The organism is Rhodopseudomonas faecalis, from assembly GCF_003217325.1.
Classification (GTDB): domain Bacteria; phylum Pseudomonadota; class Alphaproteobacteria; order Rhizobiales; family Xanthobacteraceae; genus Rhodopseudomonas; species Rhodopseudomonas faecalis.
The window spans coordinates 224,876-282,546 of record NZ_QJTI01000003.1 but is presented as its reverse complement, the minus strand read 5'-3'; the positions used below and the strand labels follow the sequence as shown (position 1 = coordinate 282,546).

The following is a 57,671-nucleotide window of genomic DNA, read 5'->3' as shown; positions in this document are numbered from 1 at the left end:
GGCGCAGCGCTTTGCGTTTGAGCTGGAAGGCCTGCCGTCCGGCGCCAAGGCGGAAGGCGCGGCGCTGAAACTGACGGTGATCGGCGGCGAGCGCGCCTACGAATTTAGCGCGACGCTGGAGTGAGCTGCTTGCCGGCTTCGCTGAGCTGCTCGGCGAGATAATCCGCCAACAGCTCGACCCGCGCCGGACGCGGCCGGCCCGGCGGCGTCACCAGATGGACCGCGCCCTCGCGTTGCCGCCAGCCGGGCAGGATCGGCTCGACCGCGCCCGCGGCCAGAGCCTCGCCGATGATGAACGCCGGCAGATCGGCGATGCCGAGCCCGGCCAGCAGCGCCGGCAGCAGCGCTTCGCCATTATTGACCCGCAGCGGCCCGGCCGGGCGCACCGTCACCTGGTCGCCGGCGGCGTTGTAATAGTGCCAGGCATTGGCCGTCGACAGGTAGGCGTAGCCGAGGCAGCGATGCTGGGCGAGCTGCATCGGGTGCGTGGGTCGGCCGTAGCGTTGCAGATAGGACGGCGCCGCCACCGTGTAGCGCGGCATCGGGCATAGCCGCCGCGCCAGCAGCGAGGAATCCGGCATCGCCGCGATCCGCACCGCGGCGTCAAAGCCATTGCCGATCAGATCGATCATTTCGTCGCTGGCATGCAGGTCGATCGCGATCTGCGGATAACGCTCCAGAAAGCGCGGCAGCAGCGGCGCAATCACCCGCACCCCAAAAGTCATCGGCACCGCCAGCCGCACCAGGCCGCACGGCGTGCCGGACTGCGCACGCGCTTCGTTTTCGGCCGCTTCGCCGTCGGCGAGCAGCTGCGCCGCCCGTTCAGCGAGCTGCTGGCCGGCCTCGGTCAGCGCCAGCCGCCGCGAGGTGCGGTGAAACAGCCGCGCGCCGAGCCGCTGTTCCAGGCGGGTGATCGCCTTCGACACCGTGGCCTTGGAGGTCGCGAGTTCGGTCGCGGCAGCGGCGAATGAGCGCAGCTCGACCACTTTGGCGAACACCGCCCACGCCTCGAAATCGGGAATCTTCATCGCTATTTTGGAAACAATGTGTTTCGATTGTTTCTATTATAATACCAGTGCGCAGTGCTTATCCAGAGTCTCAACGCTCAATCGGTGCGCGGTTCGCACCTCACCGAGAGGAGAGACCGATGATCACGCTTCGTCCGTTTGCCAGCCTCGGCACCGCCGATCACGGCTGGCTCAAGGCCCATTTTCACTTCTCGTTCGCGAACTATTTCGACCCGGACCGCATGGGTCATGGCGCGCTGCGGGTCTGGAACGATGACGAGATCGCGCCGCAGAGCGGGTTCCCGCCGCATCCGCATGCCGACATGGAGATCATCACCTTCGTGCGCGACGGCGCCATCACCCATCAGGATTCGCTCGGCAACAGCGGCAAGACCAAGGCCGGCGACGTCCAGGTGATGAGTGCCGGCACCGGCGTTCGCCATGCCGAGTACAATCTCGAGCAAGGGCCGACCCGGCTGTTCCAGATCTGGATCATGCCGACCAAGGATGGCGGTCAGCCGTGCTGGGGCACCCGGCCGTTCCCGCGCGATGAGCGGTCCGGCAAATTGGTCCCGGTGGCGAGCGGCTGGGAGGCCGATGCCGACGCGCTGCCGATCCGCGCCGATGCCCGGGTGCTGGCTGGTACGCTGCGCGCCGGTGACCGCACCCGCTATCAGCTCGGCGCCGGCCGGTTCGCTTATCTGGTGCCGGCTTCGGGACGGATCGCGATCAACGGCGTCGAGGTCAACGCCCGCGACGGCGCCGCGATCAGCGACGAGACCGAGCTGACCATCACCGCGCTCGATGATTCTGAACTGGTGATGGTCGACGCGGCTTAACCCGCCGCTTCGGCGCCAACGCCTGACAACGAGGCTGGCCGGTGATGCCGGCCAGCGACCGCCTTCGACCCGACTATTCCCTGCAACCTTGAGGAGCTTTCCATGGCCAAAGTGCTGGTTCTCTACTACTCCGCCTATGGGCATATCGAAGCGATGGCGCAGGCCGTTGCCGAAGGCGCGCGCGAGGCCGGCGCGCAGGCCGACATCAAGCGCGTGCCAGAACTGGTGCCGCCGGAGGTGGCGAAGGCCTCGCACTACAAGCTCGATCAGGCGGCGCCGATCGCCACCATCAATGATCTCGCCAATTACGATGCGATCGTGATCGGCACCGGCACGCGCTTTGGCCGTATCAGCTCGCAGATGGCCAATTTCCTCGATCAGGCCGGCGGGCTGTGGGCCAAGGGCGCGCTGCACGGCAAGGTCGGCGGCGCGTTCACCTCGACCGCGACCCAGCATGGCGGCCAGGAGACCACGCTGTTCTCGATCATCACCAATCTTCTGCATTTCGGCATGGTGGTGGTCGGGCTGAATTACGGTTTCCAGCCGCAGATGAAGCTCGATGCCATCACCGGCGGCTCGCCCTATGGCGCCAGCACCATCACCGGCGGCGATGGCTCGCGTCTGCCGTCCGCGGACGAACTCGCCGGCGCGCGCTATCAGGGCCGGGTGATCGCCGAAACCGCGATCAAGCTGCACGGCTGACGCGGTAGGCCGGGCTGCCGCGATCAGCGCAGCCCGGCCTGCGTTCGCTGCGGATTGTGCCAGCGGCTGTGATCGGCCAGATTGGCGCGGTGTTCGATCTATTCCTCCTGCTGATTGCTGCCGTGTTTGCCCTTGCCGGTTTCGTCAAGGGCGTGATCGGCCTTGGGCTGCCGACCGTGTCGATGGGCCTTTTGGCGGTGGCGCTGCCACCGGCGCAGGCGCTGGCGATCGTGATCGTGCCGGCGATCGTCACCAATATCTGGCAGACCTTTGTCGGCCCCTATCTGCTCGACATCGTGCGCCGGCTATGGCCGCTGATGCTCGGCACCGCGATCGGCATTCGCGCCGGCGCCGATCTGATGACCGGGCCTTATGCCGGTTATGGCACCGTGGTGCTCGGCGTGCTGCTGGTGATCTATGCGCTGCTCGGGCTCAGCCAGCGCCGTTTCCATCTGCCGCAAATCCACGAAAAATGGCTGGGCGGCGTGGTCGGCGTCGTCACCGGGGTGATCGCGGCCGCGACCGGCGTGCAGGTGATCCCGTCGATGCCGTTCATGCAGGCGATCGGCATGGACAAGGACGAGCTGGTGCAGGCGCTCGGCGTGTTCTTCACCACGGCGACGGTGGTGCAGGCGTTCAATCTCACCGAGGCCGGATTGTTGTCGGCCGCGACCACGCTGCCGGCTCTGGTGGCGATGGCAGCGGCGTTTGCCGGGATGTTCGCCGGTCAGGCGCTGCGCTCGCGCATGAATGCCGAGCAGTTCCGGCGCTGGTTTCTGATCGCGATGCTGCTGCTCGGTGTTTATCTGGCGATCAACGCTTGGCGCATGCTCGGCTGAGCCGCATTGTGTCCGCTTCTGCGCCACGATTTCGGCACCAAGCTGCGACCCGATGTCTGCGGGCCGACAAATCTGCGGCGCTGTTAAGCTGATCGAAACCATCACGGGGCCTGCTGGGCTGGGGCGCGTGGTGTTATGGGATGCGATGATGACGAACGGCAAAGGCATGAAGCAAAGCGCGGTGGCGGCAGTGGTGATGGCGGCATCGCTGGCATCGGGTGCGGCGCTGGCGCAGTCGCCGCTCGCCGTGTTCGACAATCTGTTCACCGGCTCGATCTCCCAGCCGAGCCGCCCGGCAGCGCCGCAGCGCGCCGCCGTCACCCCGGTGTCGCTGCCCGCCGGCGCGCAGCCCTGGAGCGGCGAGGACGGCGCGTCCGGCCATCCGTTGATGACTGCGAGCGCGATCCGCGAGTCGGCCGCCAATTTTGACAATTGCATCGCTTCGCTATGGCCGGAGGCTGCGCGCCGCGGCATCACCGAGGCCAATTTCCAGCGGTTTACCGCAGGACTGTCGCCCGATCTGCGCATCATGGACCTGATGGATTCCCAGCCGGAATTCACCAAGGCGATCTGGGACTATCTCGACATCCTCGTGAACGATAACCGCATGGCTAAGGGCCGCGAGGTGCTGGCCAAGTACAAGCCGCAATTCGACGCCGCCGAAAGGGCGTTCGGGGTCGATCGCTACATCATCGCCTCGATCTGGGGCATTGAATCGAACTATTCGACCCAGATGGGCGACCGCAGCGTGCTCAATTCCACCGCGACGCTGGCCTGTATCGGCCGCCGCCAGGCCTATTTCCGCGACGAGTTTTTGTCGGCGCTGGAAATCCTGAACCGCGGCGATCTGCGGCTTGAGCAGCTGCGCGGCTCCTGGGCCGGCGCGTTCGGCCCGACCCAGTTCATGCCGACCGCGTTCAAGCGCTACGCGATCGACGGCGATGGCGATGGCCGCCGCGACGTGGTCGATAACCCGACCGACCTGATCTTCTCCACCGCCAATAATCTCAAGAAGGATGGCTGGCAGCCGGGGCAGAGCTGGGGCTACGAGGTCGTGGTGCCGCAAGGCTTCAACTACATGCTCGCCGATCGCGGCCGCGCCATGCCGCTCGGGCAGTGGCAGCAGATGGGGCTGCGCCGCGCCAATGGCCAGCCATTCCCGCGCGCCAGCGACAAGGCCTATCTGCTGGCGCCGGCCGGCGCCGAGGGCCCCGGCTTCCTGATGCTGCAGAATTACCGCGTGATCATGCGTTACAACCCGGCCGAAGCCTATGCGTTGGCGATCGGCCATTTCGCCGACCGGCTGCGCGGCGGCCAGCCGTTCGTGCAAGCCTGGCCGCGGCATGAGCGGGTGCTGTCGCGCACCGAGCGGCTGGAACTGCAACAGCTGCTGGCGCAGCGCGGCTTCTATCGCGGCACGCCGGACGGCCAGTTCGGCGGCGAGACCAGGCAGGCGCTGCGCTCGTTCCAGGCCGCGATCGGCTCCCCGGCCGACGGTTTTGCCACCGCCGAGATGCTGGAGCGGCTGCGCGGCAGGTAACACGCTGCGGGCTGACACGGAGAGTTGCGCGGGCTCGCCCCGTGAGGGGCGGGCGCGCTCTTGGCTTCCGCCAGGAGCAGCGCTAACCATGCCGCGCCGGGTGCTGGAAAGCTGCCCGCTTGCGGCCCGAATCCACTATTATGCTCTCTGACCTCCATCGGCGACGAAGCTCCATGTCGAAACCGCCTTCCTTCCTGCGTGTGTTGTGCGAGCGCGGTCCGCTGGTGGCGCTGTCAGTCGCGGGACTGCTGCTGCTCGGCATTCTGTCGCCGGCCTATGCGCAGTTCTTTGGTTTTGGCGGGCCGCCGCGGCCGCCCGCTGCGGTGCCGCGCGGCGGCGGTGGCGGCGGCGGCTGGTTCGGCAACGACATTTTCGCGCCGTTTCAGCCCCAGGTTCCGCAGAAAAAGACGCAAGTTCGCGAGGATTTTTCGCGCGCGCCCGCGCCGGACAAGCGCGAGACCCCGGCGACCCGCAATGTGCTGGTGCTGGGCGACGCCATGGCCGACTGGCTGGCCTATGGTCTGGAAAACGCCTACGCGGAAACCCCGGAGATGGGCGTGATCCGCAAGCACAAGACCGTGTCCGGCCTGATCCGCTATCAGCTCAAGGGCGAGCCGGCCGATTGGGCGGCGGCAGCCAAGGGTATTCTCGCCACCGAGAACCCGGATGCGATCGTGGTGATGCTCGGCCTCAACGACCGCATGCCGATCCGCGAAGGCGCCGAAAAGCCCGCCGACAAGAAGGCCGACAAGGGCAAGAAGGACGAGCCGGCCAAAGCCGATCAGGCCAAGCCTGACCAGAGCAAATCGGATCAGGCCAAATCCGATCAGAGTAAGACCGACCCGAGCAAGCCGGCCGACCCGGCCGCCAAGCCGGAGGAGCGCCCGTCCGAGGCCGATCTTGCCGACGACGCCGACTTGGCTGCGCCGGAGAAGAACACCCGCTCCGCCAGCGGCTCCTACGAATTCCGTGAGGATCGCTGGGCCGAGCTGTACGCCAAGAAAATCGCCGAGCTGATCGCGGTGCTGAAGAGCAAGGGCGTGCCGGTGCTGTGGGTCGGGCTGCCGGCGGTGCGCGGCACCAAATCGACCTCGGACGCGCAGTATCTGAACGCGCTGTATCGCGACGGCGCCGGCAAAGCCGGCATCACCTATGTCGATGTCTGGGACGGCTTTGTCGACGAAGGCGGCCGCTATCTGCAGCAGGGCCCGGACTTCGAGGGTCAGATCCGCCGGCTGCGCTCCTATGACGGCGTCTATTTCACCAAGGCTGGTGCCCGCAAGCTGGCGCATTATGCCGAGCGCGAAATCGCCCGGTTGCTGGCCGGACGCTCGGCGCCGATCGTGGTGCCATCCGAGCCGGAGGCCGAGACCAAACCGGACGGCCCGACGCCGCGACCGCTGGTCGGCCCGGTGGTGCCGCTGGTGGCGGCGTCGATCTCGACCGATCAATTGCTCGGCGGTCCCAGCAACCGCTCCACCCCGTCCGACGTGCTGGCGACCCGGACGTTGGTCAAGGGCGAGCCGTTGGTGCCGCCGCCCGGCCGCGCCGATGATTTCGCCTGGCCGCGCCGCGAGGTCGGTACCGAGCAGGCGCGTGGTGAGGTGCCGGTGGTCGAAGTTCCGGCAGCCGCGACCGGCAATGCGGCCGGTGCCGCGGCGGCTTTGGCCCCGGCCGCGGCGCCGAAGCCGAAGAAGCCGCGCCCGATCGTCGCGACCCCGGTTCCGACGCAGCAGCCCCCGGCCTTTGGCGGATTCTTCGGTTTCCAGTCGGCGCCAACGCCGCCGGCTCCGGTGGCGCAGCAGCCGCAACGGCCGCGCGTGATCCGCGCGCCGAGCCTGTTCGGGCCCTCGGCCGAGCTGCCGGGCTTTTTCGGGCGCTGAGCGTTGGCGCGCAGCACGGTGGTCCTGCGCTGATGACCGAATCTGCTAGCACTGCGGCATGACCGGAACCGACGCCGCTTCCCCCGTGCCGCCCGCTGCCTCCGCCCGCGCGTCGTGGCGCGACAGCCTTGCGGTCTATCTGCAGCCGCGCGTCTTGATCGTGATGTTTCTCGGCTTCGCCTCCGGCCTGCCGCTGGCGCTGTCGGGCTCGACACTGCTGGTGTGGATGCGCGAGGCCGGGGTTGATCTTGGCACCATCGGGCTGTTCGCGCTGGTCGGCACGCCCTACACGCTGAAATTTCTCTGGGCGCCGCTCGTCGATGCGCTGCACGTGCCGCTGCTGTCGCGCTGGCTCGGCCGGCGCCGCGGCTGGCTGGTGATCGCGCAATTATTGCTGATCGCGGCGATCCTGTTGCTGGCGCTCACCGATCCGGCGCGCTCGCCGCTGCTGGTCGCGCTCGGCGCGCTGCTGGTCGCCGCTGCGTCCGCCACTCAGGATATCGTGGTCGATGCGTTCCGGGTCGAGAGCCTGCCCGAGAACGAGCAGGCCGCCGGCATGGCGTCCTATGTCGCCGCCTATCGGATCGGCATGCTGGTCTCGACCGCCGGCGCGCTGTTTCTGGTCAGCGCCTATGAGGGCGCCGGGCTGACGCGCGGCGCGGCCTGGATGTGGGGCTATTGCTCGATGGCGGCGCTGGTGCTGATCGGCACCGTGACCGCGCTGATCGCCACCGAGCCCGAACAGTCGCGGCTGGCCGATCAGGCCACCAGCGGCGAGGGCGCGTTCAAGCGCGTGCTGCACGCGGCGATCGGCGCGTTCTCCGAATTTCTGACAAGGCCCGATGCCGCCGCGGTGCTGGCCTTCGTGGTGCTGTTCAAATTCACCGATGCGTTCTCCGGCACCATGACCGCGCCGTTCGTGATCGATCTCGGTTACTCGCGCAACGACTACGCCGCGATCGTCAAAGGCGTCGGCCTGGTGGCGACGCTGATCGGCGGCTTTGCCGGCGGCTATGTGGCGCGGCGCTATTCGCTGGTCGCCAGCCTGTGGATCGGCGCGGTGGTGCAGGCGCTGTCCAATCTGGCGTTTGCCTGGCTGTCGACCGTCGCGGTCAGCCAATGGGCGCTGGCGCTGGCGATCTCGGTCGAGAATTTCACCGGCGCGATCGGCACGGTGATCTTCGTCGCCTATCTGTCGGCGCTGTGCAAAAACCCGCTGCACACCGCCACGCAATACGCGCTGCTCACCGCGCTGGCCGCGGTCGGCCGCACCTATCTGTCGGCGGGCGCGGGCTATGTGGCGGCGGCGACCGGCTGGCCGGCGTTCTTTTCGATCAGCGTGGCGATGGCGCTGCCGAGCTTGCTGCTGCTGGCCTGGCTGCAGCGCCGCGGCCATTTTGCGGCGCTGGGTCTAGTCAAGGTTTGAGACCTGCGACTCCAACCCCGTCATGCCCGCGCTTGTCGCTTGTATCCACGTCTTAAAAGCGCTGTCGGATCAGAGACGTGGATGGCCGGGACGAGCCCGGCCATGACGTGGTGCGATTAATCGCTGTTGGTTCAAGCGACGCCGGCGCGCAGCAGATCGTGCAGATGCACGATGCCAACTGGCTTCTTGCCCTCGGTGACGATCAGCGCGGTGATCTTGGAGGCGTTCAGGATCTCGAGCGCTTCGCTGGCCAGCAGATTGGGGCTGATGGTCTTCGGGTTCTTGGTCATCACCTCATCGACCTGCGCGGTCATCAGGTCCGGGCGCATGTGCCGGCGCAAGTCGCCATCGGTGACGATGCCGATCAACAGCCCGTGACTGTCGGTGATGCCGACGCAGCCAAAGCCCTTGGACGACATCTCGACCAGCGCGTCCGACATTTTGGTGCCGAGCGGTTTCAGCGGCATGGCGTCGCCGCGGTGCATCAGGTCGCGGGCGTGTTTCAGCATGGCGCCGAGCTTGCCGCCCGGATGCAGCACGCTGAAATCGCTCGAAGTGAAGCCGCGGCCTTCCAAAAGCGCGATCGCCAGCGCATCGCCGAGCGCCAGCAACATCACCGACGAGGTGGTCGGCGCCAGATTATACGGGCAGGCTTCGCGCGCCTTGGGCAGCGCCAGCGACACGTCGGCGGCGAGGCCGAGCGTCGAGTCGCGATTGGCGGTCATCGCGATCAGCGGAATCCGAAAACGCTTGGCATAGGTGATCAGGTTCTTCATCTCGGCCTGCTCGCCCGACCAGGACAGCGCCAGGATGATGTCCTCGCTGGTGATCATGCCGAGATCGCCATGGCTGGCTTCGGCGGCATGGACGAAGAACGCCGGAGTGCCGGTCGAGGCGAAGGTCGCCGCCACCTTGCGGCCGATATGGCCCGACTTGCCGAGCCCGGTGACGATCAGCCGGCCCTTGGAATTTGCGATCAATTCGACCGCAGCCAGGAAGGCGCCGCCGAGATCGGATTGCAGCGCGGCGACCAGCGCGGTCACCCCTTCGGCTTCCGCCTCCAGAGTGCGCAGTGCGGACGGGATGGCGTCGTTGGCCTGATCGATCATGTAGGGCTTTGCCGTTCGGGGGAGGGAGAAGGGCATTGAGAGGTCCGGTTAAGCCGAAGCGGAACTGCTCCGTGCGCAGTTTTAGCACGTGACCGCGGGCGGGAAACCCGCGCCGCGGCTCTCAACCCGCTGTTAACCATAAGTGTTTTAGGTCTTTTAACCGTAAGGCGCGGTCTCTGGGCGGCCGGCGCGACGCGGTGCGATCAGGCAAGTAACTGATAAAATTGGAGTTTTGACGGTGCGAAGGGGGCCAGGCAGCGCCCGCCGGAACCGCGCAGTTTCGGTCTGCGCGCCCTCCGCATGCCTGCTGCTCACCGTCGTTGTCCCCAGCTCGCTCCAGGCCCAGGCGCTGACCGCCGACCTGTTCCGCCCGGAAAAGGGCGGCTTCGTGCAAGCCCAGGACCTGCCGACCCGCAAGGCTCTGGACCCAAAAACCCGCGATCCGGTCGATGAGCCGCGGCTGGTGACGCTGGATGGTTCGGCGCCCGCGGCCCCGGTCCGCTCCGCGCTCAAGGTGCCGGCACCGGCCGCAGCGCCTGGCGATTACGACCCGCAGAACCGCCGCCACAAGGTCGCAAAGCTTTATCCCGGCCAGCCGAAGCCGAAAAAACTCGGCCCCGGCAATGTGGCGCCGACGGCGGCCGCGCCGAACGCCGCAACCACCATCCAGCGCCGTCAGGCGCCGATCGCGCCGGCGCTGGCGGGCACCGTGCCCGGCCAGCCGCCGCGCAAGCGGCTGAAGCCCGACGACAATCCGTTCGATCCGATCGGCACCCGGGTCGGCGGCTTTCTGGTGAAATCGGCGGTGGAACTGCGCGGCGGCTATGACACCAATCCGGCGCGCCTCAACGCCCCGAAAGGCTCGGCGTTCTATGCGGTCGCGCCAGAGCTGATGGTGACCTCGGATTGGAGCCGGCACGCGCTGGTCGCCGATCTGCGCGGCTCCTACACCGGCTACGGCACCACGCTCGGCACCGATGGCCTCAGCAATCCGCTGCCGGCGCCGGTCAATCTCGATCGACCGAACTTTGATGGTCATATCGACGGCCGGCTCGATGCCACGCGCGACACCAAGCTGCTCGGCCAGCTGCGCATGCGGGTGTTCACCGACAATCCCGGCAGCCCGAACATCCAGACCGGGCTGACCAAATATCCGCTCGGCCTCACCGCCGGCACCTCGCTCGGCATCGATCAGAGTTTTAACCGGCTGCAGATCGCGGCGGTCGGCAGCTTCGATCGCACCACCTATCAGCCGTCGCAGCTCACTGACGGCACCACCGACGGCAACAACGACCGCAATTACAATCAGTATGGCGGCGTGATGCGCGTCAGCTACGAATTGAAGCCGGGCATCAAGCCGTTTGGCGAAGTCCAGGTCGATCAGCGGGCGCGCGATCAGGCCACCGATCGCAGCGGCTATCAGCGCAGCTCGCACGGCACCTCGGTCAAGGGCGGCACCAGTTTTGAATTCTCACGGCTGCTGACCGGCGAGATCGCGATCGGCTATGGCCTGCGCAGCTATGCCGATCCGCGGCTGGCCGATCTCACCGGGCTATTGACCAGCGCGTCGTTGATCTGGACCGCGACGCCGCTGACCACCGCGCGGTTCAGCTCAACCACCTCGCTCGACGAGACCACGCTGGCCGGCGTGTCCGGCGTCTTGACCCGCACCTATAGTTTTCAGGTTGATCATGATTTCCGGCGCTGGTTGACCGCGGTCGGCCGGTTCTCATGGGGCACGTCGGACTATCAGATCTCCGATCGGTTCGACAAATTCGGCTCGGTCGGCGGCGATCTGATCTACAAGTTGAACCGCAATCTGCAGGTCAAGGCGCAGTTGCGCCGCGATTGGCTCGATTCCAGCGTGCCGGGCTCGAGCAGCGCCGCGACGGTGGTGACGCTCGGCGTCCGCTTGCAGCACTAAGCCGCGGCCGCCGCGGCCGCCGCGGCCGCCGCGGTCAGCGCCAGCGCGGGCGGTGCGGCTTGTCGATCCGGCGGAAGCGCACACCTTTGCCGTCGGCGAGGCGGGTGGCGATATAGCCGGCATCAAGGCAGGCCTCGCGTTGCGGCATCCGTTCCTCGGGCGCATAGGTCGAATCCCACCACGAGGCGCGCTGCGAGGCGCGCGACAGCGCGAAGCCCAAAATGTCCTCGATCTGCTCGAGGCTGAGCACCAGCTCGGGGGCAGTCTGCGCCAGCAGATAATCGCGCAGCGGATCGTAGTTACTCACCAGATGTTCCTCATGTGCAGCGGGCGACGTCTGTCGCAGGTTGTATTTTCGGATCGGTGCAGCCGTCAATTTTCCATTAACTGAGCAGTGTCGATCTTGATCAACTTAATTGGCCCGCAACGAATCCAGGGCAGTGTTCGGCCATGACACTGAAAAGCACAATGGCCTGGGTTCGAGGCGTGGCGAAACGGCCATGGCAGATCTCGGTCAAGCTTTTGGTGATTTCGCTGATCGTCACGGTGCTGGCGTTCTCGGTGGTGTGCGCCAGCGTGTTGATCAGTATGCGCCAATCGGCGCAAGAACTGGCCCGGCAGACGCTGGAGAATCTCGCGGCCACGGTCGATGCCGACGTCAGCCGCACCATCGAGCTATATGATCACTCGCTGCAAGTGGTCGCCAAGAACATTGGCCAGCAAGAGCTGGCTGGCGTCAGCAAGCCGGTGCTGCAGATGCTGCTGTTCGCCCGCACCGAGACCGCGCCGCATTTCGGTCCGTTGCAGGTGATCGATGCCGAGGGCAGGGTGCGGTTCGATGCCTCGACGCTCGATCCGCCGCCAGAAGAATTGGAGCGCGAGAAGTTTTTCACCGTCCATCGCAACAAGACCGATGTCGGGCTCTATCTCAGCCGCCCGATCATTTTTCACGGCATTCCGTCGATCGTGCTGAGCCGCCGGGTGCATACCGCCGACGGCCACTTTGCTGGCGTGGTCGCCGGTGCGATCCGCCTCAGCTATTTCCAGGATCTGTTCAGCCGCCTGCGCCTGGCCGATGACGACATCATCGCCTTGCTGCGGCGCGACGGCATGCTGATCACACGCCGGCCGCTCATTCCAGAAATGGTCGGCAAGAATATCAGCCAGATTCCTTCGGTCGAGCGGATGCTGACCACGCCGAGCGGCTGGTTCTCTGGCAAGGGGCTCGATGACGGCGTGTCGCGCATGTTCGTCTGGACCGACAATCCACGCTCGATGGTGGTTCTGGTCGGCCGGTCCTGGGAGACGATTTTCGGGCTGTGGCGGAAGGAAGCGCTCCGGCTGGCCGCGATTCTGCTGGCGCTGGCGGTGTTCGTCGCCGCGGTCACGGTGGTTCTGATCCGCGAGATCAATCGCCGCGCCAGTGCCGAGCGCAGGCTCAAGGAGCTGTCGATCACCGACCCGCTCACCGGTCTCACCAACCGGCGCCGGTTCGACAGTGCCATCGATGAGGAGTGGCGCCGCGCGCAGCGCAATCGCTCGCCGATCGCGCTGCTGATGATCGATGCCGATCATTTCAAGCGGTTCAACGACACCTATGGCCATCAGGCCGGCGATCAGATCCTGATCGGGATCGCGCTGTGCATCGCCGACAGCGTGCATCGCGCCGGCGATTGCGCGGCGCGGTTTGGCGGCGAAGAATTTGCGGTGCTGCTGCCGGGCCTAACGGCGCTGGAAGCGCTGACGGTCGCGGAAATCATCCGCGCCAAGGTGGAGCGCTGGTCGGTCGATCAGGCCGGCGTGACGGTCAGCATCGGTGTCGCCGATCTGATGCCGGACCAGGTCGATCATTGGAGCCATCTGGTGGAATCCGCCGACAAGGCGCTGTATGCGGCCAAGGAGAGCGGCCGCAACGTGTGCGTGGTGGCCAACTGCCGAAAGACGACGCGGGTGGCAGAGCTGCCCGCCACCCGCGAGATCGCTTAGTCGCCGAGATAGCGCTTCATGGTGGCGCGCAGATCGTCGCGCAGATCCGGGCGCTGCATCGCAAAGGCGATATTGGCGCGCAGGAAGCCGGCCTTCGAGCCGCAATCGTGGCGCTCGCCCTCGAATTCGACGCCATAGAATTTCTGGGTCTTGGCAAGGCCGATCATGGCGTCGGTGAGCTGGATTTCACCGCCGGCGCCGCGTTCCTGGGTGGCCAGGATCTTGAAGATTTCCGGCTGCAGAATATAGCGGCCAGAGATCGACAGATTGGACGGCGCGGTGCCCGGCGCGGGCTTTTCGACCATGCCGTCGATCTCGAACATCTTGCCGTCGCGCTTGCCGACGCCGCAGATGCCGTATTGGTGGGTCTTGTCGGCCGGCACTTCCTCGACCGCGATCACATTGGCCTTCTCGCCGAGCGTTTCGGCGGCCTTGATCATCTGCGCGAGGCAGCCGGGCGAATTCAGCACCAATTCATCGGGCAGCACCACCGCGAACGGCTCGTTGCCGACGATATCGCGCGCGCACCACACCGCATGGCCAAGGCCGAGCGGCGCCTGCTGGCGGGTGAAGCTCATCGCGCCGGCTTCCGGCTGATCGCGCGCCAGAAGCTCCATTTCGGATTTCTTGTTGCGCTTCTCCAGCGTGACGTCGAGCTCGAACTGGCGGTCGAAATGGTCTTCGATCATGCCCTTGTTGCGGCCGGTCACGAAGATGAAATGCTCGATCCCGGCTTCCTTGGCTTCATCGACCACGTACTGGATCAGCGGGCGATCGACGATGGTCAGCATCTCCTTCGGCATCGCCTTGGTGGCGGGGAGAACGCGGGTGCCGAGGCCAGCGACCGGGAACACGGCTTTGCGGATTTTCATGGGGTATCTCTTGCAGGGATGGATACGAAGGCTTGAACCGAGATCAGCAGGGTTCCAGCGCGGAACCAAGGCCGTTCTGTGAAAGCGATCATCATCCAATCGTCGCAGCGGCGGCGGGTTGCATGATGATCAGTGGGTGAGAGCTGCGACCGGCTGGCATGTTGGGGGTCTCCATGGCCAAGGGCGGTTTTCCAAATAAAGGGCGGTTTTTGAAATAGCGGCGTCAGAACAGCGGTGTTCCGGGCACGAAGGCGTCAAACGCCGCCCAGAACTGCGAGCGGTAGCGGTCCTGTTCCTGGAGAATCTCGTGCTTGGCACCCGCGATCACCAGATGGGAGCCGGCGCGCAGCTGGCAGGCGAAGCTTTCGATCGCCGGGGTCGAGACCACGGTGTCCATGCCGGCCGCGATCATCAGCAGCGGCTGGCCGATGCTGGCCGGATAGGCCGGTGATTGAAAATCGTGCATCGCCCGGAACGCGGTGTCGGCCCAGGCGATGGTTGGCGAGGCAATGCCGAGGCTCGGGTCCTCGACCAGAATGGCGGCGTTGCGGGCATAACGCACCGGATCGCTGGACAATTGGTTGCCGACGAACGGCCCGGTGCCGGTCAACAGGTCGCTGCCGCCCGGCACATAGCTGCCGCCCGATCCAGCCAGCCGCATCAAGCGCAGCAACAGCCGCACCGGCAGGCTGGTGGTCCGGCCCGGCAGGTTGATCATCGGCGCGGTCAGCACCATGCGGTCGAACCAGCGCTTGCCGGAATAAGCGACGCGCAGCATCACCGCGCCGCCCATGGAATGCGCCAGCGCGAAATGCGGCGGCGGGCAGTCCGGCAGCACGATCTCGCGAACGAAGGTCTCGACGTCGGTCTCGAAATCGGAGAAGGCGCGCACATAGCCCTTGCGCGGGTCGCGCAGCCGCCGTGACGACAGACCCTGGCCGCGCCAATCGATCATCGCCACCGCAAAGCCGCGCTCGCGCAGCTCGTGCACGGTCTCGAAGTACTTCTCCATGTATTCGCCGCGCCCGGTGAATACGCACACCGTCCCCTTGCAGCCGACCGGCCCCGGCCAGCGCGCGTAGCGCAGTTCGGCGCCGTCGGGCGTCTTGATCAGCCCGGAGATGGCGCCCTCTGGGACCGGGTTGGCGGGAATCGAGACGAGCTTCATGGAGCGTGCCGGGTTGGCGTCAAAGGCAGGGCACAGGGCTCACAGCGCGTCGCGCGAAGCGTGTCGCCCCTCTTGAACCCCGAATAAGCCCACCCATATCACTTTCGTGCAGGCCGCTACTAGGGGCACCAACCCTCAGGCTGCACAGAACGAAGCCCGGCCCGATGGCGGGCGGGCGTTATCAGAGTCGCTTTTCGGAGGACTACACCATGCGTACGTTCGATCTCACCCCGTTCTATCGTTCCACCGTCGGTTTTGACCGGCTGTTTTCGCTGCTCGATCAGGCCGCCGGGGAAACCGCGCCGGGCTATCCGCCCTACAACATCGAGCGGACCAGCGAGAACGACTACCGGATCACGGTCGCGGTTTCGGGCTTCTCCCCGAATGAGCTGTCGATCGTCTCCAAGGAAAACACCCTGACCATCAAGGGCGAGAAGGTCGCCAATGAAAACGCCAGGTCCGAGGTGCTGTATCGCGGCATCGCGGCGCGCGCTTTCGAACGCGCCTTCCAACTCGCCGACTACGTCACGGTGAAGAATGCCTCGCTCGAGAACGGCCTGCTGCACGTCGATCTCGTCCGCGAGATTCCGGAGGCGAAGAAGCCCCGCAGTATTCCGATCTCCACCTCGGCCAGCCAGCCGCAGGTGATCGGCAGCGGTGACAAAGCCGCGGCCTGACGCGCGCAAGAAATTTCGTAAGTGTGTGTGTGACTGCGACACGCCCCGGGCTCAGCCCGGGGCGTTTGCATTGAGCCACCTCGGTCGAAACGGCTATCGCCGCGTTCGCACCAATCGCTGCGTTCAGTCCAATCCCTGCACCGGCGGCATCGGCTCGGTTGGCGCGATGATCGGCGCGGGCTTCGCTTCGGGCGCGGGCGGCGGAACTGGTGCGGTTTTGGCTGCCACCACCGGATCGGCGGCGCGTGCTGCGGACGCCGGAGCCGGCGCTGCCGGCGCGGCCACGGGGCGCTCGGTTGGCAGCGGTGGGGCGATCGTTCGGCTGGCGAGCCGGGGGATCGGCCGCGGCGGCCGCGGGATCGGACCCGCTTCGCGGAATCTTGGAACCGGGAATCTTGGAACCGGGCGCTGCCACAGACCGTAATCGGCGCTCGCCGGGATGAAGCGCATGATCTCGCCGGAGCGGCCGTCGACCACTACGCGGCCCTGCTCGCCATCGGCAGAGATCGCACCGATCCGGTACAGCGTGCCTTGCAGCCGCGCCGGGCCGACCGGCGTGTAGCCCGCGGCGCGGAGCGCGGCCTTGATAGCGCCGGGCGGCAGTATTTCATCGGGCGGAATAGCAGCGTAGGGACCGCCGAGATCGACGGCTTTTTCCAGCCGCGCCGAGGGGGCTGCGTCGATCTCGAAGGGCGCCATCACTTGCGCTGATACTTGGTTAGTTCCGGCGAGCGGGACTACCAGCAGTGCCGCTAAGGCGGCCCATGCACGTATCCGTACCATTACGGACTCCCTTGATCGCTCCAAGCCCCCATATCGAGTGGTATTGGGGTCTGCGGAGTGTCGCTAAGGAATTCGGCGCAGGAGCGACCCAATCGAGACGAATTTAGTTTCAATTCGCGGCATTGCGACGCCATGATCAAATTGGTCTCGATCAGGCCACGCGCTTGTACAGAAAAAGAAAATTTGGCAAGCTCGGTCTAGGACAGGATTGCTGTCTCAATTTACAGGTATCTAGGTAGGGGCTACCGCGGGACGCGACCTAAATAACGGTATTGCGTCGGCACGCGACCTGAACTATGGCAGCCCGCTGCCTTCGAGAGAGTAAGGCATCATAGCCTGAAATTACGACATTGCGGCTCGCGCGTGAGCGCGGAGGACCGTCGGGTGCCCGCCGAACGCTAAAGTTGTGCCTATTATATTAGCAAGGGTCTCCTTGCAAGGATTGAAAGGACGAAGATGAGCGGGGTCGAGTTCGAGCGCGACAATAGCGCTGCGCAGCGGCAGACGGATTCGACCGGGAACGCACGCGAGCATAGCTGGCGGCCACCGGCGGAAGGTATGTACGACATTTCGCAGGAGAAGGACTCCTGCGGTGTTGGCTTCATTGCCAACATTAAGGGCGTCAAGTCGCACCAGATCGTCAGCGACGCCATCCGCATTCTCTGTAACCTGGAACATCGCGGCGCTGTCGGCGCCGATCCGCGCGCTGGCGACGGCGCGGGTATCCTGGTGCAGATCCCGCATCGCTTCTTCGCCCGTCAGGCCACCGAGCTTGGCTTCACGCTGCCTGAGCCCGGCCAGTATGCGATCGGCGCGCTGTTCATGCCGCGCGACACCGCCTGGCGCCAGGTGATCCAGAGCATCATCGCCGATCAGATCAAGGAAGAGGGGCTGTCGCTGCTCGGCTGGCGCAAGGTGCCGACCGACAACAGCTCGCTCGGCGAAACCGTCAAGCCGACCGAACCCGCCCACATGCAGGTGTTCATCGGCCGCGGCGAGCACATCACGAACGACGACGAGTTCGAGCGCCGGCTCTATGTGCTGCGCAAGTCGATCTCGAACGCGATCTATCAGCGTCGCGACCGCGGCCTCGCCGGCTACTACCCGGTGTCGATGTCGTGTCGCACCGTGATCTATAAGGGCATGTTCCTGGCCGACCAGCTCGGCAGCTACTACCCCGACCTCAACGAGCCGGATTTCGAAAGCGCGCTCGCTTTGGTGCATCAGCGCTTCTCGACCAACACGTTCCCGACCTGGTCGCTGGCGCATCCGTACCGCATGGTCGCGCATAACGGCGAAATCAACACGCTGCGCGGCAACGTCAACTGGATGGCGGCGCGTCAGGCCTCGGTGCATTCCGAGCTGTATGGCAAGGATATCAGCCGGCTGTGGCCGATCTCCTATGAAGGCGCTTCCGACACCGCCTGCTTCGACAACGCGCTGGAATTCCTGGTGCAGGGCGGCTACTCGCTGCCGCACGCGGTGATGATGATGATCCCGGAGGCGTGGGCCGGCAATCCCTTGATGGATGAGCAGCGCCGCGCGTTCTATGAGTATCATGCCTCGCTGATGGAGCCGTGGGACGGCCCGGCCGCGCTGGCCTTCACCGACGGCCGCCAGATCGGCGCGACGCTCGACCGTAACGGTCTGCGTCCGGCGCGCTATCTGCTGACCCGCGACGATCGCATCGTCATGGCGTCGGAAATGGGCGTGCTGACCATTCCGGAAGAAGAGATCGTCACCAAGTGGCGGCTGCAGCCCGGCAAGATGCTGCTGGTCGACCTGGAGCAGGGCCGGCTGATCCCGGACGACGAGATCAAGGCGCAGCTCACCGCCAGCCATCCCTATCAGGACTGGCTGGAGCGGACTCGCGTCGTGCTGGAAGACCTGCCGGCGGTGCCGAGCAAGGCGCAGCCGTCCGACCTGCCGCTGCTCGAGCGTCAGCAGGCGTTCGGCTATAGCCAGGAAGATCTGTCGGTGCTGCTGGCGCCGATGGCGACCACTGGCGAAGAAGCGGCCGGCTCGATGGGCAACGACACGCCGCTGTCGGCGCTGTCGGATCGCTCCAAGCAGCTCTTTACCTACTTCAAGCAGAACTTCGCCCAGGTCACCAACCCGCCGATCGACCCGATCCGCGAAGAACTGGTGATGAGCCTGTTCTCGATCATCGGTCCGCGCCCGAACCTGTTCGACATCGAGGGCCTGTCCAGCACCAAGCGCCTCGAAGTGCGGCAGCCGATCCTGACCAATGGCGACCTGGAGAAGATCCGGGCGATCGCCGAGGTCGGCGATACCCAGTTCAAGTCGCGCACGCTCGACACCACCTTCCACGCCAGCGTCGGCGCGGCGGGCATGGAGCAGGTGCTCGATGAACTGTCGGCCCGCGCTGAAGCCGCGGTGCGCGAAGGCATCAACATTCTGATCCTGTCGGATCGTGCCGCCAGCGCCGAGCGCATTCCGCTGCCGTCGCTGCTGGCCTGCGCCGCGGTGCATCACCATCTGATCCGTACCGGCCTGCGTACCTCGGTCGGCCTGGTGGTGGAATCGGGTGAGCCGCGCGAAGTGCATCACTTCGCCTGCCTCGCCGGTTACGGCGCCGAGGCGATCAACCCCTATCTGGCGTTCGAGTCGATCCTGGCGATGAAGGATCGGCTGCCGGTGCAGCTCGACGACTACGAACTGGTCAAGCGCTACATCAAGTCGATCGGCAAGGGCCTGCTCAAGGTCATGTCGAAGATGGGCATCTCGACCTATCAGTCCTATTGCGGCGCGCAGATCTTTGACGCGGTCGGCCTCAAGGCTGAGTTCGTTGCCAAGTACTTCACTGGCACCCACACCCGCATCGAAGGCGCTGGCCTTGCCGAGATCGCCGAGGAGACGGTGCGCCGTCATCTCGATGCGTTCGGCGAGGTGCAGGTTTACAAGAACGCGCTCGATGTCGGCGGCGAATACGCCTTCCGCGCGCGTGGCGAAGACCATGCCTGGACCTCGGAATCGGTGGCGGCGCTGCAGCACGCGGTGCGCGGCAACTCGCAGGAGCGCTACCGCGCCTTTGCGCGCCGGCTCAATGAGCAGTCCGAGCGGCTGCTGACGCTGCGTGGCCTATTCCAGATCAAGGGCGCCGAGGCCGAAGGCCGCAAGCCGGTGCCACTCGACGAAGTCGAGCCGGCGTCGGAAATCGTCAAGCGCTTCTCGACCGGCGCGATGAGCTTCGGTTCGATCTCGCGCGAGGCGCACACCACGCTGGCGATCGCCATGAACCGGATCGGCGGCAAGTCGAACACCGGTGAGGGCGGCGAAGAGGCCGATCGCTTCAAGCCGATGGCGAACGGCGACTCGATGCGTTCGGCGATCAAGCAGATCGCCTCGGGCCGGTTCGGCGTGACGACGGAATACCTCGTCAACTCCGACATGATGCAGATCAAGATGGCGCAGGGCGCCAAGCCCGGTGAAGGCGGTCAGTTGCCCGGCCACAAGGTCGACGCCACCATCGCCCGGGTCCGGCACTCGACGCCGGGCGTCGGCCTGATCTCGCCGCCGCCGCATCACGACATCTATTCGATCGAAGATCTGGCGCAGCTGATCTACGACCTGAAGAACGTCAATCCGGCGGGTCAGGTCTCGGTCAAGCTGGTGTCGGAAATCGGTGTCGGCACGGTGGCCGCGGGCGTCGCCAAGGCGCGCGCCGATCACGTCACCATCTCCGGTTTCGAAGGCGGCACCGGCGCTTCGCCGCTGACCTCGATCAAGCACGCCGGTTCGCCGTGGGAAATCGGCCTCGCCGAAACCCACCAGACCCTGGTGCGCGAGCGGCTGCGCTCCCGCATCGTCGTGCAGGTCGATGGCGGCTTCCGTACCGGCCGCGACGTCGTGGTGGGTGCGCTGCTCGGCGCCGATGAATTCGGCTTCGCGACCGCGCCCCTGATCGCCGCCGGCTGCATCATGATGCGCAAGTGCCATCTCAACACCTGCCCGGTTGGCGTCGCCACCCAGGACCCGGTGCTGCGCAAGCGCTTCACCGGCCAGCCGGAACACGTCATCAACTACTTCTTCTTCGTCGCCGAAGAAGTGCGTGAGCTGATGGCGAGCCTCGGCTACCGCAGCTTCAATGAGATGGTCGGCCAGACCCAGATGCTTGATCACAAGAATCTGGTGGCGCACGCCAAGGCCAAGGGCCTCGACTTCTCCAAGCTGTTCCATCGCCAGAAGGAACTGCCGGGCCAGAAGATCTATCACACCGAGACGCAGAACCATCATCTCGACGCGGTGCTGGACCGCACGCTGATCGAGAAGGCCCGTCCCGCGATCGATCGCGGCGCGCCGGTCAAGTTCGAGATGGCGATCAACAACACCAACCGTTCGGCCGGCGCCATGCTGTCCGGCACGGTTGCCAAGCAGTACGGCCACGCCGGCCTGCCGGACGACACCATCCACGTGTCGTTCAAGGGCACCGCGGGTCAGGCGTTCGGCGCCTGGCTGGCGCGCGGCATCACCTTCGATCTCGAAGGCGAGGGCAACGACTATGTCGGCAAGGGCCTGTCGGGCGGCCGCATCATCGTTCGTCCGCCGGCGCATTCCGGCATCGTGCCGGAGCAGTCGATCATCGTCGGCAACACCGTGATGTACGGCGCGATCGAAGGCGAGTGCTACTTCCGCGGCGTCGCGGGCGAGCGCTTCGCGGTGCGTAACTCGGGCGCCGTCGCGGTGGTCGAGGGCGCGGGCGATCATTGCTGCGAATACATGACCGGCGGCATCGTCGTGGTGCTGGGCAAGACCGGCCGCAACTTCGCGGCGGGCATGTCGGGCGGCGTCGCCTATGTGCTGGATGAAGACGGCTCGTTCCCGAAGCTGTGCAATCTGGCGATGGTCGAGCTCGAGCCGGTGCTGTCGGAGGAGATGATCAACTCCGGCGCCTATCACCAGTCCGGTGATCTCGAAGCGCATGGCCGCGTCGACGTGTTCGCCGATCTGCTCGGCTCCGACATCGAACGGCTGCATGTGCTGATTTCGCGGCACGCCAAATACGCCGGATCGAAGCGCGCTGCCGAGATCCTGGCGAATTGGAAGGACTACCTGCCGAAGTTCCGCAAGGTGATGCCGGTCGAGTACCGCCGCGCGCTCACCGAGCTGAAGGCCCGGCAGGCGGAGGAGCCGAAGATCGCGATCGGCGCGTGACGCGATGATCCCGAACAGCGGCCACCGCTGTTCGGGACCGATCATGCGCAGGAGCTAACCGCCGCTCGGTCATTGCGAGCGAAGCGATGTCATTCAGGCCGCGTAGCTGCATGCTGGATGGCTTTGTCGCTCTCGCAACAGCGGGCGGAGAAGATGATAGCCGTCTCAATAGCGTGTGCGGATGACGCAGCTCGGCAGGACGGAAGACATACGAAAGGGCGTGTGGGTCCAATGGGTAAGGTCACGGGTTTTCTGGAAATCGAACGGCATGATCGCGCCTATGCGCCGGTGGCCGAACGCCTGAAGAATTACAACGAGTTCGTCGTTCCGCTCGGCGAGAAGGAACTGCGCGATCAGGCCGCGCGCTGCATGAATTGCGGCGTGCCCTATTGCCACGGCACCGGCGCGGTGGCGCCCGGCACCCCCGGCTGTCCGGTCAACAACCAGATCCCGGATTGGAACGACCTCGTCTATCACGGCGATTGGCAGGAGGCGGCGCGCAACCTGCACTCCACCAATAACTTCCCAGAGTTCACCGGCCGCATCTGCCCGGCGCCGTGCGAAGCGTCGTGCACGCTGAACATCGATGACAACCCGGTCACCATCAAGACCATCGAATGCGCCATTGTCGATCGCGCCTGGGAAAGCGGCTGGCTGCAGCCGGAGCCGGCCGCGCACAAGACCGGCAAGAAGGTCGCGGTGGTGGGCGCTGGCCCGGCCGGTCTCGCCTGCGCGCAGCAGCTCGCCCGCGCCGGCCATGAAGTGCATCTCTATGAGAAGAACGCCAAGGCCGGCGGCCTGCTGCGCTATGGCATTCCGGACTTCAAGATGGAGAAGCACCTGATCGACCGCCGCGTCGCGCAGATGCAGGCCGAGGGCGTGGTGCTGCACACCAACACCCCGGTCGGCGGCGCCGGCCCGAACGCGGTCGATCCGCAGAAGCTGCTCAAGGAATTTGACGCGGTCGCGCTGACCGGCGGTTCGGAAAAGCCCCGCGATCTGCCGATCCCGGGCCGTGAGCTCGGCGGCATCCATTTCGCGATGGATTTTCTGACCCAGCAGAACCGCCGCGTGTCCGGCGAAGCCATCACCGGCGCCGAAATTCTCGCCACCGGCAAGACCGTGGTGGTGATCGGCGGCGGTGACACCGGCTCGGACTGCATCGGCACCAGCCTGCGCCAGGGCGCCAAGTCGGTGACCCAGATCGAGATCATGCCGGCGCCGCCCGAGAAGGAAAACAAGGCGCTGACCTGGCCGAACTGGCCGATGAAGATGCGCACCTCCTCGAGCCAGGCCGAGGGCTGCAAGCGCGATTTCGCGGTGCTGACCCAGTCGTTCGAAGGCAAGGACGGCCACGTCACCAAGCTCAACTGCGTCAAGGTCGACGACAAGTTCCAGCCGATCGCCGGCACCGAATTCGTGCTTGAGGCCGATCTGGTGCTGCTGGCGATGGGCTTTGTCGCCCCGGTCAAGGAAGGGCTGCTGGCCTCGCTCGGCGTCAATCTCGACCCGCGCGGCAATGTCGCCGCCGACACCGCCCATTTCCAGACCTCGGTGCCCAAGGTGTTTGCCTGCGGCGACATGCGCCGCGGTCAGTCGCTGGTGGTGTGGGCGATCCGCGAGGGCCGACTGTGCGCCCGCGCCATCGATCAGGCGCTGATGGGCCTGAGCACGCTGCCGAAGTAAGGTGCGTGCCGCGTCACCACGGCGCGTCATCATCCAATCCACGCGATGCCCGGGCTGGTCCCGGGCATTGTCGTTTGTGGCGCGGCTTCACCTCCCTTGAGCGGCGTCAACGTCGCCGCGCGGCCGCAGACGCAGGATGATGGTCCAGCAAGCTGCGGCTTTAAGGCTGCGCTTGCGGTGATCGCCGCGCGCGGGCGCCGGGTCACACGTGACAGCGTCAGGAGCGGGAGGTGTTGCCATGACGGTAGAGAACGCGGCCGCAGAGAATGTAACGGCCGCCGCCGACGGCCTCACCGCCAAGGCCGTGCTTGATGATCTGCGCGATCAGCTCAAGGAGCCGGCCGACGACGACATGGCGCTGCTGCTCAAGATCTCTGGCGATCTTGGCGAACTCGACGGCCGCCACTGGAGCAGTTCCGACGCAGCCGCCTGGAAAGCGCGCGGCGAAACCAGCCGCGAACGAATCCGCGCCATGCACGGCCGGCAGTCGGGATTCAAGGCCGGCCTGATCGTCGGCTTTCTGGCCGGCTTCGTGCTCGCTGGTCTGTTCGGCGCCATGCTCGCGCTGCATTGGATGGTCGCGCAGCAGTAGTGAGTAGGAGGGCTTGTTGCCCCCACCCGGCCGGCCTTACGGCCGGCCACCCTCCCCACAAGGGGGAGGGAGGGCGTGCGCTGCGATGGTGTTCGTGATCACAAGCGCCGCGGGTCCATTCTGATCAGCGTTGTTACTCCGCCGATGACGGTGCCATGAGCCTCCGAGACGCGATCTCATCGCTTCTCATTGCTGCTCATCGCTGCGCTGAAATGATGACCTGCCGCGGGTTCTTTCCCTCCCCCCGCGCAGCGGTGGGGAGGGTGGCCCGGCGCAGCCCGTAGGGCGTAGCCGGGACGGGTGGGGGCTTTACGGACGCGCTACCGCACCACGCCCGAGATGAATCCGGGCTTGCGGCGTGGCGGCTTGATGTCCTTCTTCAGGAAACAGCGCGCGTCGCGGCCGACATAGCCGGGGCGGGCGTAGGTCCAGGCCCGGCACTTGTTGTCCTCGGTGCAGGCCGCCTTGCAGGCATCTTCGCCTTCGCCGCGCTTGAGATCGAACGAGCGGTAGTCGCCGCCAAAGCGGTCGATCGCCGCCTCGGCATTGGAGCTGCGCGGCTCCAGCACCCCGGCGCCGCGCACGCCGGACACGCAGCAGCTATTGGGCAGCCGCGGCGGCACCGCATTTTTCAGCCAGCACTGCGCGGTGTCCTCGGTGGTTTTCGGATAGGCGAAGGTCCAGGCCCGACAGCGCCGGTCGCGTTCGCACACCATGGCGCAATCGGCCGGATCACCGCTCAAAATGGTGCTGCGCGCATAATCGGCGCCGGGCCGGTCGAAATTGGCCTGTGCGGCGGCGCGGTCGAGCGGCGCCAGCGTCAATGCCAAAAGCGGCAACGCGATCGCCACCGCAATGCGGCGCCAGCGCGCCGCCGCGTGTTTTGCCGCTGTATCGCCCACACCTTGCACGCCGTCTCGCCCTCCCAGCGACCAATCCGTTCGAACAGGAACGCCGCAGGCCGTGCCGGCCGTCTGGGTGACCATTCCACATGGCCGCAGCCAGATCGGCTGCAACCGTGGCGCTATTTGACGGGGTTGTTCCTGTACCGCGGATGAACGGGGGGGCTGTCTATAGCGTTTTCGAGCGAAGTGGATTCCGGTTCGCGTTAAGAAAACGCGTCAGAACATCAAGTTAGAGCATCGGTTCTAATTCCATTAGAACCGAAGCTCAGAACGCATAGGCGTCATAAGCCGGGTCGACCGAACCCTGCCAGGCGCCGTGGAACAGGTCGAGCATGGTCTCGGCCGGGGTCTTGCCGCTCTCGATCGCGCGGTCGAGCGGTTCGAGATAGCGGCTCTCGTCGCGGCCGTCCTGATCGATGCGGGCGCGCCGCCGCAGGCCGGCATGGGCCAGCGCCAGACACTCCTTGGCGATCTCGAACAGATAGCGGTCGCCAATGCGCGCCTTGAAGCCGAGTTTTGGCACCTGGTCGCGCAGCGCCTGCCGGTCGTCGGCGCTCCAATCCTTGACGATCTGCCAGGCGGCATCGAGGCTGGCGTCGTCATACAGCAGGCCGACCCAGAACGCCGGCAGCGCCGGCAGCCGGCCCCACGGCACGCCGTCGGCGCCGCGCATTTCCAGATAACGTTTGAGCCGCACTTCCGGGAAAATGGTCGACAGATGATTGGCCCAGTCCGACAGCGTCGGCTTTTCGCCGGGCAGCTTGTCGTTCTTGCCCTCGAAGAAGTCGCGGAACGACGAGCCGGCGACGTCGATATAGGCGTCGCCGCGCTTGACGAAATACATCGGCACGTCGAGCGCGTAATCGACCCAGCGCTCAAAGCCCATGCCGTCTTCAAAGGCGAACGGCAGCATGCCGGAGCGCGCGGCGTCGGTGTCGCGCCAGATTTCTGAGCGGAACGACAGGAAGCCGTTCGGCTTGCCTTCGGTGAACGGCGAATTGGCGAAGAACGCGGTCGCGACCGGCTGCAGCGCCAGCGACACCCGCAGCTTCTTGACCATGTCGGCTTCCGAGCTGAAGTCGAGATTGGTCTGCACCGTGCAGGTCCGGTACATCATGTCGAGGCCGAGCGTGCCGACCTTCGGCATGTAATTGGTCATGATGCCGTAGCGGCCCTTGGGCATCACCGGGATTTCGGCGCGCGACCAGGACGGCGTCAGCCCGAGACCCAAAAAGCCGATGCCGAGCGGCGTCGCCACCTCGCGCACCTGCGCGAGATGCGCCATCAGCTCGGAATGGGTCTGGTGGATGGTCTCCACCGGCGCGCCGGACAGTTCGAACTGGCCGCCCGGCTCGAGCGAAATCGCGCCGCCGCCAGTGACGTCATACAGGCCGATGATGTTGCCGCGCTCGACGATCGGCTCCCAGCCGAGCAGCAATTGCATGCCGTCCAGCAGCGCGCCGATGCCGTTGACGCCCTGATAGGGCACCGGACGGTGGCCCTGCAGCGTGAACGGGGTCTTTTCGTGCTCAGTGCCGATGCGGAACTGGTGGCGCGGTTTGACGCCAGCCTCCAGCCAGGCCACGAGCTCGTCGCGCGATTGCAGCGGCGTCATATCGATCTGGTCACGCGCCATGTAGATTCCGAATTGCAGGCGCAGCGAAAAGATGCGCGGGTTGGCGGGAATAGCCGCGGGCCAACAGGGCCGCGGCCAAGGGTGGTTCAGCTTTTATCATTGTGAGGTCGCGCCGTCTTGCTGTGCCGGCCCAGTGCCGCACGAGCAGCCGAGCCGGTCGAGCAGGGCGCATAGCTGCGCCGCTTCGGCGTCCGACAGTTTTGAGCCGACATGTTTTTCGATCGCGCTGGCATAGGCACTCCACATGCGCTTTTGCAGATCGCGGCCGGCCGCGGTGATTTCGACATACTGGCCGCGCTTGTCGGCCTTGCATTCGCGCCGCGCCGCCAGCCCTTCTTCCACCAGCCGTTCGATCAGCCGCGATGTCGAATATTGCGGGATCAACATCTGCCTTTCGAGTTCGACCGGGCGCAGTTCACCGGCCGGTGCGCGCGCCAGCTCGAGCAGCGCGTCATACCAAGCGAGCGGCGGGAAGCCGGCCTTCTTCAAATCCTGTTCGACGGCGTCGAGCACCCTGGTGCGTGCCCGCATCAGGCGAGTCCAGGCGCCGGTCGCTTCGGCCGATGGCTTGCATTTCATCGGGTGGTCCATGGTGCGCGCGGACTGTAGCGCAGCGGATGCATTTGCATCAATCACCTGCGCCGCGCAATCACGCAATCGCAATCCATGGCCGGCCGTTTCACCGCATGATGAAGGCCGGTGGTACGCCAAGCAGCGCGGCGCCGCCTGGGATTGGCGGCGCCGCGGCACTCTCAGATGCGGTCGGCCTTCACGATAGGGTGTGACTATCGTCATGCAAAACTGCCTCTCACGCCAAGCAGGGCGATCACTCAGCAGTCCGACGGTAGGCTCGTCTCGGCGGCGTCAGAGCGCGCGGGTCGAGAAATACCAGTCGACCGTGTTGTAGCCCTCGCCAGCGCGGGCGAGCGCAGCGTCGGAGGTGGCCGGCGGCGGCACGATCACCTGGTCGCCTGGCTGCCAGTTCTCGGGCATGGCGCATTTGTTGGCGTCGGAGGTCTGCAGCGCGACCAGCAGCCGGTAGATTTCGTCGACCGAACGGCCGGCGATCATCGGGTAATAGATCATCGCCCGCAGCTTGCCCTCGGGGTCGATCAGGAAGGTCGCGCGCACCGCCGAAGTGTCGGACGCGCCCGGCTGAATCATGCCGTAGGCCTTTGCGACGGTCATGCTGAGGTCGGCGATGATCGGGAATTTCACCTCGACCCCGAACTTCTCCTTGATGTTGAGCGTCCAGGCGATGTGCGAATAGTGGCTGTCGATCGACAGGCCGAGCAGTTCGGCGCCGCGCGCTGCAAAGGCGTCGTGCTTTTTGGCGAAGGCCATGAATTCGGTGGTGCAGACCGGGGTGAAATCCGCCGGATGCGAGAACAGGATCAGCCACTTGCCGGCGTAGTCGGCCAGCGTCTTGCGGCCATGGGTGGTGGGGGCGTCGAAAGCCGGCGCGGGGGCGTTGAGCTGGGGGGCGCTGGGGGCGGTCACATCGGTCATTGCAGTCTCCTGGTGTCGAAGTTCGTCTCCGATGTCTGCGGGTTTATGCGAGGTTCATTGATTGCTGAAATTGATTGTTCAGCTATCTGTGATAGACTTAGTCAATATGAATAGTAACATCACTTTGCGACAGCTTGGCTTCCTGGTCGCGCTGGCGGATACGCTCAACTTTTCGCGAGCGGCTGATGCTTGTTTCGTGACCCAGCCGACGCTCAGTGCGGGGCTGAAGGAGCTGGAGGATCGTCTCGGCGTGGTGCTGGCAGAGCGGACCAAGCGTTCGGTGCTGCTGACGCCGACCGGTGCGGTGATTGCCGAGCGCGCCCGGGCGCTGCTCCTTGGGGCCCGTGAGATTGAGGCGCTGGCCGCCGCTGCCGGGGCGCCCGATGCCGGCGATCTCCGGCTCGGCGCAATTCCGACCATCGGTCCCTATCTGATCCCGCGGGCCTTGCCCGAGATTCGCCGTGTCTTTCCGCGGCTGAGACTGCTGCTGCGCGAGGAGATGACCGAACCGCTGCTGGCGGGCCTGCATCAGGGCCGTCTCGACCTGATCCTGTTCGCGTTGCCGTTCGAGGCCGACGGGCTGGAAACGATCGAACTCTTCGAGGATGGCTATCACCTCGCGGCGCCGCCGGGCAGTTTTGGGCCCGAGCCGGTCCGCGGCGCGCAGCTCGAGGGGGCGCGGCTGATGCTGCTGGAGCGAGGACACTGCTTGCAGCGCCACGCGCTCAGCGCCTTTCCCGATCGCGACATCGAGCAGGACGAGAGCTTTTCCGCGACCTCGCTGCCGACGCTGATCTCGATGGTCAGCGAGGGGCTGGGCATCACCTTGCTGCCGGATCTGGCGCTTGATGCCGGTGTGCTCGGCGGCCAGGAGGTGGCGATCGCGCCGCTGCCCGACGCCTGCCCGCGCAAAGTGGTGCTGGCGTGGCGCTCCACCAGCGCCCGGGCTGATCTGTTTCGGCAGCTCGGCCGCATCTTTCAGCGCACCCGCGATCTGCTCCACCCACCGCACTGAAGGCTGCGCCGCAGCGCGGGCCGCCTGTCGCGTTGTCGCGCGAGGGGGCCGGCTTGCGTCAAGAGCACGCATCAGATCATGAAGTTACGGCGCGGGTTCGGATTCCTTCAGAAGCGAATGAGCGCCTGCAACCTTGACTTGTTCATGCAGCTGCATTTGATCGCCGCAGTCATCATCCTCAAGGAGGAGAAACCATGAAGCTGTATTATTCGCCCGGCGCCTGTTCGCTGTCGCCGCACATCGCGCTGTGCGAGGCGGGGCTGCCGTTCGAGCTGGAAAAGGTCGATATTCGCGCCAAAAAGCTGGCTGACGGCAGCGATTACACCGCCGTCAATCCCAAGGGCTCGGTGCCGGCGCTCAAGCTCGATGACGGGTCTGTGCTCACCGAAGGTCCGGCGATCGTGCAATTGATCGCCGACAAGGCCAAAGCCGGTCAGCTCGCGCCGGCCAACGGCACCATGGAGCGCTACCGGCTGCAGGAATGGCTGAACTACATCTCGACCGACTTGCATAAGAGTTTTGGTCCGCTGTTTGCGCCGACGCTCGGCGACGACGCCAAAAACTTCTTCCGCGAGCGGATCGCCAAGCATCTTGGCCAGGTCGATCGCCAGATCGCCGGCAAGGACTATCTGTTGGGATCATCGTTCTCGGTCGCCGACGGCTATCTGTTCGTGATTCTCACCTGGTGCGAGCGCCTCAAGATCGATCTGTCCGGCTTTGCGAATCTGGTGGCGTTCAAAGCCCGCGTCGCCGCTCGGCCCGCGGTGCAGCAGGCCATGGAGCAGGAAGGTCTGTTGCACAAGGCGTAACCGCTGATGGCATGGAGCGATTGCGACGCCTGAGGCGACGTCTCTCCCAGATGACGCATCGTCTCCGTCATTGCGAGGAGCGAAGCGACGAAGCAATCCAGGGTCCCGTGCAATGAGCTGGATTGCTTCGCTGCGCTCACAATGACGATGGGGTGGGCTGCGTGTCCTGTAAGAGTTGCTTTTGAGCACTCATGTCTCCCCGTCATTGCGAGGAGCGTAGCGACGAAGCAATCCAGGGGCCCGGTGCACAGAGCTGGAGTTGCTTCACTCCGCTCGGAATGACGTTGCGGGGAGATTGCTGATCACAAAAGACAAGGGCCGGATCGATGATCCGGCCCTTGTTATTTCTGCTGGAAGTAAGAGACAGCTTCTCCGCAGCGGCGGCCCGCACCTCTCCCGCTTGCGGGAGAGGTCGACGCGCAAAGCGCGGCGGGTGAGGGCACTCCTCTCCGCGGGACGCTGAGTCAGTGCCCGCGTCGCCCTCACCCCAGCCCTCTCCCGCAAGCGGGAGAGGGAGCGCGCTGTGCTCGGGGTGACTACGCCGCCGCCTGCTTCTTGGGGGCGAAGCGGTGGTAGAAGGTGTCGCCGGTCTTGGCCATGTCTTCCAAGAGCTTCGGCGGCGTGAAGCGCGAGCCGTACTTGCCCTCGAGCTTGTGGCACAGCGCCACGAACTCCTTGGTGCCCATGAAGTCGATGTAGCTCAGCGTGCCGCCGGTGAACGGCGCGAAGCCGAACCCGAGGATCGAGCCGACATCCGCTTCGCGCGGATCGACAATCACGTTGTCCTCGACCGTGCGCGCGGCTTCCACCGCCTGCACCGCCAGGAAGCGCTGCTTCAGCTCCTGCACGTCGATGGTGTCGGGATCGAGCTTCTTGGGCTGCAGGTCGGCGATGCCGGCCCAGAGCGCCTTCTGGCCCTTGCCCTTCTCCGGATAGTCGTAAAAGCCCTTGCCGTTCTTGCGGCCGAGGCGGCCGAGCTTTTCGACCATCTCGATCATCAGCTTCTTCTGCGCCTGATCGACCGCCTGTTCGCCGAGGTCGGCTTCGGTGGCCTTCATGATCTTGACGATCAAATCGAGCGCCACTTCGTCGGCGAGCGACAGCGGGCCAACCGGCATGCCGGCCATTTTGGCAGCGTTCTCGATCATCGCGGGCGGCACGCCTTCGAGCAGCATCTCCAGGCCCTCGGCGGTGAAGCGCAGCACGCAGCGGTTGGCGAAGAAGCCGCGGCTGTCATTGACCACGATCGGGGTCTTGCTGATCTGGCGGGTGTAGTCGAGCGCAGTGGCGAGCGCGACATCGCCGGTGTTGTTGCCGAGAATGACCTCGACCAGCATCATCTTCTCGACCGGCGAGAAGAAGTGGATGCCGATGAAGCGCGACTGATCCTTGAACTCTTCGGCCAGCGAGTTGATCGGCAGCGTCGAGGTGTTGGAGGCGAAGATCGCGCCTTCCTTCAGATAAGGCTGCGCCTTGGCATAGGTTTCGGCCTTGACCTTACGATCCTCGAACACCGCTTCGATCACCAGGTCGCAATCGGCAATCGCGGCATAGTCCGGGGTCGCGGTGATGCGGCTGAGCAGCGCCTCGGCGTCGGCCGGCTTGGCGCGGCCCTTGGCGATCAGGCCGTCGATCACGCTCTTGCAATGCGCCTTGCCCTTGTCGGCGCTCTCCTGGTCGCGGTCGATCAGCACCACTTCGATGCCGGCCTTGGCCGAGACGTAGCCGACGCTGGCGCCCATGAAGCCGGCGCCGATCACGGCGAGCTTCTTGACCTTGGTCGGCGGCACGCCCTGCGGACGGCGGGCGCCCTTGTTCAGCTCCTGCATCGACAGGAACAGGCTGCGGATCATCGCGGCCGCTTCCTTGGTCTGCACCACCTGCGCGAAGTAACGCGACTCGATGCGCAGCGCGACGTCCATCGGCACCTGCAGGCCCTCATAGACGCAGCTCATGATGGCGCGCGCGGCCGGGTAGTTGTCATAGGTTTCGCGGCGATAGATGGCGTTGCCAGCCGGGAACATCATCATGCCCTGCTTGGAGAACACCTGGCCGCCCGGGAGCTTAAAGCCCTTCTCATCCCACGGCGCGACCGCCTTGCCGCCGTTCTTGATCCAGTCCTTGGCGGTCTTGATCAGCTCATCGGCCGGCACCACGGCGTCGACCAGCTTCCAGGCCTTGGCCTTGTCGAGCTTGATCTGGTCGCCCTTGAGCAGGATCTGCAGCGCGTCCTGCGGCTGCACGATGCGCGGAATGCGCTGGGTGCCGCCGCCGCCCGGGAACAGGCCGACCTTGATTTCCGGCAGGCCGAGCCGGGTCTTCGGATTGTCGGAGGCGACGCGGTAGTGGCAGGCGAGCGCGACTTCAAAGCCGCCGCCGAGCGCGAGGCCATTGATGGCGGCGACCCACGGCTTGCCCGAGGTCTCGGCCTTGCGGATGATCAGCGACAGCTTGCGGCTCTCTTCGAGCAGCATCTTCTGCGCGGCTTCGTTGCCCTGCTCCTGCTTGATCTTGGCGAACTGCTTGTTCATGCCCTCCAGCATCGACAGGTCGGCGCCGGCGCAAAACGCCTCCTTGGCGGAGGTGATCACCACGCCCTTGACCGCGGCATCAGCGGTGGTCTGGTCGACGATCGCACCCAGTTCCTCGATAGTGGCGGCGTCGAGCACGTTCATCGAGCGGCCGGGCAGGTCCCAGGTCACCAGCGCGATGCCGTCGGCGTCGGTCTCGACTTTGAAAATCTTGAAGGCCATCTGTTAGCTCCTTCGATGCCAGCAGCCATGATAGGCGCGGCGGTTGTTGTTCTTCTCCCCTCCCCCTTGCGGGGAGGGGGCGGGGGTGGGGGCCACATCGGAAGCTTCGCCGCGGGCCCCGCCCATGGAGCAGGCCGGCGCGTGTTGCCCGGCCCGCGGCACTATCAAGTGATCACACCCGCTCGATGATGGTCGCGGTGCCCATGCCGCCGCCGATGCACAGCGTCACCAGGGCGGTCGCCTTGCCGGTCCGCTCCAGCTCGTCGAGCACGGTGCCGAGGATCATCGCGCCGGTGGCGCCGAGCGGGTGGCCGAGCGCGATCGCGCCGCCATTGACGTTGATCTTGTCGTCATCGATCTCGAACGCCTGGATGTAGCGCAGCACCACCGCGGCGAACGCCTCATTGAGCTCGAACAGGTCGATGTCGCTCTTCGTCATGCCGGAACGCGCGAACAGCTTGTTGGTGACATCGACGGGCCCGGTCAGCATCATCGCCGGCTCGGAGCCGACATTGGCGAAGGCGCGGATCTTGGCGCGCGGCTTCAGGCCATGCTTGTCACCGGCTTCCTTGCTGCCGAGCAGCACGGCGCCGGCGCCATCGACGATGCCGGACGAGTTGCCGGCATGGTGCACGAAATTGACCTTCTCGATTTCCGGATGCGACTGGATCGCCACCGCATCGAAGCCGCCCATCGCCGCCATCGCCGCGAATGACGGCTGCAGCTGCGCCAGCGACTGCATGGTGGTCGAGGGACGCATGTGCTCATCCTTGGCCAGGATCGTCACGCCGTTGATGTCCTTGACCGGCACCACCGACTTGTTGAAGCGGCCTTCGTCCCAGGCCTTGGCGGCGAGCTGCTGGCTCCGCACGGCGTAGCCGTCAACGTCGTCGCGCGAAAAGCCGTATTTGGTGGCGATCAGGTCGGCCGATACGCCCTGCGGCATGAAGTAGGACGGGATCGCCATCGACGGGTCCATCGCCCAGGCGCCGCCCGAGGCGCCGATGCCGATGCGGCTCATCGATTCGGCGCCGCCGCCGATCACCAGTTCGTGCTGGCCGCTGATGATCTGCCCCGCGGCGAAGTTCACCGCATCGAGCCCCGAGGCGCAGAACCGGCTGATCTGCACGCCCGGCACTGCTTCGCCGAGCCCGGCCTTCATCGCGGCAAAACGGGCGATGTCGGAGCCGGCCTCGCCGACCGGATCCACCACGCCGAGGATCACGTCGTCGACCACGTCTTCTTTGAGATTGTTGCGTTCCTTGAGCGCCTGCAGCGGCACGGTGGCGAGCGCCAGCGCGGTGACCTCGTGCAGCGCGCCGTCGGGCTTGCCACGGCCGCGGGGGGTGCGAACGTGATCGTAAATATAGGCCTCGGGCATCCATTTTCTCCCGTTATCTGTCCTGGCTCACGCGAGTCGGACGAATTGTAGAACAATCAGGTTTTCTGACGCCAATGCGAACAAGCGAAGCCTGCGAAGCAATCCAGCCTGTGTCGCTGTTCTGGATTGCTTCGCGTCGCTCGCAATGACGGAGTTATGATCAAAACGCTTCGGCCGGCAGTTCCATCACGGTGCCGCAGCCGCTTTCGACGCGGGTGAGGCGCAGCGCGGTTTCCGGCAGCATCCGTTCGGCAAAGAACCGGCCCGTGACGAGCTTGCTGGTCAGATAGGGCGTGGCCTCGCCAGCCGCAATCTTGTCCTGCGCCACCTTGGCCATCTTGGCCCACATGTAGCCGAGCGCCACCAGGCCGAACAAATGCATGTAGTCGGTGGCCGCGGCGCCGGCATTGTCCGGCTGCGCCATGGCGTTCATCATCAGCCAGGTGGTGGCCTTCTGCAGATGGCCGAGCGAAACCGCCAGCGGCGCGGTATAGGGCTTCATCGCCGCGTCTTCGCCGTGCTCCTTGATGAAGCCATTGACCTCGGCAAAGAACGCCATCACCGCACGGCCGCCGTTGCGCGGCAGCTTGCGGCCGACCAGGTCGAGCGCCTGAATGCCATTGGCGCCTTCATAGATCATGGCGATGCGGGCATCGCGCACGAACTGCTCCATGCCGTTGTCGGCGATGTAGCCATGGCCGCCGAAAATCTGCTGGGCCTGCACCGCATTGGCAAAGCCGAGGTCGGTGAGCACGCCCTTCACGATCGGGGTCATCAGGCCCATGTGGTCGTCGGCCGCCTGGCGCTGCTGGGCGTCGTCGGAGCGATGGGCGACGTCGCTTTGCAGCGCGGTCCAGATCACCAGCGCGCGGGCGGCTTCGTTGAAGGCGCGGATCGACAGCAGCGTGCGGCGGATGTCGGGATGCACGATCAGCGGGTCGGCCGGCTTGTCGGTGGCCTTGACGCCGGTCAGCGAGCGGCCCTGCAGCCGCTCACGGGCATAGGTGACCGCGTTCTGATAGGCGACCTCGGACGCCGCCAGGCCCTGCACGCCGACGCCGAGCCGGGCCTCGTTCATCATCACGAACATGGCCTGCATGCCCTTGTTCTCTTCGCCGATCAGCCAGCCAGTGGCGTTGTCGTAGTTGAGAACGCAGGTCGCGTTGCCGTGGATGCCCATCTTGTGCTCGATGGCGCCGCAGCTCACGCCGTTGTGGCCGCCGAGCGAGCCATCGTCATTGACCAGGAATTTCGGCACCAGGAACAGCGAGATGCCCTTGACGCCGGCCGGGGCGCCTTCGATGCGCGCCAGCACCAGATGGATGATGTTGTCCGCGAGGTCATGGTCGCCGGCCGAGATGAAGATCTTGGTGCCGGTGATCTTGTAGCTGCCGTCGGCCTGCTTGGCGGCCTTGGTGCGCAGCAGGCCAAGATCGGTGCCGCATTGCGGCTCGGTCAGGTTCATGGTGCCGGTCCATTCGCCGGCAATCATCTTCGGAACGTATTTGGCCTTCTGCTCCTCGGAGCCGCTTACCAAGAGCGCGGCGGTCGCGCCCATGGTCAGGCCGTGATACATCGAAAACGCCATATTGGCGGACGACTGGAATTCCGCGACCGCCTGGGTCAGCGTCACCGGCAGCCCCTGGCCGCCATATTCCACCGGGGCCGACAGGCCGAGCCAGCCGCCTTCGGTGACCTGCTTGTAGGCTTCCTTAAAACCATCCGGGGTGGTGACGCGGCCATCGGCATGCAGCGTACAGCCCTGCTTGTCGCCGACGCGGTTCAGCGGCTGCAGCACTTCTTCGCTGAGCTTGGCCGCTTCCGAGAGGATGGCTTCCCGGAGGTCTGGAGAGGCGTCGCTAAAGCCCGGTAGGTTGTTGTAGCGATCGAACTGAAACACATCGTTCAGCAGAAAACTAACGTCGTCCAACGGAGCTTTGTAGCTTGGCATTTGGTCCTCTCGGGTGGGGCCTTTGGTTGGACCCCTTTAGGAAAATTTCTGCGGCGCAGCAATCAAAATTGCGGGGCTGCTATGCGGTAAAAGCTCGCCAGTATTGATCTTACCGTCGGGCTGCCCAGTGCGACGGTAATAATTTCCCGCTTCCGAACTTTCGTCCCTGATCGGGGCAGTCCTTAACCCGTTATTTACTCTAACACGAAAAAGTCGAATTCAGAGGCAGACGCCCCGCGGCGAATTCGGTTGTCTATTCTTTGGGACGCGCGGAGCGGCTGCAGGCGTAAGCGTCAGCCGGAACCGGACTAAGCACATGAATTCGCGCGTATCGTGGAGCGTCGAGGGGATCGAACCGTCCGTGCGTGAACGCGCCGAAGCGGCTGCGCGGCGTGCCGGGATGACGCTTGGCGAGTGGATCAGCGCCCAGGTCGGTGACGCCCCGCCTTTTGCCCGTCCGCGACCGGCGGCACCGCCGCCGCTGCCGGAGAATGACGCCCGCGAAGTTGCCGATATCCATCAGCGTCTTGACGAAATCGCCCGGCAAATCGAGCTGATGTCGCGTCCGGCGACCCGCAGCAGCGAACCGCCCGTGGCGCGCCAGCTCAATGACGCGATCTCGCGGCTCGACGCCCGTCTGTCCAAGATCAACGAACCGGCGCGCGCGCCGGTGGCGCCGCAGCCCTCGATCGAGCGGGTCGAACGCGCCGCCGCGCAGCTCTACAACGCGCCCTCGATCAGCCCCGGCTCGCTCGATTTCGCCATTGCCGAGGTTGCCGCCCGGCAAAGCGAACTCGATGCCCAGCGCCTGATGCCGGCCGCGCCGCGCGTCGCGCCGCCCGAGCCGCCGTCGCAGCCGATGGCGGAAGTGCCGCAGGCCGGCCTGGCCAATCTCGAACAGCAGCTGCGCCGCATCACCGACCAGATCGACGCGCTGCAGCGCCCGGACCATGTCGAGCAGTCGATCGCCGGGTTCCGCACCGAGCTGGCCGAAATCCGGCAGGCGATCACCGAGGCGATGCCGCGCCACGCCATCGACAAGCTCGAGAGCGAAGTGCGCTCGCTGGCGCAGCGCATCGATGACAGCCGGCAGAACGGCATCGACGCTCAGGCGCTCGCCAGCGTGGAACGCGCGCTGACCGAAATCCGCGAAGTGCTGCGCACGCTGACGCCCGCGGAACAGCTCGCCGGTTTCGACGATGCGATCCGCAGTCTCGGCGGCAAGATCGACATGATCGTGCGCAGCAGCGACGATCCGGGCACGTTGCAGCAGCTCGAAACCGCGATCGCGGCACTGCGCGCCATCGTCGCCAATGTCGCCTCCAACGAAGCGCTGGGCCGGCTCAGCGAGGACGTGCGGGCGCTGTCGTCCAAGATCGATCAGATCGCCAGCACCGATCACAGCGTGTCGTTCGCCGCGCTGGAACAGCGCATCGCCGCGCTGACGCTGTCGTTGGAAAGCCGCGAGCGGCCGGCTGCGTCCGAACCGTCCGCGCAGCTCGAAGGCGCGATGCAGGCGCTGTCGGAGCGGCTCGACAATCTGCCGGTCGGCAATGACGGCGCGTCGACCTTCGCCCATCTCGAGCAGCGCGTCAGCTATCTGCTGGAGCGGCTGGAGGCCGCCTCGGAGAGCCGCGGCGCCAATGGCGGCGCGGGTATGAGCCGGATCGAAGAGGGGCTGCAGGACATCCTGCGCCATCTCGAACGGCAGCAGGACAGTTTTGCCGCGATCGCCACGCCGCCGACCGCCGGCGCCGATGGCGGCGCGGTCGAGGCGATCAAGCGCGACATCTCCGATCTGCGCCTGAGCCAGTCTGAACTCGACCGCCACACCCAGGATTCGCTGGAAGCGGTGCACAGCACGCTCGGCCATGTGGTCGATCGGCTCGCCACCATCGAAGGCGATCTGCGCACCATGCGTCCCGCGCCGGCCGCTGAGCCGCCGTCGGCCCCGATCGCGCCGCGCAGCGAAGCGCCGAGCGCCGTGCCCGCGCCGCCGCAGGCGATCACGCCGCGGCCGGAGGAGCCGGCGCGCGCGGTGTTCGACGCCGCGCCGCGCAAGTTCCCGGCGCAGCCGGCCACCGAGCCCGAGCCGCAGCCCGCGCGTACCATCAAGGAAATCCTGGAGCCGCAGCCCGCGGCCAGCTCGTCCGAAGAACCGGTTGCCGCGCGGCCCTCGGCCGGCAAGTCCGATTTGGCGCCCGATTTCCCGCTCGAGCCCGGCACCCGGCCGTCGGCGCGCACCTCGCCGTCGGAGCGGATCGCCGCCTCGGAAAGCGCGATCAGCGATCTCGCCGTGCCCAAGCCCGCGCCGAGCAACGAGCAGACCAGCTCGTCGAGCTTCATCGCGGCCGCGCGCCGCGCCGCGCAGGCCGCTGCCGCCGCCGCGCAGGACAAGGGCGGCTCCGGCAAGAAGCAGATTCCGATCGAACCGGCGCCCAAGGCGCAGAGCACCACGCTTGGCGCCAAGATCCGCTCGTTGCTGGTCGGCGCCTCGGTGGTGGTGATCGTGCTCGGCACCTTCCGGATGGCGATGACCATGCTCGACAGCGACAGCGGCCCCAAGACGCCGCCGGTCGCCGAAAGCACCACGCAACTGCCGCCGCCGTCGGTCGAGGAAGCCGCGCCCGCGGTGCAGGCCGCGCCCGCGCAGCCGTCGCTGACCTCGCCGACCCCGATCGACCGGCAGTCGTCGTCGTTCAGCGCGCCGAGCGAGCCCGCGGAACCGGCGCCGCCGCCGGCGCCCGATATCACCGGGTCGATCTCGGCCGCGCCGCGTGTCAGCGTCGCGGAGCCGTCGCGTACCCCGGTCAAGCTGGTGTCGATTCCGGCCGGCGAAAAGCTGCCGAACGAGATCGGCGGGCCGCTGCTGCGCAATGCCGCGCTCAAGGGCGACCCGAATGCGGCCTATGAGGTCGGCGTCCGCTTCGCCGAGGGCCGCGGCGTGCCGGTGAACTACGACGAAGCCGCCAAATGGTATCAGCGCGCGGCGCAGGCCGAGGTGGTGCCGGCGATCTTCCGGATCGGGACCCTGTACGAGAAGGGCCTGGCCGTGAAGAAGGACATCGAAACGGCGCGGCGCTACTACACCATCGCCGCCGAGCGCGGCAACGCCAAGGCGATGCACAATCTCGCGGTGCTGGAAGCCGATGGCGGCGCGCGCGGACCCAATTACAAGGTCGCGGCGCACTGGTTCCGCAAGGCGGCCGAACGCGGCATCGCCGACAGCCAGTTCAATCTCGGCATCCTGTATGCCCGCGGCATCGGCGTCGAGCAGAACCTCGCTGAGTCGTACAAATGGTTCAGCCTGGCCGCCGCGCAGGGCGATGTCGATTCCGGCCGCAAGCGCGACGACGTCGCCAAGCGGCTCGATCCGCAGTCGCTGGCCGCAGCCAAACTGGCGATCCAGACCTTTGTCGCCGAGCCGCAGCCGGCCGACGCCGTCAACGTTCCGGCGCCGCCCGCCGGCTGGGATGGCGCCCCGGCCGCCACCGCCAAGACCATCGGCAAGCGCGCCGCGCATTAAGCGCGTTTGTTCACCAACGGATCGGTCCAACACCCCGGCGGAGTTGAAAAACTCCGCCGGTCGCGTTTTCTTTAATCGCGCGTGCATCGATTTCGGCTATGCCTGCGGCTTATCGCGTGCGACGCGATCAGTTCCTTCCACGAGCAGCGGCGGCGCGCGTGCAGCTTTATCTCCCGATCGCGGACCTTCCGGTCAACGTGCTGCTCATCCTGACGATGGGCGCCGCGGTCGGGTTCATTTCGGGCATGTTCGGCATCGGTGGCGGTTTCCTGATGACGCCGCTCTTGATCTTCACCGGCATTTCCCCGGCCGTTGCGGTGGCCACGGTCACCAGCCACATGGCGGCCTCGTCGTTTTCCGGTGCGTTGTCCTACTGGCGGCGCAGAGCGCTCGATCCGCTCTTAGCGCTGGTGCTGTTATGCGGCGGCGTGCTCGGCACCTTGCTCGGGGTGTGGTTTTTCACGCTGATGCGTTCGATCGGTCAGCTCGATCTGATGATCGCGCTGTCCTATGTGGCGCTGCTGACCACGGTCGGCGGCCTGATGGTGTGGGAAGGGATGCGCGCCATCATGCGCGCCAATCGCGGCCAGCCGCCGATGGTGAAACGCACCGGCAGCCGCAACTGGCTCCACGCGATGCCGTTCAAGATCCGGTTCAAGCGCTCCAAGATCTATCTGTCGGTGATCCCGGTGGTGGCGATCGGGCTCTTGATCGGGTTCATCGGCGCGGTGATGGGGGTCGGCGGCGGTTTCATCCTGGTGCCGATCCTGATCTATCTGCTGCGGGTGCCGACCTCGACGGTGATCGGCACCTCGATGGTGTTGACGCTGTTCACCATGCTGATCGCCACCGTGCTGCACGCCGTCACCAACCATCTGGTCGATGCGGTGCTGGCCTTGATTCTGATGATCGGCGGCGTCACCGGCGCGCAGTTCGGCGCCAGGGCCGGGCAGCGCATCCGCAGCGAGCAGCTGCGGCTGTTGCTTGGCCTGTTGATCCTGGCGGTCGGCGTGCGCTTTGGTATTGAACTCGGCATCCGTCCGGCCGAGCTGTTCACCGTCCGCGAAACCGGAGTGAGCGGATGACACGCCAAGTCGCCCTGCGCCTGCTGAGCTCGCTATCGGCGCTGCTGCTGGTGGCGGTGCTGGCCGGTGCGGCGCGCGCCGAGCAGCTGATCGTGTCGATCTCCAACAACCGCATCACCGTGACCACCAATTATTCCGGCGGCGAGCTGGTGCTGTTCGGCTCGATCGAGCGGGAAGCCGGCGCGGCCGTGCGGCCGGGCTATGACCTCGTGGTCACGGTGCGCGGGCCGCGCGCCGACATGGTGACGCGGCGCAAGGAGCGCAAGCTCGGCATCTGGGTCAACACCGACTCGCGGCAGTTCATCAATGTCCCGGCCTATCTCGCGGTATTCGCCAATCGGCCGCTGGAAGCGATCGCCTCGGCCGACACCCAGCGCCGTCAGCAGCTTGGCATGAACAACATCCTGCTGACCCAGCGGGTCGGCGCTGACTATGGCGACGTGGTGCCGGATGATGCGTTCCGCTCGGCCTTTGTGCGGCTGCGCGAGGGCCAGGGCCTGTACCGGCAGGACGCCGCGGCGGTGACGTTCCTGACGCCGACCTTGTTCCGCACCGGGATTCCGCTGCCGGCCGAGGTGCCGATCGGCGCCTATGAGGTCGAGATCCAGTGTTTTGCCGATGGCGCGCTGCTGACCAAGACCACCACCGGCTTCGAAATCGTCAAGGTCGGCTTTGAGCAGTTCGTTGCCAGCGCCGCGCGCAACAATGGCCTCGCTTACGGCCTGGTCACCGCGCTGATGGCGCTGATGACCGGCTGGATCGCCTCGGTGGTGTTCCGCAAGGACTGAGGGATGCGCCGCTCAATTGTGACCCGTCATGCCCGCGCGTGTCGCGGATACCACGTCTTCAACGCCGTGCGTGATCCAAGACGTAGATGGCCGGGACGAGCCTGGACGAGCCCGGCCATGACGCGAAGACAAGGTGCGCCCGATCAGCTCGAGCGCAGCACGAAGCGGCGGTTGTCGCCTTGCACCGGCCGGGCATTCATCGGATACAGCTTGGCGAAGGCCAGAATGTCCTCGGTCGACACCGTGATGTAGTCGGTCAGCAGCAACCAATCGACGATCTCGGTGCAGGGCGGCGTGGTCAGCGAACCCTGGTAGCGATAATAGCCGAGCTTGGCCGGCAGCAGCGCCTTCGGATTGATGCTGGAATCGGCCGGCACCGCCGGTCCGTGTTCGGCCGGCATGGTGGCGACGATCTTTGAAAATGCCTCGTTGCTGCCGCCGCCGGCGATCAGCACGCCAAGCACGGCCAGCGCGCCGCTATCGGCGCGGTGCACGAAATGCGCTTCCATCGGGAACGGCTTGCCATTGATCAGGTGTTCGCTCGGGCGGTGGAAATGCACCTGCAGCAGCTTGTAGGTGGTGTCGCCGCGGGTCAGCGTGCTGCCTTCGGCGAAATTCAGCTGAATGGTGTGGCCATTGTTGACGATGGTCGCGGCGCGGTCGGCCCATTTCAGGTCGATGGCGGCGAGGTCGGCGCTGATGGCGCCGTTGATGTCGATCGGCGATTGCTGGCTGCCGATCGCGCACACCTTGTTGGCGGCGTCGAGCTCGCCCCAATGCTGCGGGGCGCCTTCGCCCTCGTAGCTCCAATGCGGCGTGTGCTCGGCAGCAAAGCCGGCCGGTGCGCACAGCGGACACAGCGCAAGACCCGCCAGGGCCTTCAAGGCATGACGTCGTTCCATCAATGGGTTCCTTCAAGTTGGTGATTGAAAATAGCAGAGCGAACCGGCGATCTGATGACGGCCGCCGGCCGCGTTGGCAACGACTCAGCCTATTGGCTGGCCCACACGATGCGGGCAATCCACTCAATGTCCGATGGCGCAAAGGTGCGGTCGGGATGGGCAGGATTGAGCGATGCCAATTCGAGCACCTTGGAGGTGCGCCGCTTCAATTCCTTGACCAGCACTTCGCCCTCGCGGGTCTTGACCACCACGCGGTCACCGCGGCGGATCGGCGTGCCCGGCGACACCACGATGATGTCGCCGGCGCGGTAGGCCGGCCGCATCGAATCGCCGGAAATCTCCAGCGCGTAGGCGTGCTCGTCGTTGATCGACGGCAGCCCGACCTCGTCCCAGCCTTCGCCCACCGGAAAGCCGCCATCGTCGAAAAAGCCGCCGGAGCCAGCCTGCGCGAGGCCGAGCAGCGGCACCGATTGCACCGCGCGCTGGCCATCGCCAATCAGGCTGACGAAGGTGTCGATGGTGGTGCTGGTCGCGGCTAGCGCCTTCGCCACCGATTCGGTCGAAGGCCAGCGTTCGCGGCCGTCATTGGTGATGCGCTTGGATTTGTTGAAGGTGGTGGGGTCGAGGCCCGACCGCTTGGCGAGACCGGACGGTGACAGCCCGGCGCGTGCCGCGAGACGATCCAGCGCAGTCCAGATCTGGTCGTGGGTCAGCATGGCGCTTGTCCTGTTCCGCGATGTCCAACCGGGAACCGCATCAGCGATATGAAACTAGGAATTATTGCCTCAATTCGGAACATTGTGCAATCCACCGCTTGCGCTGAATGGCGATCTTGAACTGCACCAAGGCGCCCGATACGGTCGGTTGCGGCCTGCCGGGACGGTCCCGACCAGCGGCGCGGGTGTCAATTGCGGGTGTGCGGCTTGGGCGTCGCCCGCGGCAGTCCGTTCGGCCGCCCCTCGCATTGGCTTTCCGACGCCGTCGACGCCGTGCAAACCATTGAGACCAAGGGCGTTGCAACGGATGCTCGTAGCCGTTCCGGCGTCTCTAACAGGCAGGATCGCCGACCCGTGCGGACCATCTACAAGATTTGCGACGCTTCTGCCTGGCGCGAAGCCGAGCGGCAGGGCGCCTTTGCGGGCAGCGCTGACGATCTCCGCGACGGTTTCATCCATTTCTCCACCGCGGCGCAGGTTAGCGGCACGCTGAGCAGGCATTTTGCCGGGCGCAGCGGCCTGTTCCTGATCGCGGTCGATGCCGACGCGCTCGGCGACGCGCTGCGCTGGGAGCCCTCGCGCAATGATGAGCTGTTTCCGCATCTGTATGGCGCGCTCGACATCGGCGCCGTGCGGGCTGTGTTGGAATTGCCGGTTCGCCCGGATGGCTCGCATCTCATTCCGGAGCTTGAGCCGTGATCCGTGCCTTTGATGCTTTGTCGTTGCCGCTGTTGCGCTGGCTTGATCCGGAAGACGCCCACCGGCTGGCGATCCAGGGCATGCGGCTGGTGCCGCAGGCCACCCCGAAGCCGGAGCACGCCAATCTGGCGGTGCGCGCCTTCGGCCTGAATTTCCCCAATCCGGTCGGCATTGCCGCGGGCTTCGACAAGAATGCCGAGGCGCCCGACGCGCTGCTGCGCGCCGGCTTCGGTTTTGTCGAGATCGGCACCGTGACGCCACGCCCGCAACCCGGCAACCCGCGGCCGCGGCTGTTCCGGCTGGAGCGCGACGAGGCGGTGATCAACCGCATGGGCTTTAACAATGACGGCAGCGAAGTGGTGCTGCGCCGGCTGGCGGCGCGCAATCATCGCGGCGGCATTGTCGGCGTCAATGTCGGGGCCAACAAGGATTCGGTCGATCGCGTCGCCGATTATGTGCAGCTGATCGAAGCCTTTGCGCCGGTGGCGAGCTATTTCACCGTGAACGTGTCGTCGCCGAACACGCCGGGGCTGCGCAATCTGCAGCAGGCGGCGGCGCTCGATGATCTGCTCGCCAAGGTGATCGACGCCCGCGAGCGGGTGCGCGCCAGCGCCGGCGACACCCCGGTGCTGCTCAAGATCGCGCCCGATCTGACGCTGAGTGAGCTTGATGACGTGGTGCATATCGCGAGGTCGCGCCGGGTCGATGGCATGATCGTCGCCAACACCACGCTGTCGCGGCCGGCCAGCCTACGCGAACAGCAGCGCGCCAAGGAAGCCGGCGGCCTGTCCGGCCGGCCGTTGTTCCGGCTGTCGACCCGCATGGTGGCGGAAACCTTTGTGCGCGCCGAAGGGGCGTTTCCGCTGATCGGGGTGGGCGGCATCGATAGCGGCGGCGCGGCGCTGACCAAGATCCGGGCCGGCGCCAGCCTGATCCAGCTCTATTCGGCGCTGGTCTATAAGGGGCTCGGCCTGGTCGAGGCCATCAAGAACGATCTGTCCTCGACCCTGCGCCGCACCGGGCGCGAGCAGCTGTCGGAGATCGTCGGCGCCGACGCGCCGACCATCACCGCGGAAGAGTGGCCGGTCTGATCATCGGCCAGCGCGGCGTGCGCATAGCGTTTTCGAGCGAAGTGGATACCGGTTCGCGTCAAGAAAACGCGTCAGATCATCAAATTAGCTTTCGGTTCTGATTCCATCAGAACCGAAAGCTGTAAGCCTCATAGTTCGATGATCATGCCGTCCTGCGCGGCCAGATGGCTGATGGTATTCAGCTTGTGCAGCATCTCGTCGCTCATATGGGTCAGCACCACCCGCTTCGGATTGATCTGCGGCAGATGCGTTTCCAGCGTCTTCAGGCTGAGATGGCTCTTGGTCGCCCGCTCGTAAGTGTAGGCTTCCGAAATGAACAGGTCGGCGTCGCGCCCGGCCGCGATCAGTGAATCGGTCCATTGCGTGTCGCCGCTATAGGCGATCGAGCGGCCCTCGGCCTCGACCCGGTAGGCATAGAACGGCCCGCCGGAATCGCCATGCACCACCGGATAGGGCGTCACCGTCACCTCGCCGAACACATGCGGCACGCCGGGATCGAGCCCGATCACCGACAGCTCGAAATGCTGCTTGTTGAGCGTGGAATTCTCGAACATCGCTTCCATCAGCCGGGTCAGCCGCAGGTCGATGCCATGCGGGCCGGCGATCACCAGCGGCCGCTTGCGCCGGCTGCATTGCGCTTCCAGCAGCAGGAACGGCACGCCGCCAAAATGGTCGGCGTGGAAATGCGTGATCAGGATCAGGTCGATGTCGTTGCGTGAAATGCCGTAGCGCTGCAGCGCCGGCAGCGAGGTGGCACCGCAATCGATCAGCAGATTGGCCTGCTGGCCGCTGACGTGAAAGCAGGTGTTGAGACGGCCGCCAGAGCCGAATGCGTCACCGCAGCCGACAAATCGCAATTGCATCATGTGATCCGATACGCTGTGCCTTCCCGGACCATTGTTACGCCGGGTGTGATGGAAACGACAGCCGTACCATAGCTGGATAGCGCCAGCCCTGCAGCCGGCGGGCTGCGACATAGTGAACGGGCCAAAGCTGCATAGCGGCGTTGCCAGGATGCATCGCCGCCGATCGGCGGATCATGCCGGCGCCAGCGCGGCGCGCGATCATCGTGCCGGTGTCGGCACGCGCCGGTTGTTGCCGCGCCGAGGTGTCGATGCCGGGCAGCGCCGGGCTTGCGTCAGCGGCGCGGCGCGCCGAACAGCCGCGACAGCAGCCAGATCGGGATCACCACCACGGCGCCGAGCAGGAAGTAGCGCCACAGCCCGTTGATGGCGTCGAAGCCCAGTTCCCACACCCGGATGAACAACGCCTGCACGCTGGCCACGATATTCCAGGGATCGAAGCCGATCGCCGCCAGCACCACGCCGACCAGCAGCGACATCAACATCAGGCGGACGGCCACCGCCGCGGGCGAGCCGCCGAGAAAGCGCGTCAGGCTGTCATCGGTGGCGGGCAGATCGCGTGGATCGTTGGGCATGGGTCCTCCTGACGCGCGCAGTCACACGGCCATCATAGCAAGTGCGCTGCAGATGGGGAACCAGCGCGCCGCCGTCAATGGCGGCCGCACGCCGCGGCGATCAGCGATCACGCACGAGCCGCGGCCGGTCCAGCAGCCGTTCCAGCGTCGCCAGCCGGTCGGCATCGCGCGGCGGCTTGTCCCAACGCAGTCGGCTGATGCGTGGAAAGCGCATCGCCACGCCGGATTTGTGGCGCGAGGATCGCTGCAGCCCCTCAAACGCCACTTCCAGCACCAGGCCGTGCTCGGGTTCATGCACCACATGGCGCACCGGGCCGAACCGTTCGGTGGTGTTGCGCCGGACGAAGCGATCGATTTGCAGCAGTTCCTCATCGGTGAAGCCGAAATAGGCTTTGCCGACCGGCACCAGCACCTCCGCGCCGTCCACCAAAGTCCACAGACCGAATGTGTAGTCGGAGTAGTAAGACGAACGCTTGCCGTGGCCGCGCTGCGCATACATCAGCACCGCGTCGATCACATGAGGATCGTGCTTCCACTTCCACCATTGGCCCTTGGGGCGGCCGGGCAGATAAAGCGCGTCGCGGCGTTTCAGCATCACGCCTTCCACGGCATCGGCATCAAGGCCGGCGCCGGCGCTGGCGGGATCGTGCCGCGCCGCGGTCAATGCTGGCCAATCGGCAAAATCGATGGTGGCCGACAGATCGATTTGTGGATCATCGAGCGCCGCGACAAAGCTTTCCAGCCGCGCGCGCCGCGCCGCAAAGGGCAGCGTGCGCAGATCCTGATCGCCATCGGCGAGCAGATCATAGGCGCGCAAATGGATCGGAAACTCCTGGATCAATTTGGGCGTCACCGATTTGCGGTTCAGCCGTTGCTGCAACACGTTGAAGGGTTGCACGCGGCCGTCGCGCACGATCAGGAGTTCGCCGTCGATCGCGCCGGGCCTGCGCAGCGCGGGCAGCAAATCGGGAAAGCTCTTGGAGATATCTTCGCCGCTGCGCGAATAAAGCCGCGCCACCATCGCGCCATCTGGGTCCTGGCCGCTGACCGCCTGCACGCGGATGCCGTCCCATTTCCATTCGGCGATGTAATCGCGAGCGTCGAGCGCGGCGAAATCGGCGTCCTCAATGGCATGGGCCAGCATCACCGGGCGGAACGGCGCCGGATCGCTGTTGTCAGGCTTGTCGCCGCGCCCTTCCAGCCAGGCGAAGAGTTCGAGATAGGGCGGGGTGAGCCCGGGCCAGACCAGTTCGATGTCATGCGGGTCCTGGTCGCCGAGCGCGGCCGCCGCGGTTTTGGCGAGCCGCGCGGAAATGCCGATCCGCAGCGCGCCGGTCACCAGCTTCAAGAGCGCCCAGCGTCCGGTCTCGTCGAGTTCATCGAGCCAGCGCATCAGCTGCGCCGGCAGCTCGGCTTTGCCGAGCGTCGCCAGCGTGGTGACCACCTCGGTCAGCGACGGCGTGTGATCGTTGCGGAGCTTGGCCGCGCGATCTTCTGCGACCACACCCGCTGCTTCTCTCGCTTGGTCGTCATGGCCATCGCCCCAGGCACGGCGCGCTCCCTCCCCCTTGCGGGGAGGGCTGGGGTGGGGGTGCCCCGAGGTAGAGCTTCCGTTGCGGTCCCGCACCCCCGACCCCTCCCCGCAAGGGGGAGGGGAGATAGCCGCCTCCCTCGACCACATCAGCGCCACGGTCTCGGACAGGTCCCCGACATAGTCGTAAGACAGCGCGAACAGCACCGGGTCGGCGCGCTGCGCGATCAGATCGCGGATCAGCGCCGGCTTGGCGTGCTTGAACGACAGCGCGCCGGTCAGCGCCGCCAGCGCGTAGCCGCGTTCGGGATCGGCGGTGCTGCGCAAGTAATCGGTGATCAGCCGCAGCTTGGCGTTGCGGCCGGGCTCATAGCCAAGCCGATCGAGCAGATGGGCGAAGCGGTTCATGGCGTCGCGGCCTCGCTGGCCGGCGCCGCGGCGTCGTCATCTTCCTCGCCATAGCCGACCAGTTCGAGCGGCTGCGCCGCAAGGCCCTGGGTCGTGCACCAATGCACCAGCGCGTCTTCCTGGCCGTGCGTCACCCAGATCTCGCCGGCGCCGCTGGCCTTGATAGTGGCGGTCAGGCCGTCCCAATCGGCATGGTCGGAAATCACCAGCGGCAGTTCGACGCCGCGCTGCCGCGCTCTGGCGCGCACCCGCATCCAGCCCGAGGCAAACGCGGTCAGCGGATCGGGGAAGCGCCGGGTCCACAGATCGCTGGTTGCCGATGGCGGCGCCAGCGTGATCTGGCCGGCGAGTTCGGCCTTGCTGGCGTCTTTCACGGCGCGCAATTCGCCGAGCGCAATGCCGCGCGATTGATAGTAGCGGGTCAGCGGCTCGATCGCGCCGTGCAGATAGATCGGCGCGTCATAGCCGGCGGCGCGCAGCAGCGCGATCACCCGCTGCGCCTTGCCGAGCGCATAGGCGCCAACCAGATGGGCGCGCTCCGGAAACAGCCTCACCGAGGCCAGCAATTTGGCGACCTCGGCGGCGGCATCGCCATGGCGAAACACCGGCAGCCCGAACGTCGCTTCGGTGATGAACACGTCGCAGCGGATCGGCTCGAATGGCGTGCAGGTCGGATCAAGCGCATCCTTGTAGTCGCCGGACGCCACGATCCGCAGCCCGCCATAGCTAACTGCAACCTGCGCCGAGCCCAGCACATGACCGGCCGGGTGCAGGCTGACGCTGACCTCGCCAAGCCGCAGCGTCTCGCCATAGCGCAGCGCCTGGGTCTGGCCGGCGAAATTGGGGCCATAGCGCAGCCGCATCAGATCGAGCGTTTCGGCGGTGGCCAGCACCGCGCCGTGGCCGGACCTGGCGTGATCGGAATGGGCGTGGGTGATCACCGCGCGCTCGACCGGCCGCACCGGGTCGATATGGAAACCGCCAAGCGGGCAGCACAGACCGGCTTGGGTCGGCATCAGGATATCTTGCGGGCGAGCCATCTTCGCTATATAGGCCGCCGCCGCGCCTCCAGGAGTCTTTATCCAGCCAAACCGCCAACGGATCAGTCCGCGATGTCGACCCGCGTGTTCATGTCTTCCGGGGACACGATCGCCGATCGGCGATTCGACTTTGCGCGCGACCTGCGGCTGCGCGGCGATCATGACGCCGCCGAGGAATTATTGCTGCAGGCGGTCGAGCTGGTGCCATCCTTCACCAGCGCCTGGTTCGCGCTCGGCGAGCTGCGCGAGCAGCGCGGCGACCAGGATGGCGCGGTCGCGGCGTTCCAGAGCGCGGCCGACAGCGATCCGGCCGATTGCCATGGCGCCAGCCTGCGGCTGATCCGGCTGCGCAGCGCTGCGCCGGCGCCGATGCCGGTCGGCTATCTGCGCACGCTCTATGATCAATATGCGCCGCGGTTTGAAGCCTCGCTGCTCGGCAATCTCGGCTATCGCGGGCCGGCGCTGCTGTTCAAGGCGGTGCTGGCGGCGCGCGTCGCGGCCGGCAAGCCGGCGCTGTTCCGGCGGGTGATCGATCTGGGCTGCGGCACCGGGCTCGCCGGCCGCGCCTTCGCAGCCCAGGCCGACGACATGATCGGCATCGATCTGTCGCCGCGCATGGCCGAACTGGCGCGCGCCACCGGGGTCTATCGCGAGGTGCTGGTCGCGGATGTCGTGGCGGGCTTGCGGCAGCAGGCGCCCGAACAGTTTGATCTCGCGATCGCCGCCGACGTCGCGATCTATCTGCACGATCTGCTGCCGCCGATCCTGGAGGCGGCGCGGGTGCTGACCGCTGGCGGGCTGCTGGCGTTCACGGTCGAGACCCATGCCGGCGACGGCGTGGTGCTCGGCCAGGGGCTGCGCTACGCCCATGGCGCTGATTATGTGCGCGCCTGCTTGCAACACAGCGGACTGCGCGAGCTGGTGCTCGACCACGCCTCAGCGCGCAACGAGGGCGGCCAGCCAGTGCCGGGCCTGGTGGTGGTGGCGCAAAAGCCGTGAGCAGAAAATCCCTGAGCTGATCGGGACCGATGCCGCCCCAGCTCTCAATGCCTCCGCACAAACAAAAACCCCGGCCGCAAGGCCGGGGTTTTGCCGTTCGGAAGGCGTGCTCGCTCAGTACTTGGCGATCACCGGCGAATTGAAGTGATAGTTGATGCCGGTGCGGAACACATGCTCGGTGGCCTTGGTGGTGTTCACGCCAGTGCCGGCAAACAGATCGGTGGTCGAGTCGAGATCGACATAGAGATACTCAGTCTTCGAGGTCCAGTTCGGGCCCAGCAGGCCGAGCAAAGTGAACGGGGCTTCGATGCCCGCGCCCGCGGTCCAGCCGCTCTTGGTCTTGGTGAAGGTCTCGTTGGTGGTGGCGGTGACGATGTTGGTCTTCACGCTGCCATAAGCATAACCGCCGGTCGCGTAGAACAGGGTGGAGCCGACCGAGTAGCCGACGCGGCCACGCACGGTGCCGAACCAGGGCAGCTTGGCGTCGTAGAACACGTTCGAGCCGAGCACCGAAGTGCGGTTGTCACGCTGGGTCGAGCCCTGGAAGTCGGTTTCCAGACCGAACACCCAGTTCGCCGCCTGCCAATTGTAACCGATCTGACCGCCGCCGATGAAGCCGTCCGGCGACAGGGTGAAGCTGTCAGTGGCGCCGCCAAGGGAGGCGGTGGTGCGATCGCGGCCGGTGGCGCCGCCGAAATTGCCACCGAGATAGAAGCCAGCCCAGTTCGCCGCCGGCACCGGGGCGTACAGGCCATTGCCGCCGAAGCGATAGTTCACGCCCACGCGGAACAGGTGCTCGCGGGTTTCGGTGCGCAGCGCCTCGTTGCCGATGAAGTCGTTCTTGTTGCCGAGGTCGAGATAGAGATACTCGATCTTGCCGGTCCAGTTGCCGCCGAGCGCCGCTTCAAGGCCGCTGCCGATGGTCCAGCCGGTCTGGGTGCGATTGAACGAATAGCCGCCAGGAATGGTGCCGGTGACCGAGGTCTTGACGTCGCCGGCCGCGAAACCGCCGGTGAAGTAGCTCACGAACGGACCACGCACCAAGCCGACGCGGCCGCGCACGGTGCCGAACCAGTCGAGCTTCTGATTGTAGCCAACCAAGCCCGCGCCGCTGCTCAGCGTGGCGTCGCCGTTGTTGGCGCCGCTGCCCTGGATGTCGGCTTCGATACCGAACAGCACCGGGCCGAACAGCGAGAAGGCGTTGGTCTGCCAATTGTAGCCGATCTGGCCGCCGCCGAACGCGCCTTCCGACTGCAGATAGGTGCTGTTGATCGTGCCGTCAGCGGGATAATTGTGCGAGGTCAGCGAGCGGCTCATGCCGACGCCGGCGTTTACGCCGAGATAGAAGCCGGTCCAGTCATAGGCAGCCACCACCGGCGCCTTCAGATAGGGGGCCTTGGTCGCGAGATCGGCGGCTTGGGCGCTGACGGCAGTTCCGACGAGCGCGACGCCGGCAAGAATTCGTTTCATGGCAAGAACCCCCAATGAAAATGTCGGCGCAGATTACGGCAGGGCACTGCAACTGTCTGTGCCCGGGCTGCCACACCGGGCGGAAATCTGTCGTAACCAACTGGTAAACAACCTGATTCTGCCGCGCCCGGTTCCGTGAAAGCGGCGTTTCCATACCGCTGCGGGGCATTGTCCGACTGCCGCCCGCGACGTGCCCGTAATGGTACGAGTGCTCGACCGCACGGCGGCGAATCTCTAGCGTTGATCGGGTGAATGCCATCGACCAGCCCTGTTCTGTGGAGGAGTTGCTGCCAGAGCGGTTCCGGCAGTGGTTTGCGGCGCGCGGCTGGGCGCCGCGCCCGCATCAGCTCGCGCTGTTGGACCAGGCCCGGCAGCAACGCTCGGCGCTGTTGATCGCCCCGACCGGCGCCGGCAAGACCCTGGCCGGGTTTCTGCCGACTCTGGTGGAATTGTCGTCACCGCTTCCTTTGCACCTCTCCCCGCTTGCGGGGAGAGGTCGACTTGCTGGCGCAGCCGGCAAGTCGGGTGAGGGGGCTGATGAAATAGCGGCCGAGCTTGCCACCGAGGCGCCCCCTTCTCCCCGCACGCGGGGAGAAGGGCAGGCGGCCCCGCATAGCGGTGGTCTGCACACCCTGTACATCTCGCCGCTGAAAGCGCTGGCGGTCGATATCGCCCGCAATCTCGAAACGCCGATCGCGCAGATGGCGCTGCCGATCCGGGTCGAGACCCGCACCGGCGATACCCCGGTGTCGCGCCGGCAGCGGCAGCGGCGTTATCCGCCGCAGATTCTGCTGACCACGCCGGAGCAATTGGCGCTGCTGCTGGCTTCCGATGACGCGCCGCATCTGTTCGGCACGCTGCGCCGCGTGGTGCTGGACGAATTGCACGCGCTCGTCACCTCCAAGCGCGGCGATCTGCTGTCGCTCGGGCTGGCGCGGCTGTGGCGGCTGGCGCCGCAGCTGCGCATGGTCGGGCTGTCGGCCACGGTGGCCGAACCGGAGCAATTGGCGCGTTTTCTGTTGCCGCAGCATCACTCACCCGCTCCCGTCAGCGGCGAGGGCGAACAACGAGCCGATATCGTGATGGCGGGCGGCGCGGCGCAGCCGATCGTGACCATGCTCGACAGCCGCGAGCGGCTGCCCTGGGCTGGCCATTCGGCGCGCCATGCGCTTGGCGAGATCTATGAGCTGATCAACCGGCACACCACCACGCTGGTGTTCGTCAACACCCGCAGCCAGGCCGAGATGCTGTTTCAGGAGCTGTGGCGCATCAACGACGACAATCTGCCGATCGCGCTGCATCACGGCTCGCTCGATGTCGCGCAGCGCCGCAAGGTTGAGGATGCCATGACTGCCGGCCGCTTGCGCGCCGTGGTCTGCACCTCGTCGCTCGATCTCGGCGTCGATTGGGGCGACGTCGATCTGGTGATCAATGTCGGCGCGCCGAAAGGCGCCTCGCGGCTGATGCAGCGCATCGGCCGCGCCAATCATCGCCTCGATGAGCCGTCGCGCGCGGTGCTGGTGCCGGCCAATCGCTTTGAAGTGCTGGAATGCCGGGTCGCGATCGAGGCGGTCGCCCAAAATGCCCAGGATACCCCACCGCTGCGGCGCGGCGCGCTCGACGTGCTGGCGCAGCATGTGCTCGGCTGCGCTTGCGCTGCGCCGTTTGTCGCCGATCAGCTGTTTGAGGAAGTGATCAGCGCCGCGCCTTACGCCGATCTGCCGCGCCGTGATTTCGACGACGTGGTGGCGTTCGTCGCCACCGGCGGCTACGCGCTGCAAAGCTATGAGCGCTTTGCGCGCATCAAGCAGGATCAGCAGGGCCGCTGGCGGGTCGCCAATCCCAAAGTGCGGCAGAGCTACCGGCTCAATGTCGGCACCATCGTCGAAGACACCATGCTGAAAGTGCGGCTGGTGCGCTCGCGCAGCGCCGGCAGCGGCGCCACCGGGGCGATCGGCCGCGGCGGCCGGCTGCTCGGCGAAGTCGAAGAGGGATTCATCGAGTCGATGGTGCCGGGCGACACTTTCGTGTTCGGCGGCGAAGTGGTGCGCTACGAGGCGATGGCCGAGGATCAGGTCTATGTCTCGCGCGCTCATGATCAGGATGCGCGGGTGCCGTCCTATATGGGCGGCAAGTTCCCGCTGTCGACCTATCTCGCCGATCGGGTGCGGCGGCTGCTCGATGATCGCCGTGCCTGGGCTTCGCTGCCCGATCAGGTGCGCGATTGGCTCAGCCTACAGGCCGAATTGTCGGTGGTGCCGGGTTCGCGGCAATTGCTGGTCGAGAGCTTTCCCCATGCCGGCAAGCACTATCTGGTGTGCTACCCGTTCGAGGGCCGGCTCGCGCATCAGACGCTCGGCATGCTGCTGACGCGGCGGCTGGAACGCGCCAGGGCACGGCCGCTTGGCTTTGTCGCCAATGAATACGCGCTGGCGGTGTGGGGGCTCGGCGATCTGTCGGCGCTGATCCGGCAGGGCCGGCTTGATCTCGATGCGCTGTTCGAGCCCGACATGCTCGGCGATGATCTCGAAGCTTGGCTGGCGGAATCGGCGCTGATGAAGCGCACGTTTAAGACCTGCGCGGTGATTTCCGGGCTGATTCCGCGCCGCTTTGTCGGCGCCGAGAAAAGCCGGCGCCAGGTGCTGTTCTCCACCGACCTCGTCTATGACGTGCTGCGCAAGCACCAGCCCGACCATGTGTTGCTGCGCGCCGCGCGCGCCGATGCCGCCACCGGGCTGCTCGATCTGCGCCGGCTTGGCGATATGCTCAGCCGGATCAGCGGCCGAATCGCCTATAAATCGCTGCAGCGGGTCTCGCCGCTGGCGGTGCCGGTGCTGCTGGAAATCGGCCGCGAGGCGGTGTACGGCGAGGCGTCCGACGATCTGCTCGCCGAGGCCGCCGAGGAACTGGTGCGCACGGCGATGGGGTAGTTTCTTCTCCCTCCCCCCTTGCGGGGGAGCGTCGGGGTGGGGGGTGCCAAAGGCACGTCGTTAAAGGCTCGTCGTTGAAGGCTCGTCGTCAATTGAGAAGCCAAGCTGCTAGCACCCAGATCGCAGACGCCACTCCGCAAGGGGAAGGGCAGCACGTCGTCACCATTGCCGGCGTCAGCATGATCGCCGATCTCGCCGGCGCGCTGTATTGGCCGGACCAGCGGCTGTTGGTGGTCGCCGACCTGCATCTGGAAAAAGGTTCGAGCTTTGCCACCCGCGGCGTGCTGCTGCCGCCTTACGATACCCTGGCGACGCTCGGCCAGCTCGGCGCGGTGATCGCGCGCTTTGATCCGAGAGCGGTGATCGCGCTCGGCGACAGTTTTCATGATGGTGAGGCGCATGATCGGCTATCGGCGGCCAATCGCGATCACCTCGCGGCGCTGCAAGCGCGGCGCGACTGGATCTGGATCGTCGGCAATCACGATCCGGAACTGCCCTGTGCGCTCGGTGGCACGGTGGCGAGTGCACTGGCGATCGGCGCGATTAACTTCCGCCATGAGCCGACCGGCGCGCATGGTGAAATCGCCGGTCATCTCCATCCCAAGGCGCGGATCGCGGCGCGCGGCCGCGCGATCGAGCGGCGCTGCTTTGCCAGCGATGGCGAGCGGCTGGTGATGCCGTCATTCGGTGCCTATACCGGCGGCCTGAGCATTCGTGACGCCGCGTTCCTGCGGGTGTTCGGCGCACCCGGCTTCCACGCGCATGTGCTCGGCGATCGCCAGCTTTACACGGTGGCCGCGGCGCGCTGCTGCTGATCCAGGCTGCCGGCCAGCACCTTGTCGCAGAATTCCGCAAGCCGTTCGGCGAGCCGCAGCGTGGCCGGGCTGGCGTTGGGCGCGGCAATCAGCGCCAGTTCGGTGCGCTCGATCGCCGGAAAGCCGTCGCGCGCGGTCAGCTTGCGATGTTCGGCCTGGATCGAGATTTCCGACAGGATCGACAGCCCAAGCCCGGCCGCGACCGCGGCCTGAATGCCAGCGAGGCTCGAACTGGTGTAAGCGAGATGCCAGCGCCGCCCCGAAGCCTCGATGGCATGGATGGCGCGGGCGCGATAGACGCAGCCGCTCGGGAAGAAGATCAGCGGCACCGAGTCCGCTTTCAGATCGCACGGGTGATGCTTGCTGTTCACCCAATAGACCCGCTCCGGCCACACCGCGACCGCCGGGCCGCGGCCGCTGTCGCGCTTCAGGAGCGCGAGATCAAGGTCGCCGCGCTCGAGATCGCGATGCAGATCGAGGCTCTGGCCGGCACGCACGTCGAGCCGCAGTCCCGGCCGCGAGCGCGCAAAACTGCCGAGTAATCGGGTCAGCCGGTGCGCGGCGAAATCCTCGGTGAGACCCAGCCGCACCGCGCCATCGCCGCTCGGCCGTGCCACCACGTCGCGCGCTTCCTCGGCCAGTGACAGCAGTCGGCGCGAATAGCTCAGCAGCCGCTCGCCGGCCTCGGTCGGGATCACATCCTTGCCGGAGCGATCCAGCAATAGCTGGCCCAGATCGTCCTCCAGCCGCCGCACCTGCTGGCTCACCGTCGATTGCGTGCGATGCACCCGTTCCGCGGCGCGGGTAAAGCCGCCGGCATCAATCACCGCAACGAAGCTGCGCAGCAGATCGAGATCGAGCATGGTGATCGCCATTCATAAAATCACTGATCAGCATTCTATCATTTAATTTCCCAATGAGAAGCGGGCGCCCTACACCAGCAGGCCAGGAGCTTGCCGCATGCCGATCGCCTCTCTTGTTGCCGTCACCTCGCGCGCCGGATTGGCGCGGCCGCTGCAGATCGTGCTGTTCTGCATGCTGTGGAGTTTTGCCTTTGTCGCCGGCAAGGTCGGCGTTGCCGATTGCCCGCCGCTGCTGTTGCTGACCGCGCGGTTCTTGCTGGCCGGCGTGCTGATCCTTGGCCTCGCCCGGCTGTTCGGCGAACACGGGCCGCTGCGCTGGCGCGATATCGCGGTGTGCGCGCTGCTGGGGCTTGCCAACAATGCGCTCTATCTCGGCTTTTCCTACACCGGCATGCTCACCGTGTCGGCGGGGCTGAGCGGCCTCGTCATCAGCGCCAATCCGGTGGTGACCGCGGTGCTGGCGGCGCTGCTGCTCAATGAGCCGCTGACTTGGCGCAAGATCGCCGGGCTCGCGCTCGGTGTGATCGGCGTCACCTTCATCGTCTGGCATCGGTTGACGCTCGGCATCGAAGGCTGGCAGGGCGTGCTGTTCACGCTGGCCTCGCTGGCGTCGCTGGTCGCCGGCACCATCCTGTTCAAGCGGCTGTCGCCGCAGGGCAGCCTGTGGATCGGCAATGGCGTGCAGAATCTGGCCGCGGGTGTCGCCATGGCGCCGCTGGCCTTCTCGCTGTCGAGCGTGCGCGACGTCACGCCGAGCTGGCCGCTCGCCGCCGCCTTCGCTTTTCTGGTGCTCGGCGGATCGATCCTGGCTTACTGGCTCTGGTTCCGGCTGCTGAAGCTCTATGGCGCCACCGCCGCCAGCGCCTGGCATTTTGTGATGCCGCCGCTGGCGATGCTGTTTGCCTGGATGGTGCTGGGCGAGGCGATCGACAGCCGCGATCTGCTCGGCGTGATCCCGGTGGCGATCGGCATCTATCTGGTGACGCGGCCGGCGCGTCAGTCGGCACCCGGCGCAAGCTGAGGCCGCGCCGGGCGCGATTGATCGGCTTGTTCAGCCGATCAGCGCGGCAATGCTGCGGAGTGCCGGCTAAGCGCTACGCGCCAGCGCGCCGTCGATCATCGACACCGCGTTGGCGACGCCGTACACCGCCACGAATGAGCCGAAGCGCGGGCCCTTCTCCTGGCCGAGCAGCACCTGGTACA

46 protein-coding genes (2 of these 46 running past the window's edge) are annotated in these 57,671 nt (G+C 66.0%); 24 read left to right on the top strand and 22 right to left on the bottom strand.

Translation table 11 applies throughout. The features are described 5' to 3' along the window. Positions 1-124: the 3' portion of a protein-disulfide reductase DsbD domain-containing protein gene (locus BJ122_RS04685; protein WP_110779968.1), read on the top strand. 725 nt of this gene lie to the left of the window's left edge; 124 of the gene's 849 nt are visible here — the last part of the coding sequence; the start codon falls outside the window, past its left edge; it ends in the stop codon at positions 122-124. On the opposite strand, the gene BJ122_RS04680 is transcribed toward BJ122_RS04685, so the two are convergent. Beyond that, positions 105-1,028, bottom strand: coding sequence for a LysR family transcriptional regulator (locus BJ122_RS04680; protein WP_110779967.1), 924 nt, complete (start codon positions 1,026-1,028; stop codon positions 105-107). The genes BJ122_RS04685 and BJ122_RS04680 overlap by 20 nt on opposite strands. Positions 1,029-1,147: 119 nt before the next feature. Between BJ122_RS04680 and BJ122_RS04675 the strand changes: the two genes are divergently transcribed. The 6 genes from BJ122_RS04675 to BJ122_RS04650 all read left to right on the top strand — a co-directional run bounded on the left by BJ122_RS04675 (position 1,148) and on the right by BJ122_RS04650 (position 8,236). After that, positions 1,148-1,846 carry a pirin family protein gene (locus BJ122_RS04675; RefSeq protein ID WP_110779966.1) on the top strand — a complete coding sequence of 233 codons (699 nt, stop codon included), beginning with the start codon at positions 1,148-1,150 and terminating at the stop codon, positions 1,844-1,846. A 102-nt stretch (positions 1,847-1,948) separates the two neighbouring features. Further along, positions 1,949-2,548 carry an NAD(P)H:quinone oxidoreductase gene (gene wrbA / locus BJ122_RS04670; RefSeq protein ID WP_110779965.1) on the top strand — a complete coding sequence of 200 codons (600 nt, stop codon included), beginning with the start codon at positions 1,949-1,951 and terminating at the stop codon, positions 2,546-2,548. A 56-nt stretch (positions 2,549-2,604) separates the two neighbouring features. Then, positions 2,605-3,387 (top strand): sulfite exporter TauE/SafE family protein, encoded by a 783-nt coding sequence (locus BJ122_RS04665; protein WP_430694755.1) that lies wholly within the window; start codon positions 2,605-2,607, stop codon positions 3,385-3,387. A gap of 148 nt (positions 3,388-3,535) precedes the next feature. Further along, complete coding sequence (locus BJ122_RS04660; protein ID WP_430694754.1) at positions 3,536-4,927, top strand: lytic murein transglycosylase; 1,392 nt, start codon at positions 3,536-3,538, stop codon at positions 4,925-4,927. A gap of 173 nt (positions 4,928-5,100) precedes the next feature. Then, positions 5,101-6,810 carry an SGNH/GDSL hydrolase family protein gene (locus tag BJ122_RS04655; RefSeq protein ID WP_110779964.1) on the top strand — a complete coding sequence of 570 codons (1,710 nt, stop codon included), beginning with the start codon at positions 5,101-5,103 and terminating at the stop codon, positions 6,808-6,810. A 58-nt stretch (positions 6,811-6,868) separates the two neighbouring features. Next, positions 6,869-8,236 carry an AmpG family muropeptide MFS transporter gene (locus BJ122_RS04650; RefSeq protein WP_110779963.1) on the top strand — a complete coding sequence of 456 codons (1,368 nt, stop codon included), beginning with the start codon at positions 6,869-6,871 and terminating at the stop codon, positions 8,234-8,236. 131 nt (positions 8,237-8,367) lie between these two features. Here the strand turns inward: BJ122_RS04650 and BJ122_RS04645 are convergent, their stop codons facing one another. Next, complete coding sequence (locus BJ122_RS04645; RefSeq protein ID WP_110779962.1) at positions 8,368-9,381, bottom strand: KpsF/GutQ family sugar-phosphate isomerase; 1,014 nt, start codon at positions 9,379-9,381, stop codon at positions 8,368-8,370. Positions 9,382-9,583: 202 nt separating this feature from the next. On the opposite strand from BJ122_RS04645, the gene BJ122_RS04640 reads away from it, so the two are divergent. After that, positions 9,584-11,269 carry an outer membrane beta-barrel protein gene (locus BJ122_RS04640; protein WP_110780009.1) on the top strand — a complete coding sequence of 562 codons (1,686 nt, stop codon included), beginning with the start codon at positions 9,584-9,586 and terminating at the stop codon, positions 11,267-11,269. A gap of 34 nt (positions 11,270-11,303) precedes the next feature. On the opposite strand, the gene BJ122_RS04635 is transcribed toward BJ122_RS04640, so the two are convergent. Further along, entirely contained in the window at positions 11,304-11,576 is a 273-nt protein-coding gene (locus BJ122_RS04635) for a hypothetical protein (RefSeq protein ID WP_110779961.1), read from the bottom strand. Between the two features lie 161 nt (positions 11,577-11,737). Between BJ122_RS04635 and BJ122_RS04630 the strand changes: the two genes are divergently transcribed. After that, positions 11,738-13,255 carry a sensor domain-containing diguanylate cyclase gene (locus BJ122_RS04630; RefSeq protein ID WP_110779960.1) on the top strand — a complete coding sequence of 506 codons (1,518 nt, stop codon included), beginning with the start codon at positions 11,738-11,740 and terminating at the stop codon, positions 13,253-13,255. On the opposite strand, the gene galU is transcribed toward BJ122_RS04630, so the two are convergent. Both galU and BJ122_RS04620 read right to left on the bottom strand, forming a co-directional pair. Further along, positions 13,252-14,127, bottom strand: a complete 876-nt coding sequence (galU, locus tag BJ122_RS04625; protein ID WP_110779959.1) for a UTP--glucose-1-phosphate uridylyltransferase GalU — start codon at positions 14,125-14,127, stop codon at positions 13,252-13,254. The genes BJ122_RS04630 and galU overlap by 4 nt on opposite strands. A gap of 223 nt (positions 14,128-14,350) precedes the next feature. Next, positions 14,351-15,295, bottom strand: coding sequence for an alpha/beta fold hydrolase (locus BJ122_RS04620; protein WP_110779958.1), 945 nt, complete (start codon positions 15,293-15,295; stop codon positions 14,351-14,353). 209 nt (positions 15,296-15,504) lie between these two features. Between BJ122_RS04620 and BJ122_RS04615 the strand changes: the two genes are divergently transcribed. Next, positions 15,505-15,972 (top strand): Hsp20 family protein, encoded by a 468-nt coding sequence (locus BJ122_RS04615; protein WP_110780008.1) that lies wholly within the window; start codon positions 15,505-15,507, stop codon positions 15,970-15,972. A gap of 123 nt (positions 15,973-16,095) precedes the next feature. On the opposite strand, the gene BJ122_RS04610 is transcribed toward BJ122_RS04615, so the two are convergent. Then, complete coding sequence (locus tag BJ122_RS04610) at positions 16,096-16,755, bottom strand: hypothetical protein (RefSeq protein WP_210205430.1); 660 nt, start codon at positions 16,753-16,755, stop codon at positions 16,096-16,098. A 456-nt stretch (positions 16,756-17,211) separates the two neighbouring features. On the opposite strand from BJ122_RS04610, the gene gltB reads away from it, so the two are divergent. The 3 genes from gltB (at position 17,212) to BJ122_RS04595 (ending at position 24,208) form a co-directional block, all read left to right on the top strand. Further along, positions 17,212-21,930, top strand: coding sequence for a glutamate synthase large subunit (gltB, locus tag BJ122_RS04605; protein WP_110779956.1), 4,719 nt, complete (start codon positions 17,212-17,214; stop codon positions 21,928-21,930). A gap of 231 nt (positions 21,931-22,161) precedes the next feature. Next, entirely contained in the window at positions 22,162-23,616 is a 1,455-nt protein-coding gene (locus BJ122_RS04600) for a glutamate synthase subunit beta (RefSeq protein WP_110779955.1), read from the top strand. A 238-nt stretch (positions 23,617-23,854) separates the two neighbouring features. Beyond that, positions 23,855-24,208, top strand: a complete 354-nt coding sequence (locus BJ122_RS04595) for a hypothetical protein (protein WP_110779954.1) — start codon at positions 23,855-23,857, stop codon at positions 24,206-24,208. Positions 24,209-24,528: 320 nt separating this feature from the next. Here BJ122_RS04595 and BJ122_RS04590 read toward each other — a convergent pair whose 3' ends face one another. The 4 genes from BJ122_RS04590 to BJ122_RS04575 form a co-directional block, all read right to left on the bottom strand. Next, positions 24,529-25,110 (bottom strand): PAN domain-containing protein, encoded by a 582-nt coding sequence (locus BJ122_RS04590; RefSeq protein ID WP_430694753.1) that lies wholly within the window; start codon positions 25,108-25,110, stop codon positions 24,529-24,531. Positions 25,111-25,378: 268 nt separating this feature from the next. Beyond that, entirely contained in the window at positions 25,379-26,749 is a 1,371-nt protein-coding gene (locus BJ122_RS04585; protein ID WP_110779952.1) for a glutamate--cysteine ligase, read from the bottom strand. Positions 26,750-26,845: 96 nt separating this feature from the next. Continuing rightward, positions 26,846-27,328 (bottom strand): MarR family winged helix-turn-helix transcriptional regulator, encoded by a 483-nt coding sequence (locus BJ122_RS04580; RefSeq protein ID WP_027278590.1) that lies wholly within the window; start codon positions 27,326-27,328, stop codon positions 26,846-26,848. 285 nt (positions 27,329-27,613) lie between these two features. Further along, a complete protein-coding gene (locus BJ122_RS04575) occupies positions 27,614-28,258 on the bottom strand; it encodes a peroxiredoxin (protein ID WP_110779951.1) in 645 nt (214 codons plus the stop codon). A 106-nt stretch (positions 28,259-28,364) separates the two neighbouring features. Here BJ122_RS04575 and BJ122_RS04570 point away from each other — a divergent pair, with 106 nt between their 5' ends. Both BJ122_RS04570 and gstA read left to right on the top strand, forming a co-directional pair. Continuing rightward, positions 28,365-29,273: a hydrogen peroxide-inducible genes activator gene (locus BJ122_RS04570; protein WP_110779950.1), complete on the top strand. Its 909-nt coding sequence runs from the start codon at positions 28,365-28,367 to the stop codon at positions 29,271-29,273. Between the two features lie 194 nt (positions 29,274-29,467). Then, positions 29,468-30,082, top strand: a complete 615-nt coding sequence (gene gstA / locus BJ122_RS04565; protein WP_110779949.1) for a glutathione transferase GstA — start codon at positions 29,468-29,470, stop codon at positions 30,080-30,082. Positions 30,083-30,618: 536 nt separating this feature from the next. Here gstA and BJ122_RS04560 read toward each other — a convergent pair. The 3 genes from BJ122_RS04560 to BJ122_RS04550 form a co-directional block, all read right to left on the bottom strand. Then, positions 30,619-32,835: a 3-hydroxyacyl-CoA dehydrogenase NAD-binding domain-containing protein gene (locus BJ122_RS04560; RefSeq protein ID WP_110779948.1), complete on the bottom strand. Its 2,217-nt coding sequence runs from the start codon at positions 32,833-32,835 to the stop codon at positions 30,619-30,621. 172 nt (positions 32,836-33,007) lie between these two features. Next, positions 33,008-34,216 carry an acetyl-CoA C-acetyltransferase gene (locus BJ122_RS04555; RefSeq protein WP_110779947.1) on the bottom strand — a complete coding sequence of 403 codons (1,209 nt, stop codon included), beginning with the start codon at positions 34,214-34,216 and terminating at the stop codon, positions 33,008-33,010. 160 nt (positions 34,217-34,376) lie between these two features. After that, complete coding sequence (locus tag BJ122_RS04550; protein ID WP_110779946.1) at positions 34,377-36,167, bottom strand: acyl-CoA dehydrogenase C-terminal domain-containing protein; 1,791 nt, start codon at positions 36,165-36,167, stop codon at positions 34,377-34,379. Positions 36,168-36,483: 316 nt separating this feature from the next. Between BJ122_RS04550 and BJ122_RS04545 the strand changes: the two genes are divergently transcribed. The 3 genes from BJ122_RS04545 (at position 36,484) to BJ122_RS04535 (ending at position 41,566) form a co-directional block, all read left to right on the top strand. Continuing rightward, on the top strand, positions 36,484-39,693 hold the full coding sequence (locus BJ122_RS04545; protein WP_110779945.1) for an SEL1-like repeat protein: 3,210 nt from the start codon (positions 36,484-36,486) through the stop codon (positions 39,691-39,693). A 158-nt stretch (positions 39,694-39,851) separates the two neighbouring features. After that, entirely contained in the window at positions 39,852-40,778 is a 927-nt protein-coding gene (locus BJ122_RS04540; RefSeq protein WP_110779944.1) for a sulfite exporter TauE/SafE family protein, read from the top strand. Continuing rightward, entirely contained in the window at positions 40,775-41,566 is a 792-nt protein-coding gene (locus BJ122_RS04535) for a TIGR02186 family protein (RefSeq protein WP_110779943.1), read from the top strand. Before BJ122_RS04540 ends, BJ122_RS04535 begins: the two co-directional genes overlap by 4 nt. Positions 41,567-41,709: 143 nt before the next feature. Here the strand turns inward: BJ122_RS04535 and BJ122_RS04530 are convergent, their stop codons facing one another. Together BJ122_RS04530 and BJ122_RS04525 are read right to left on the bottom strand one after the other, a co-directional pair. After that, positions 41,710-42,468 (bottom strand): carbonic anhydrase, encoded by a 759-nt coding sequence (locus BJ122_RS04530; protein ID WP_110779942.1) that lies wholly within the window; start codon positions 42,466-42,468, stop codon positions 41,710-41,712. 89 nt (positions 42,469-42,557) lie between these two features. Next, entirely contained in the window at positions 42,558-43,184 is a 627-nt protein-coding gene (locus BJ122_RS04525) for a S24 family peptidase (protein ID WP_027278576.1), read from the bottom strand. A 354-nt stretch (positions 43,185-43,538) separates the two neighbouring features. On the opposite strand from BJ122_RS04525, the gene BJ122_RS04520 reads away from it, so the two are divergent. Continuing rightward, on the top strand, positions 43,539-43,883 hold the full coding sequence (locus BJ122_RS04520; RefSeq protein WP_110779941.1) for a DUF952 domain-containing protein: 345 nt from the start codon (positions 43,539-43,541) through the stop codon (positions 43,881-43,883). After that, on the top strand, positions 43,880-44,974 hold the full coding sequence (locus BJ122_RS04515; protein ID WP_103012158.1) for a quinone-dependent dihydroorotate dehydrogenase: 1,095 nt from the start codon (positions 43,880-43,882) through the stop codon (positions 44,972-44,974). Before BJ122_RS04520 ends, BJ122_RS04515 begins: the two co-directional genes overlap by 4 nt. Before the next feature lie 128 nt (positions 44,975-45,102). Here the strand turns inward: BJ122_RS04515 and BJ122_RS04510 are convergent, their stop codons facing one another. From BJ122_RS04510 to BJ122_RS04495, 4 genes are all read right to left on the bottom strand, one after another. Continuing rightward, positions 45,103-45,837, bottom strand: a complete 735-nt coding sequence (locus BJ122_RS04510) for an MBL fold metallo-hydrolase (protein ID WP_103012170.1) — start codon at positions 45,835-45,837, stop codon at positions 45,103-45,105. Positions 45,838-46,112: 275 nt separating this feature from the next. After that, positions 46,113-46,412, bottom strand: coding sequence for a DUF6460 domain-containing protein (locus BJ122_RS04505; protein ID WP_103012157.1), 300 nt, complete (start codon positions 46,410-46,412; stop codon positions 46,113-46,115). A 100-nt stretch (positions 46,413-46,512) separates the two neighbouring features. After that, positions 46,513-48,351 (bottom strand): cisplatin damage response ATP-dependent DNA ligase, encoded by a 1,839-nt coding sequence (locus BJ122_RS04500; protein ID WP_110779940.1) that lies wholly within the window; start codon positions 48,349-48,351, stop codon positions 46,513-46,515. Then, a complete protein-coding gene (locus tag BJ122_RS04495) occupies positions 48,348-49,367 on the bottom strand; it encodes a ligase-associated DNA damage response exonuclease (RefSeq protein ID WP_245407608.1) in 1,020 nt (339 codons plus the stop codon). Before BJ122_RS04495 ends, BJ122_RS04500 begins: the two co-directional genes overlap by 4 nt. Before the next feature lie 96 nt (positions 49,368-49,463). Between BJ122_RS04495 and BJ122_RS04490 the strand changes: the two genes are divergently transcribed. Next, entirely contained in the window at positions 49,464-50,390 is a 927-nt protein-coding gene (locus BJ122_RS04490) for a class I SAM-dependent methyltransferase (protein WP_110779938.1), read from the top strand. A 114-nt stretch (positions 50,391-50,504) separates the two neighbouring features. Here BJ122_RS04490 and BJ122_RS04485 read toward each other — a convergent pair whose 3' ends face one another. After that, on the bottom strand, positions 50,505-51,860 hold the full coding sequence (locus BJ122_RS04485; protein ID WP_110779937.1) for an outer membrane protein: 1,356 nt from the start codon (positions 51,858-51,860) through the stop codon (positions 50,505-50,507). Positions 51,861-52,108: 248 nt separating this feature from the next. Between BJ122_RS04485 and BJ122_RS04480 the strand changes: the two genes are divergently transcribed. Together BJ122_RS04480 and pdeM are read left to right on the top strand one after the other, a co-directional pair. Then, positions 52,109-54,790 (top strand): ligase-associated DNA damage response DEXH box helicase, encoded by a 2,682-nt coding sequence (locus tag BJ122_RS04480; protein WP_110779936.1) that lies wholly within the window; start codon positions 52,109-52,111, stop codon positions 54,788-54,790. A gap of 119 nt (positions 54,791-54,909) precedes the next feature. Next, the gene (gene pdeM, locus BJ122_RS04475) at positions 54,910-55,605 is read left to right on the top strand and encodes a ligase-associated DNA damage response endonuclease PdeM (protein WP_283808425.1); all 696 of its coding nucleotides are present in this window, start codon (positions 54,910-54,912) and stop codon (positions 55,603-55,605) included. Here the strand turns inward: pdeM and BJ122_RS04470 are convergent. Further along, a complete protein-coding gene (locus tag BJ122_RS04470; protein WP_181418875.1) occupies positions 55,575-56,468 on the bottom strand; it encodes a LysR substrate-binding domain-containing protein in 894 nt (297 codons plus the stop codon). The genes pdeM and BJ122_RS04470 overlap by 31 nt on opposite strands. Positions 56,469-56,565: 97 nt before the next feature. Between BJ122_RS04470 and BJ122_RS04465 the strand changes: the two genes are divergently transcribed. After that, positions 56,566-57,489 carry a DMT family transporter gene (locus BJ122_RS04465; RefSeq protein WP_110779933.1) on the top strand — a complete coding sequence of 308 codons (924 nt, stop codon included), beginning with the start codon at positions 56,566-56,568 and terminating at the stop codon, positions 57,487-57,489. Positions 57,490-57,555: 66 nt separating this feature from the next. On the opposite strand, the gene BJ122_RS04460 is transcribed toward BJ122_RS04465, so the two are convergent. Beyond that, positions 57,556-57,671: the 3' end of a lysine--tRNA ligase gene (locus BJ122_RS04460; protein ID WP_110780007.1), read on the bottom strand. 1,525 nt of this gene lie beyond the right edge of the window; the window shows 116 of its 1,641 coding nt (coding positions 1,526-1,641); the start codon falls outside the window, past its right edge; the stop codon is at positions 57,556-57,558.

What these genes read in the sequence shown, in the direction of transcription:
- BJ122_RS04680 (WP_110779967.1), bottom strand. Translation starts at nt 1,028, where the DNA reads ATGAAGATTCCCGATTTCGAGGCGTGGGCGGTGTTCGCCAAAGTGGTC.
- BJ122_RS04675 (WP_110779966.1), top strand. Translation starts at nt 1,148, where the DNA reads ATGATCACGCTTCGTCCGTTTGCCAGCCTCGGCACCGCCGATCACGGC.
- wrbA (WP_110779965.1), top strand. Translation starts at nt 1,949, where the DNA reads ATGGCCAAAGTGCTGGTTCTCTACTACTCCGCCTATGGGCATATCGAA.
- BJ122_RS04660 (WP_430694754.1), top strand. Translation starts at nt 3,536, where the DNA reads ATGACGAACGGCAAAGGCATGAAGCAAAGCGCGGTGGCGGCAGTGGTG.
- BJ122_RS04655 (WP_110779964.1), top strand. Translation starts at nt 5,101, where the DNA reads ATGTCGAAACCGCCTTCCTTCCTGCGTGTGTTGTGCGAGCGCGGTCCG.
- BJ122_RS04650 (WP_110779963.1), top strand. Translation starts at nt 6,869, where the DNA reads ATGACCGGAACCGACGCCGCTTCCCCCGTGCCGCCCGCTGCCTCCGCC.
- BJ122_RS04645 (WP_110779962.1), bottom strand. Translation starts at nt 9,381, where the DNA reads ATGCCCTTCTCCCTCCCCCGAACGGCAAAGCCCTACATGATCGATCAG.
- BJ122_RS04630 (WP_110779960.1), top strand. Translation starts at nt 11,738, where the DNA reads ATGGCCTGGGTTCGAGGCGTGGCGAAACGGCCATGGCAGATCTCGGTC.
- galU (WP_110779959.1), bottom strand. Translation starts at nt 14,127, where the DNA reads ATGAAAATCCGCAAAGCCGTGTTCCCGGTCGCTGGCCTCGGCACCCGC.
- BJ122_RS04620 (WP_110779958.1), bottom strand. Translation starts at nt 15,295, where the DNA reads ATGAAGCTCGTCTCGATTCCCGCCAACCCGGTCCCAGAGGGCGCCATC.
- BJ122_RS04615 (WP_110780008.1), top strand. Translation starts at nt 15,505, where the DNA reads ATGCGTACGTTCGATCTCACCCCGTTCTATCGTTCCACCGTCGGTTTT.
- BJ122_RS04610 (WP_210205430.1), bottom strand. Translation starts at nt 16,755, where the DNA reads ATGGTACGGATACGTGCATGGGCCGCCTTAGCGGCACTGCTGGTAGTC.
- gltB (WP_110779956.1), top strand. Translation starts at nt 17,212, where the DNA reads ATGAGCGGGGTCGAGTTCGAGCGCGACAATAGCGCTGCGCAGCGGCAG.
- BJ122_RS04600 (WP_110779955.1), top strand. Translation starts at nt 22,162, where the DNA reads ATGGGTAAGGTCACGGGTTTTCTGGAAATCGAACGGCATGATCGCGCC.
- BJ122_RS04595 (WP_110779954.1), top strand. Translation starts at nt 23,855, where the DNA reads ATGACGGTAGAGAACGCGGCCGCAGAGAATGTAACGGCCGCCGCCGAC.
- BJ122_RS04585 (WP_110779952.1), bottom strand. Translation starts at nt 26,749, where the DNA reads ATGGCGCGTGACCAGATCGATATGACGCCGCTGCAATCGCGCGACGAG.
- BJ122_RS04580 (WP_027278590.1), bottom strand. Translation starts at nt 27,328, where the DNA reads ATGAAATGCAAGCCATCGGCCGAAGCGACCGGCGCCTGGACTCGCCTG.
- BJ122_RS04575 (WP_110779951.1), bottom strand. Translation starts at nt 28,258, where the DNA reads ATGACCGATGTGACCGCCCCCAGCGCCCCCCAGCTCAACGCCCCCGCG.
- BJ122_RS04570 (WP_110779950.1), top strand. Translation starts at nt 28,365, where the DNA reads ATGAATAGTAACATCACTTTGCGACAGCTTGGCTTCCTGGTCGCGCTG.
- gstA (WP_110779949.1), top strand. Translation starts at nt 29,468, where the DNA reads ATGAAGCTGTATTATTCGCCCGGCGCCTGTTCGCTGTCGCCGCACATC.
- BJ122_RS04560 (WP_110779948.1), bottom strand. Translation starts at nt 32,835, where the DNA reads ATGGCCTTCAAGATTTTCAAAGTCGAGACCGACGCCGACGGCATCGCG.
- BJ122_RS04555 (WP_110779947.1), bottom strand. Translation starts at nt 34,216, where the DNA reads ATGCCCGAGGCCTATATTTACGATCACGTTCGCACCCCCCGCGGCCGT.
- BJ122_RS04550 (WP_110779946.1), bottom strand. Translation starts at nt 36,167, where the DNA reads ATGCCAAGCTACAAAGCTCCGTTGGACGACGTTAGTTTTCTGCTGAAC.
- BJ122_RS04545 (WP_110779945.1), top strand. Translation starts at nt 36,484, where the DNA reads ATGAATTCGCGCGTATCGTGGAGCGTCGAGGGGATCGAACCGTCCGTG.
- BJ122_RS04535 (WP_110779943.1), top strand. Translation starts at nt 40,775, where the DNA reads ATGACACGCCAAGTCGCCCTGCGCCTGCTGAGCTCGCTATCGGCGCTG.
- BJ122_RS04530 (WP_110779942.1), bottom strand. Translation starts at nt 42,468, where the DNA reads ATGGAACGACGTCATGCCTTGAAGGCCCTGGCGGGTCTTGCGCTGTGT.
- BJ122_RS04525 (WP_027278576.1), bottom strand. Translation starts at nt 43,184, where the DNA reads ATGCTGACCCACGACCAGATCTGGACTGCGCTGGATCGTCTCGCGGCA.
- BJ122_RS04510 (WP_103012170.1), bottom strand. Translation starts at nt 45,837, where the DNA reads ATGCAATTGCGATTTGTCGGCTGCGGTGACGCATTCGGCTCTGGCGGC.
- BJ122_RS04505 (WP_103012157.1), bottom strand. Translation starts at nt 46,412, where the DNA reads ATGCCCAACGATCCACGCGATCTGCCCGCCACCGATGACAGCCTGACG.
- BJ122_RS04500 (WP_110779940.1), bottom strand. Translation starts at nt 48,351, where the DNA reads ATGAACCGCTTCGCCCATCTGCTCGATCGGCTTGGCTATGAGCCCGGC.
- BJ122_RS04495 (WP_245407608.1), bottom strand. Translation starts at nt 49,367, where the DNA reads ATGCCGACCCAAGCCGGTCTGTGCTGCCCGCTTGGCGGTTTCCATATC.
- BJ122_RS04490 (WP_110779938.1), top strand. Translation starts at nt 49,464, where the DNA reads ATGTCGACCCGCGTGTTCATGTCTTCCGGGGACACGATCGCCGATCGG.
- BJ122_RS04485 (WP_110779937.1), bottom strand. Translation starts at nt 51,860, where the DNA reads ATGAAACGAATTCTTGCCGGCGTCGCGCTCGTCGGAACTGCCGTCAGC.
- BJ122_RS04470 (WP_181418875.1), bottom strand. Translation starts at nt 56,468, where the DNA reads ATGCTCGATCTCGATCTGCTGCGCAGCTTCGTTGCGGTGATTGATGCC.
- BJ122_RS04465 (WP_110779933.1), top strand. Translation starts at nt 56,566, where the DNA reads ATGCCGATCGCCTCTCTTGTTGCCGTCACCTCGCGCGCCGGATTGGCG.